The following is a 57473-nucleotide window of genomic DNA, read 5'->3' as shown; positions in this document are numbered from 1 at the left end:
AGTACCGGATCGTCGGCACCTTGATGCCGCTCGCCCGCGATGCCTCCCCGATCGGAATGCCTCTCGTCATTTTCCGCTTGCTCCTCTAGCCACTAGAGGACGTAGGCCTGCATCAACGATGATGCAAGGAGAGCGCGATGAGCGCCGTGAAACACGAAAGCCGCTACCGGGTCACCGGGATGGACTGCGCGGCCTGCGGCAACAAGGTCGACACCGCGATCCGGCGGCTGCCGTGTGTCGAGGACGTCGCCGTCTCGGTGTCCGCGGGAACGGTGAAGGTCGATCACGCCGAGGGATTCGACGGGAGCGCCGTGGTGCGGCAGGTGCGCAACCTCGGCTACGGCGCCGAGGCGGCGGACCGGGGATCGACGTCCCCGAGCGAACCCGCAGCCGACGGTCACCCCGGGCATGGTCATGACGATCCAAGCGAGGCGGCTCTGCCTTGGTGGCGGACACGCAAGGCGCGGCTGACCGCGGCGTGCGGCCTGTCGCTCGTCGCCGCCACCATCCTCGGCCATCTCTCCCCTGCCCTCGAGCGGCCGGCCTTCCTGGCAGCGCTCGCCGTCGGCCTTGTTCCCGTCGCCTGGCGCGCCATCACCGCCGCCCGTTTCGGCACGCCGTTCTCGATCGAGACCCTGATGAGCATCGCCGCTATCGGCGCCGTCTTCATCGGCGCCGAGGAAGAGGCTGCGACGGTCGTCCTCCTGTTCCTCGTCGGCGAGATGCTGGAGGGGGTCGCAGCGGGCCGCGCGCGGGCGAGCATCCAGGGCCTCTCCGCCCTCGTGCCGAAGACGGCGCTCCTGGAGACGGACGGCCAGACGACGGAGGTGCCCGCCGAAAGCCTTGCCGTCGGATCGACCATTCTCGTGCGGCCCGGCGACCGCATTCCAGCCGACGGCGCGGTCGTCGAAGGGGAAGGAGAGGTCGACGAGGCACCGGTCACCGGCGAGAGCGTGTCCAGGCGCAAGGCCGTCGGCGATCCCGTCTTCGCCGGCACGGTCAATGCGGGCTCGGTGCTGCGCGTCCGGGTCACGTCAGCTGCGTCCGACAACACGATCGCCCGCGTCGTCCGCCTCGTCGAAGAGGCGCAGGAGTCGAAGTCGCCGACGGAACGCTTCATCGACCGCTTTTCCAAGGTCTACACGCCCGCGGTGCTCCTGGTCGGCTTTGCCGTCGCCGTCCTGCCGCCGCTCGCCCTCGGCGGGAGCTGGAACGAGTGGATCTACAAGGGTCTCGCCATCCTCTTGATCGGCTGCCCCTGCGCGCTGGTGATCTCGACGCCCGCCGCCATCGCCGCGGGCCTGTCGGCGGGCGCCCGACGCGGCCTCCTGATGAAGGGCGGCGCGGTCCTCGAAACCCTCGGCCGGATCACCGCCATCGCCTTCGACAAGACGGGAACGCTGACGGCCGGCAAGCCCGTCGTCACCGACATCGTCGCGGGCAGCCGTTCCGGGACGCAGGTCCTGTCGCTGGCGGCCGCCCTCGAGCGGGGGTCAAGCCATCCGCTGGCCATGGCGATCCTCGACCGCGCGAAGACGGACAGAGTACCGGCCCCGCCCTCCTTCGACGCGAACGCAATTGCCGGAGAAGGCATCGAGGGCGGCGTCGGCGGCGAACGGGTGTTCCTTGGATCGCCGCAGGCAGCCGCGCGGCGCGTTCCCCTTTCGGCTGGCGACGAAGCCGCGATTTCAGCGCTCAATTCCGAGGGCAAGACGGTGTCCGTGGTCGTCGTCGGCGGCATGATCGCCGGCTTTCTCGCCATGCGCGACGAGGCCCGGCCGGACGCGGTGGCGGGCCTTGCGCGCCTGACGGCGTCCGGCGTCAAGACGATCATGCTGACGGGTGACAACCGGCGCACGGCCGAGGCCGTCGCGGAAGGCCTCGGGATCGAGGCGCGGGCCGAGCTCCTGCCGCAGGACAAGCAGCGCATCATCCGCGAGCTTCAGGCGGAGGGCTTCACCGTCGCCAAGGTCGGCGACGGCATCAACGATGCGCCGGCGCTCGCCGCCGCCGACATCGGCATCGCCATGGGCGGCGGCACCGACGTCGCGCTGGAAACGGCGGACGCGGCCGTCCTGCACGGACGGGTGATGGACATCCCCGACATGATCGCGCTGTCGAAGAGCGTCATGGGCAACATCCGCACGAACATCGCCATTGCGCTTGGGCTGAAGGCGGTGTTCCTGGTGACCACCATCGCCGGCATCACCGGCCTCTGGCCGGCGATCCTCGCCGACACCGGCGCCACCGTCCTCGTCACCGCCAACGCCATGCGCCTGCTCGGCTGGAAGCCGCGCTGAGCGGGGCCGCGGCCCCGCCCAGGCGGTGACGCCACGACGGCAAGCGGTTCGCGGAAGGCAAGTGATCCGAGGAGGCAGCAGCCCGGCTTGCCCGGGCGTTCGCCGCCGCGCTCCTGTACACCCGCCGGAAGTAGTGCGCAGTAGCGCAATAAACCGGAAATTTGTTTTACCGAAATCAACACGGAATCAATGTGTTACCATTTTTTCGTAGTTTTGATTTTCCGGAAATTAGAGCGATCAAAACCGGAAACTGCTCCTTCTTGAGCGCTTGAAACCGGAAATTCTCGACAGATCCAACTTCAGCCGGCAACTGAGACCTTCAGGTTCTGCCTCTCGCTCACCCGAAATTTGCGTCAGCCAACCCTCCGCTCGGGCAGCGCCCCGAACGCCCGCTCGATGTTTGTACGATCGTAAAGTTTGAAAAGACGGCTCACGTCCACCAGGGGCTCGACGCTCGAAGCCTTGACGACCGTCCATGTCGCCTTCGGTAGTATTGCCCGCAGCTCTAACGAATGGGTGTAACGGCCGCGGAACTCCTCGACGGATGCCGTAGTGATTCCGGGCTTGCCGAGCCTGCCCACGGCGGATGCGGGATCGACGGTCAAGAAGCCCCGGTCGACCATCGCCGGGAGGAACACCTCCGGCACCATCGTCTCTTCGGATGCCTGCTCGAAGGTGAGATGCGTCGTAACCGATCGGACGAAAGCCCGGACGCAACGGTCGTCGAGGACAAAGGCGTCGACGCCGCGCGGGACCCGGCCCTTGTGGGGAGAAGGTGGCCCCGAGGGCCGCCCGATAGGGATGCGACCGTCGAGCATTTTTGCCAGCAATTGCGGGACGGAGACCCACCGGGTCCGTGTAGCGCATTCGGACACCCGGCGGTCGTCTGGGCCGCCCTTCCTGGACCCGGCCAGCTCCAAGAGCCGCCGCAGGAGGTCGTCGATGTCGTCCCTCGAATAGTAGGTGCGGCCGGCTATCTGCCGTGTACCGACGAGTCCTACCGAGGCAAGCTCTGGAACCGAAGGGGTTCCCACACAGAGTTTCGGTGCGGCCCCATCGTCGCCCAACCCCGTTTCGCGCCGCTCTTGAGCCCGGCAACGTTCGTCCCCGACCGCCAGGTCATCTCGTTGGCCGTACATCTCGATCTCGCATTTGCCTTTTCTTGTCGGCTGCGCCGACAGTCGACGCATCTCCGCGATGAGGTACGCATCCTTGAGGCCAAGCATGCGGGCCGCCTCGGCGTGCCACACGTATCGATCGGGGTCGAAGTCGACGGCCTCGAGGCCACGTCGGCTCAAACGCGAAAACTGTTGGCCCGCAACCACTTCCCTGCATTCGGCGAGCAACATGTTCCGCGCCGCGTGTCCGAAGCGTCCCGGCGCATCGAGAGTGACGAGCAGGCCGCGCCCGATCGACGCGCCAACCCGGTCCTCCACGAGGATTCGGTGGAGGTGGCGGCGCATGGGTCCCGGCCAGTCCTCCAGCACGGGCGCGGCAAGCGCGACCACGTCGAGCGGCCGAATGCCCCGGACCGCGTGTGCCGACCCCGATGCCTCCCGTAGCAAGTCGCGGCCGACCGTCGAGACGAGCAGGACAAGGTCGTGCAGACCGAGTTCATCGGGCCGGCAGGTATTCGTTGCGCGATGACTCGTCGGGTCGCATGCGTGGCGGAGCATTCTCATCAGGTCCACCAAGCCGTCCGCAAGGTTCACCTGGGGCGAATCGAGCAGGTCATGGCCGCAGGGGCACCTCCCGATGTCGCGCCTGCCCCAGGTGAGCCTCTTTCCGCAACGATGGCAGGCGTCCACCAGCATTCGGCGGTGTTCGTCGCAGCCTACGTGCAGGGCAAGGCTCCATGCAGCGCGGATACGCCCGTGGTTGCCGATGCAATCCGGACAGATCCTCCCTGTGGACTCAACTTCCAGCCTGGACACGACATGCCCTGGCACAGGCGCCCAGCGCCCGTTGCTGCCGAACATGAGTTCGAGGGGAGCGGCTTGGCCATCGGTCATGCACAGCAGCGCTTGTATGCCCTCTACAGGCGAATGCCCGTATGTCCGCGACACCTCGATGAAGACTTGGTGGTGGTTGAAACCGTTCTCGGCCGCGAGCCGCATCAGGTAGCCACGGAGACTTTCGTCGCTCGAGGGCGCGAAACGAACGACGAGCCGACCGATGTTCATGGTCCCGGCGCCCCTTGTCGAATTGACGTGGACGCGGACTGGCTGAGCCATCGACCAAGCGCTGCACTTGCAAGGTGAAATGGAGCGATGGTGACTGCGACCGCGCGGCGATCGTGCAGGCACATACCGACGATGCGCTCATCAGGCGGGAGCGGGCGTTCGGAGGTTGGCGCGGTTATGGATTTTTCATGGCAATGGTTTTGCAAATCACCGCCAGGCCCGGTCCCGTCACTCGTGCACCAACCCCTCACTTCGTCAGACGATACGTCAGGTTCGCTTTCCGGGCTTTCTTCTTCGGCGCACCCTTCCGTCGGCGTCTCGTCGGAAAAACCTTGAAGTTGTCGCTCGGCGGGTCTGGGGGCAGTGCAACGACGAAGGACGGAAGGAACGGGTTCTGGAGCGTGGTGCCCTTCGTCTCGCGCCTGAACACCTTCTTGAACGCTTTTGCGAGCATGGGCTTCGTGATGACCGTGGCCTCGGCATCCTCCGCCAGCATCACCACCGCGTGGACGAACTTCTTCAGGTAGCCCATGAGCCCGCGGGAGGCGTAGAAGAACAGGAACGCGTCGTCCTCGAACGACACGTCGATGTCCGTGTCCCATTTGAGCTCCACGGCGTTCAGGACGGCCTTCAGCATGCTCATGAACTCTAACCGGGTACCGAGGCGGTCGTCCCCCTCATTTCCGAAAGCCTCGACGTTCGGGTCGCCCCACGTATAGCCGTCGAAGCGAAAGGGAGTGTCCCAACGACGGTCGATCTGCGTGTCCTCCTCCATCAAGGCCTCGGCGCGGCCGAGACCTACCAGGATCACCGCGCAGCCCTGGTCATGCAGCTCCTGGAAGAAGGTGGCTATGCCGCCTTGCAGGACGGTTCCCTGCCGATCCGTGGGCCTGTGCGCCTCGTCTACGATGATGGCCACGGTGCCGCAGGCCTTGAGGAAGCCCTTGAGGGCTTCCTTTCCTTCAGCAGTGTTCCTTTTCTTGGGACGCGGATCGCCCATCGCATCGAGCAACGCCACTACCAGCGTCGACACCAATGGGCTCTCGGGACATTCGATTCCGACGACCGGAATGTCGTCACAGGTCGCAACGGTGCCATCGCGCATTTTCAGGCGCCGCCCGTCTTCCCGGCTGGGGTAGGCGGCCATGACCTTCGTCACGAGCGTCGACTTGCCCGCGCCCGAGTGTCCGGCGACGAGGATGCTGTACTGGCTTCCCTTCCGCCGTTTGCAACGTTTTATGAGGTTGAGGACTGATTTCAGCGTGTCGGCGAAGGTCGGGTGCTCGACGTAGAGCTCGATGATGGCATCCTCGGACCTGGTGTAGACCGTCGAGGGACCGCCGGGATCGTCGTCGGGGAACTCCACGACCTCGCTGGCAAGCTCGGGCGTATAGCGTATCGTGGCGGGGACGCCCGGCGACTTGTCGACCATCAAAGCGACCTGTCCGTCTTGAGTTCGGGAAGAGCGAGCGGCCGGCGCTCACGCGGTGCAGGCGGCTGCGCGGCGCCCGAACCGTCCGTCCGGTCGAAGCCGACGAGGGCCGGCCGCTGTGGCGTCAGGAGCGGGCCGGGTTCGGGCATGACGATGCGTCCATCGTGCCGCTGGTGCATGAAGAGGTTGGGGGTGCTGATGCCGAGGACGCGGGCACCACGCTGCAAGTTCGCAACCTCCATGCCCTCGTCGTATCCTCCCAGCATGGCGGCCTTAAGTGCGCGCATGCTGTTGACGCGGCCCTCGACGGATTCCTTGCCAGTTTCCTCGAGCGACTGCGCGTTGAGCAGTTCCAACACATGCTCGTCCAGAACCTCCATCTCCGGGTGCTCGTACGTGGTTGCGGGATACCAGCTACCGTCGTGCGCCTGGATGTGGACCTTGCGTATGTCGAGGGGGTTGCACTTGATGTTAACTTTGCTTACGGCGCCGCGCGTGCGGCGGTCGGCGCGGGCGACGTCGGAATCGTAACGAAGCCCCCGGAAGAGGACACCGCGCTCGTCGAGCCGCTTGCCCTGTCTGATGACGCCGAACAACGCCTCGAGTTCGGCCGTGTCCGAAACGTATTCGGGTTCCACCGAAGCCGTGCCATCGATCCAAAGCTTGTTGGGCGCCTTGCGCTTGCCTCTTGCCCGCGGGTGTACGCGCATGGCGATCCATGCGTGGAGCAGGGAAAGGAAGCGGCCGAAGTCCATGAGGGCGGTCTTCTGGGGATCATAGTCGGAGAGAGAAACCTTCCAGAACGGTGGGAAGGTATAGCCACTCAGGCCTTTCAGCAGTGTGTCCTCGAGGAGCTTGAACATTCCCTCGACCATGCTCTTCATCCAAGGCGCCTTCGCCGTGGTGAAATCAAACTTGATGTCGATGTCGCCGCAGATCGCCTGGACGCTGTCGCCATGAGCCTGCAAGCTGTTGTCGAATGTCAGGAGCTTCATGATCCCGGCATGAAACCAAGGTTCGGTAATGCCGGGATAGAGGTCGAACATGTAGGCCTTGGGTAGGCACGCATGTTTCATGGTCTGTGCGATGACGTGGTCACTTGGCGGGGTGAACCCCAAGTAGATGCCGACGAGACCACCGCTGAAGAGGTCGACGATCCAAGCCAAGTGGGGCTTGCCCAGCGGAATGCCGAGGGATTGGTGGTAGAGGAATATCGGGCAGTGGGTTTCGTCGAAATGGCACCACTGTAGGGCGTACGTAAGGTCTCGCGGGAAACCCTTGTAGCGAGCGCTGGCGTTGGCGCTCACCGCGCCCTCCCGGACGAGTTGCAAATCGAATTGGTCGACGTCGAGCCGCAAGATCTTGCTGATGGTGGTCCGGTGCGGGACCGCGATGTCCGGATTGCTTTCCTGCCGACGAAGCGCCTCGACCGTTGACACCACACATTCGTCTATGTCGCCTGCCTTGAGAAACTCGTAACCGGGCTTGTTGCGCTTTCCCTTCCACTCATCAACCAGCTCGTTCAGAGCCTTGACGATCGCCCCTTTCACCCCCACGCCCATCGGCTCGCGGTTACCGCGTTTGGAGTAACCTCCCTTAATCGTGTCGGTGTCCACCGCGTTCCGATGCTTCCTCACGTACTCGTAGTACTGGGACATCGAAAGCGTCTTGATGGCCCCAAAATATTTGATGCCAAGATCCGCGGCGAGTTTTTTCAGGAGAACCTTGAGACGGATCTCCTTGGTATCTTTGTCCCGCGATGTCTTGTAGCCCTTTGAGGTGTACTGCGAAACGAGCTTGATGATCTCCCTCTCGTAGTAGATCCTATTCCGCTCCAGAGGCCGCAAGTCGGAGACTGCCCTCGTACCGGAATACTTCTTCGGGGGTGGCGGCCCCTCGCTGTCGTCGACGAGCTTGCCCTTGAGTTGCGCCATGTCGAGCAAGCGGCGGGAATGGGACTCGACTTGCCTCCTGGCCCGGTTCTCGACTTCCCATATCTCGGCGCCCAGTTCTCCGCTGCACCTCATCAATGTTATTGGCACGCCGTAGAAAAGCAGGCGCTGCCCTCCGACGAACTTCATGCGCCTCATTTTTCGGACTTCCACGTGACGACGATCGAGCCTGTGGCGGACGATCGCGTCCGCCGGGGCCGATGTCGAAAGACGACGCGGCGGACCTCGACGCGAAACCAGCGGAAGAGGCGTTGGTCGTCGATAGGGAGTTTCAGTCTGCGTACTGCGACGAAGGTGTGCATCAACCGGAAGAGCGCGAATAGCTGGCTTGACGTGAGGTCGGCAAGGTCGTCTGCGGAAAGCCCTGCGACGAAAGGAGGGCGGCGCGACCTTGCGGGATCGTCCGTATCGGAATGGGTTTCGGGATTGCCCCAGCCTATGGTCGACCAAGTTTCAAAGTTCGGGTGACCGAACGGCGAATTCCGTGTCGCCGCATGACGCCAATCCTTCATAGCCGTGGTTCCCTTTTGAAATGGACCGAGCCGGGCACCGGAGGTGCCGCGCAATCGCTCCGGAACGCGCCGCCGACGCGACGTATGTCGCGGCGGAACCGATGGATCATGCTGGCGCCCGCGAAGGGACGGTCGAGGTCGTCGATCGCGATGAAGGTCAAGCGGACAAGAGCCAGGACTTGTTTGCTCGTCAGTTCGGGATGGGCTGCCGAAAGCTCGGCGACAGTCATGCCGCCCCCACCGAGGGTCCGCCAGATCGCGTCCAGCGTCGGATCGTTCGGCACCTCGGCGTGGCGGCGGGACATGAAGAGCTCGACGTTCGCCATACGGGGGGGATGCCTCATCCGCAGGTCGGTGACGACGCGGTAGGGGTAGCCCATCGCCGCGACCGCATTGCCGATGGCTATCCACTTGTCCTCCAGGAGGGCCGCGTCGGCCTCGTACTTCACCTCTCGGATCTCAGGCGGGCCGCGCAGCATCCACACGAAGGCGTCCGGGCTGACGGTGCGGCCGTCGGGAAGCTTTAGGGACAGCGGCTGCTCGCAGATGCAGGCGACGTTCTTGTCGAAGTCGGCATCGAGGACGTGCTGCCCTTCCAGGAAGGAGGCTCCACGAATGACCCGGCCCGCCTTTTGGCTGAAGTAGCGCGTTTGCCAGCCCCTCGATCGCGAGCGCGGAGAACGGCCGGGCTCCCTGACTTTGATGCCCGGGAAGAACTCGGCGATTTCAGGCCGCACCCAGCGAACGACACAAGGAAGGTGGCCGCCCTGCCCGGGCTTCCATAGACGATCGGGAGTCCGCACTCCGGGCTCCACCCGGCGCTTTGTCTCCGTTGAAACCCTTTCGATCTGGAACTCAAGGAAGCCTTCCAATTCTTCATCCATCCAAAGGACTCCTGATTCGTCTGAGTTCCGTCGTAGGAAACTTAGAGGACTCAAGTCAAATTAAAATCAAGCTTGCCGTAGTCTTCAAGTAGTCCCGACCTCGGCGGTCATGGGGTCTTTAGGCCATGGGGCAGAGAGGCCGCCATGGAACCTCCGATGGCGATAGCAGGGAGCGGAACCGGGAAACGGCACGATCCCTCGACAACCAAGACAGCGGCCTTACGTCCTTTTTGGGCGCCCGCCGTTCGCCCAGATAAAATTCTCCGCTTCGCTTCTTCTCCATACCGACGAGATGCCCTTCGCGATGTCGGACGGGATCACGGGCTCGATCCCTCCACCATCGAGACATTGCAGCAGGACCCGTGAACTCGTCCCGATGAGGGCTGCCAACTGGCCTCCCGTCGCGAATGACTCCTGACACATGCGAACGGCCTGCATCTTGATCCTTCGACGCTCGCTGCTTGCGGAAGCCGCCAGGCAGCCTGCCTCGATGAGTTTCGGCACCAGCCTCGTCGGAACCTTCAGCACCGTCGCAACCTCCCTGACGCTGAGTCCCTCCGCCACGACGCGAAGCAACTCCGATCTCGACACGCAGAGCCTCCCGAACGGCGGGCGGCAACACGCCTCGAGGCGCCAGACCCGCAACGCCCCCGACAGGACGAGAGACAGCGCCAGGGCGAGGGTTGGCCCACGCAGCGCCGTCACCGATGCCATGGGGATCGCATCGGGAGGCAGCGGCTCCGTCGAAGAGAGGGCCTCCAACTCGCCTATGAGACTCTCCGCGGCCGCCTCGGCTGTGGAGGCCGTGGATGCCGCCGGAAACCCTGCCTTGCGCAGGCCTGTCACCTGAGCTTCCGACAGCCCGAGGATCGGAGCGATGCTAGCTTGCTTGCCCCGTTCCAGACAGGCGAGCCGGATCACGTCCGATCGGCGCACGGAAATCGCCCTCCTGCCCCCAAAACGGAGCAACCGCCCCGGCAACTCGCCGCTCTCGATCCGCCGCGACACGGACTGCGGAGATATCCTGAGGAGCTCGGCCGCTGCGGCGGCGTCGATATTCGGGCTATCCGGTCGGTGGTAGGACGACAGAGACCGGACGGGCATGAGATGGCTCGCGTCTCGGACCGCTTCGGCGGCCGCTTGCGCGATGGGTCCGCCAGCAGCGCCGAAGACGCTCTTCAGGTCGGCCAACACCGGAAGCTGCTCGTACAGGCTGGCGGAGCGCAGTTCGACACGTCGTCGGGAGGTTATCCATTTCGAGAAGTTGGCCGGCCAGTCCTCTACGAGGTCCACCACTCGGCGCAGTGACCGCCAGGTCGCCTCGATGGTGGGCCTGTCGATGCTGGCTCCCCGCTCCAGGATGTCACCACTCCGCACCGAGGCAAACCAGGTCAATTCGATTGCGTCGGAAAGGGACAACGGGAACGTTGCGCCGCGGTCGATTGAGTCGATGGTTCGCGCGAGTGTCACCGCGGTGACGGGTGCCGAAGGCGTCGGCTGCCGGAAGGCGCCCCCACACCGACAACTTTCGACCTGCATGCGGTTCCAGTCGAGACGACGTCCGCATTCCGGACACGCGTCGCGCAGCCAGCATGCATGTCGCTCGCATGCCAGGACGATCTTGACGTCCCATTGCCATCGGAACGCCGTGTCTTCTGCGAGGCATGCGGGACAGACCCGGCCCAAGGGTCGACCGAGCGCCGTCGAAGAGATCTTGCGACCGCAAAGGTTCGTCCTGCCCGATCCCGGGTCACGCCATCTTGCGATGCTTTCGAGTGTCCCCACGTCGTGTGGGGCGCCGAGCACCTCTGCGAGCCTCGAGAGGACTGAACGCGAGCTCCGAACCGTCTGGGCGAGGCCGACCTGTGCAATCAGCCTTCTGGGGCCTCCGGCGCCGTTGCACTCGCTTAGCCGCATCAGGAAAAGATCAAGTGGCTCGGTCAGTACAGGTGTGGGTCGCACGACCAGGCGCTCGGGAGAGGTCTCCCATTCCACGTGCCCCTGCACCCCGCTGGGCACGCCCGTCACCGACGTGTCCTTGGCACCGGGCGCCAAGGCGTGGCGGGACCGTCCAACGGGCCGCCTGCTCGGATTTGGGCACAAGCCATCTCGTTTGGGCAAACACCCAGGTCTCGTTGACCCCCCGGCACATCGGTGTAGAAGTCTCGCGAGGGGTTACGCGGACGTTTGGGGATGATCTTGGAACCGGATAGACAGGCCATTTATCGTCGCCTACTCGAAGAGGTTCGCGAAGAGCTTACTGCCAAGAAGGCGGAGACCGACCGCCTGCGCGCTGAACTGGCAGACCTACAGGATCAGGAGCGCCAACTCTCTGCGCTCTGCGGAGAGCGTGCCGCGTCGAAAACGAGACAGCCAAGCGATGGTCCGGTCGCCCCCGGCAACGAGACCAACACGGAGGCGGCGGACGCGGAGGCGGGCCAAAATTTCAGCTCGGAAGTTCGCCGTGTGGCGCGAGCCGCGATAGCGGCTGCGGGACGTCCGATGAACAGGGCGGAGATACTGCGAGCAGTCGACGATGCAGGAATACCTCTTCCTTCCAGAAATCCCGAAAAGAAGATCAGCAAGATCCTTTGGGCTGACAAGAAGCTGAGGAATGAACGCGGGGCGGGATACGCCCTCGTCGGTTCATGATTATACCGTTGTTACTGGAATGCTTAGCCCTAAACACATCAAGGTAGACTGATCCGGTCTTTATTTTGCAAAGCCGTACATTCGCGGCAATGATATGTGAATTCGTATTACGCTTGATCTCTACTGATTCAGTAGTCTCTCGACATTTGAGAATAGGAACATGATGTTCCTTTAGAGTCAACCACATTGTTAAGTGTACATCCGACTCTTGCTGGCAGGTGGACGGATGAAGCCGCCCGGCAACCGTCTTCGACCCCGGTGTCATTGTACCGCGCCCGGCGCTGGGAACCGTATGCCGACAGGTCGAGATCACCCCGCTTCACTGTTGCGCAACTCGGGCAGCCCGATGAACGATGTGATCTGAAGGTTGCATACTGGCCCAACGTGCGACCTTCAGTGCACATTGGGCGGTCGGCCAGACTACGCTTAATGCTGTCGGCCGATGACCTTCGCTCGAATAACGACAGCCGCCCGCATGCTTTACGATCAAGTCGCCAACGGCAAACATCATACGCGTCAAACGGACCCGTTGGATCCGAGCGACCGCGCCCTTGGGGTGCGACCCGACGCCTTCGACGCGTCGACCGCCACCGCGAGTGCACCCTCGAATGTCAGGAACGTTGCGCCCGCGTCCTCGAGCACCGAGCGGATCCGCAATATGTTACTGTCCCGCGGCCTGCGCATTCCATTCTCGAAATCGTTTAGCAAGCGTCTCCCGCACTCCGCCATCGAACAGAGCTGCTCCTGAGAGATACCCAACATCGCCCTGGCACCGCGACATGCGGTTCCGTCGATCAGGGCGTCTGTCGCTAGCGGAAAACCGCTCACCACTTTAAGGCCGAACGAATCACAGTTGACTCCAAGCGGCACATCATGTTCCCTTCAGTCAAGGCAGGCATCAAGCAACCTCAAGGTTTGCCGAAGAACGCCCCCCCCCTAAGAGGAAGTTTCCGGCCGAGTATTAGCGCAACTGGCGCAGGGAGCCTTGTCATGTTCCTTATGATGTTTTTCAGCGATCAAAGCATCGCCAGCGTCTCCCCAGAGGCGATGCTTGCGGCGACCGGGCTTGCCGCATGCGGTCACCGAACAGCGTACGCCAACCTGCGACGCAAAGGATCGGCGACGGATGACATGATGCCTGAATCCCTCACTGGCGTCGACGTCGTAAGTTTTGATTGGGATTCGTGGGTTGAGTCCCGCCCGACTGACCTTCCTTGCAGCGGCACGTCCGCTTACCGCCAGATGTCGAGCGAGAACACATTCCTGGTACTGGATGCGCCCCGAGGGCTGTGGACGTCGATGCAGGAAACGGCCTGGTCCGACGCGACGATCGTCACTGACATACACGCGACGTCCATAATGACGGTGCCGTCGGGTGAGCACTGCTCCGGGGGCGGACCGCAGTTCACCCGTGCCGAAGTTTCCTCGCTACTTGCAGGCCGGCCGTTGCCTCGTGTCCGATCGACTGCTCGGAACATGGCTGCATACCTCATCGGGCTGATGGAACGCGACAGCCGACGGCGCCATGAAGCTGGCCTTACATGGGACGGTTCCCTCATCTGCCTCCAGCCCGATGTCCCGAGGCAAGCTCCTCGATAGAGGACAGGCTCTTGATGTCCTCTGGGGGCGGCATTCGTCGAGTTGTTTCAACCGCGACCGAGGATCGGGCCAATATGCATGTCCCGATGTCGCCATAGCAGTGGGAGAACTGACCATGGTCCGAAGCAACCGAGACAACCGGGACGCAGCACCCCACAGGCGGCTTCCCGACGGAAGCCGAGCTCAAACGTCAGGGGAGAGGCTGCCTCTCGTTTTTGGGACGCCGCGTGCAACGAATGTCGATCCCCTTCGGCTCGACCTCGAGTATCTCATGACGCACGACGGGGAGGTCGAGCTCTTCAAGACGCGGCCTACGGTGTTCAAGTGGCAAGACGGCCTGACTGGGCGGAGCCACCGATTTGCACCGGACTACCTCGTGCAGCGGTTCGACGGGACGCAGGTCTACCGCCAGGTGCGCTCCAGTCGAAGGTTGATCGCAGACCGGGATTTCGGGGGGCGCCGCTGCCGCATCGAGCTTGAGTGCCGTGCTCGCGGTGCGGAGTTCGAGGTTTGGACAGAACGCGAGATCCACGCCGTTGACGGCGTTTCGGTGTTTCTGAGGGCAGCGACAGCTTTGGAACGTTCCTCCGTGTCCTGCCCACTCGCAAAAACTCAATTGAGCGAGACGCCACCATCCGGTGGAATGGATGCACGGTCGCCGTTGTTGGCGATCATCATGCGCAGCTTCCGGATACCGACGGTCAATCCATGTGGGACAGGTTGGGCGGGCCGCTCCGACCTCACCGGGATCGACATGGCAATCCTCTGTGATCTCGAGAAGTCCGCGAAAACGGGCCTGCTGCTGTGGAAACCGATGCTCCGCCGCGTGCGGCCACGCGATACGAGCCGCTGCGACCGCGGCAGGCTTCGCCTGCGCCGCGATTGATTGGTTTAGTTCGAGTTGATACCGCCGTTGGATCGGCATTCGATGCGGTTGGAGGACGATCCGCATTCAAGTGGCTTGGCGACGCTTGCTGCTCCAAGGCGCTCCCAGCGCGTTCGCGAACGACCGCGAACCCGACAGCCACGTCGGCGCCGCCTGCGGATCAGAGCGGGCCCTGACGGTCGCCTTCGCCCTTCGAGCCGGCAAACACCGTCACCAATGCTGACGGGCCGAGGTCAAACGGTGCCGGATCGTTCGCGAAGACGACGAACTGGGTGTCGTGCGACTGGTCTAGGCGGTACCGATGAAAATGGTCCTTCAAGCCCGTCTGCTTGATCGCTTCCTTGTCGGACTCCAGGCCGACCCGCTTCGAGGTATGCGGATCGCGGTGACTTAGCAGCGGGCTGTCCAGCACCAAGATGCCAACTCATCTCAATCATCTGGTGGTGATAAATAGGGATTTGGGATGAAGTCGCTCCACCAAATGCCGAACCAGCAACGCCGACGTTGCCGCGGTAACCCTGATCCCTGACCAGCGGATGAACGGAACACGAGGATATAAGTCACTCGTGGGGCCGCCTGGAACCTCCCAATGGTTCTCGTCGGCAATTACGAGTTCCATCTCGAGCTCGGCCGTCTCGGCACGGACCAGGATCGTAAGGGTTGCACCGTCTGGCGGGGGGGACCGAAACTTCGGATCACGAAGCGTGCATTCCGGCATCACGATGCGCAACTCAGCGTACTGCCACCATGCTGGATAGCAAAGCAGTTCGTCCGCCACCTGCCATATGTTCGAGACAGCCCGTGATGCTTGTTTCGTCAGCATGCGAATCCTCCCCAACGCGGTTACCGTTCCGCCGAAGGAAGCATGGCACTAGGCCGAAGAGACCATACCCGGAAGTGCCGAGGTTTGGAGGTCGGCCTTTGAAGACTGCGGCGTCACCGAGTCCGACATCGGTCACCTCGGGGACTTCCTGGACAGCGACCAGATGCTCAGTCATCGAAAGGCTGCCATTCCGCCTAAGCCCACCGCAGCGGCGTTCGCAAGCTCCGGTCGGATACCTGGCGACTGAAGACCACCATGTTGATGAGGGAAGGGGAATCGGGGCGATGGCGCGGTAGCCGGCCGCGAAGTGCGCGTTTCGAACGTCGAGGCGCAACCCGACAAGGCGTCTTCACCCGTTCGGTCGTCGACATGGGCATGATCATGGGTGGCGGACCGAAGCCCTGACGCCGGACTGTCAGACGGCACGGCAGAGGACGCAGAAGCGTGGCCGATGGCATCGTACGTTCGGCTATTGCGGCGCCGACCGTCGCCCTCAACGAGAACAAGAATTAGAGCGGGACCGACGGGCAGCACCATTGGTCGCAACGCGAGAGGCCGAGCTTGCATTCCCGGTGCGTGCAACGGAAAAGGGAGGCCCTGTCCCGGCATCGTTCGATCCGGTCCGACCCGCGGAGGCGAGATGACCAAGACCTTGAACACCATGCCGATATCCTCGGGCATTCCCGGCCTCGACGAGATCCTGCGCGGCGGGTTGCCGCCGTCCAACCTTTACATGCTCCAGGGCGCACCCGGGGCGGGTAAGACGACCGCCGCGCTCCAATTCCTGCTCGCGGGCGTCGCGGCGGGCGAGAGTTGCATCTACGTCAGCCTGTCGCAGACCAGGTCAGAGCTGGAGAGCATCGCCGTCTCTCACGGGTGGACGATGGACGGCATCCGCGTCGAGGAGCTGTCGGCTTCGGACAGCGTCAACGGCGCCTCCGACCAGACAATCTTCCAGACCGCCGAGCTCCGGCTCGACGAGACCCGGCAGGCGATCGAGCGGGCCATCGAGGAGCACAAGCCGAGTCGCCTCGTCTACGACTCCCTCCTCGAGATCCGGCTCATCACGGGCGACACGCCGCGGTTCCGCCGCGAGCTGATCGGCTTCAAGGCGTTCCTCGCCAAGCGCAACGTCGTCGCACTCCTTCTCGATACCCAGAACGGTGAGTCGATGAACGGCGAGGAGGTCGAGGGCATCGCCCACGGCGTCATCCGCTTCCACAAGTCGCTCGAGGATTACGGCTCGGTGCGCCGACGCATCGAGGTCAGCAAGATGCGTGGCGTTCCCATAGCGGACGGCTACCACGACATGGCCATCCGCGAGGGCCAGGGCGTCGTCGTCTTTCCGCGCATTGTACCGGGCGCCGTGGTCGAGCAGACCCAGCCAGAGCTGATCAAGTCTGGCGTCGCGATGCTCGACGACATGTTCGGGGGCGGGCAGGAGTCGGGAACGATCACGCTCGTCATCGGCCAGTCCGGCACGGGCAAGTCGACGATGGCCTCGCTTTACGCGACGGCGGCGCTCGAGCGGGGTGAAAGCGTCGCCCTGTTCCTCTTCGAGGAACGGCTGGAGACGTTCTTCCGAAGGTCGGAAGGCCTCGGGATGGCGCTCCGTCCCTTCTACGAGAGCGGCAAGCTCATCATCCGCGACTTCAATCCCAACGAGATCTCGCCGGGCGAGTTCGCGCAGGTGGTCCAGGGGATCGTGTCGCAGGAGAAATCCCGTGTCGTCGTCATCGACAGCTTCACGGGCTACCTCAACTCCCTGCCGCACCGCGACAAGGCAGTCCGGGACATCCAGTCCTTGCTGAAATACCTGGCGCGGGCCGGAGTGCTCACGATGCTGATCGTCGCCCAGCATGGCCTGCTCGGACAGAACGTCGGGATCGACGTCGACGTCAGCTTCCTTGGCGACACCGTGCTGCTGCTGCGCATCGCCGAGCACGACGGCCGGCTCCGGCGCAACATCACCGTCGTCAAGAAGCGCCACGGCCCGCACGACCTCGACGTCCACGAGCTCTTCATCAAGAGCTCGGGCATCACGGTCGTGCCCTACAACCCGCTTCCGGAAGCGTGAACGCTCCCGAGCCGGACGACGTGTCGTCGCTCGACCACGTCTTGGTCCTCGCGCCCTACAGGAGCGACGCGGCCCATATGGCTGACATGCTCCGGGAGCACGAGATCCGTGTCGAGGTCGCGTCCGGCACCGCGGATCTGGCGAAGCGGCTTTCGGCGGCTCCCGGCGTCCTGCTTCTGACCCACGAGGCGCTGACGCCGGCGTCGATGGCCTCGGTCGCCGACCACCTCGGCGAGCAGGAGCCCTGGTCCGAGATGCCGATCGTCGTTTTGCTGGACCGCAACTCTCCCGACGCCCGCATCAAGTCCGAGCTCAGCCGGGCGTGGCCGAGGTCCCGCCAGTTGTTCTACAAGCGCCCCGTCACCGCAGTCGAGCTGATCAGCGGCGTCCAGTCGGCGCTCCTTGCGCGCATCCGGCAGCGCAACGTCCGGGACCACATCTCCCGCGAGATCGAGCTGCGGCGCGAGCTGAATCACCGGGTCAAGAACATCCTAGCCAGCGTCGCCTCCATCTTCGAGATGACAAGACGGGGCGCCACGTCGCTCGACGGGTTCTCGGACGACTTCCGCGGACGGCTGGGTGCGCTGGACAAGGTCCATTCGGCCGTTTTCCATGCCGATGGCGAGATGGTGTCGATATCGGAGATTGCCGACATCACCTTCGAGCCTTATCGCAACGGGGGGGTGGAACGGATCCGGACATCCGGGCCCAACATAATGCTTCGCCGCGAGGGCGGCACGACGCTTGCCCTCTGCCTTCACGAGCTGACGACGAACGCGATCAAGTACGGGGCCCTGTCGGTGCCCGGCGGCCGCGTTGAGTTCGAGTGGTCGGTGACGGCGAACGAACCACGGGAACTGGCCATCGCCTGGCAAGAAAGCGGCGGCCCCGTCGTCCAGGAGACGGGGCGTTCCGGTTACGGAACGCGCTACATCCGGTCGGCCTTGGCGAGCCTTTTGGGGCGCAAGCCCGTCATTTCTTTCAGGCCCGAGGGGCTTCGGTGCGAGGCACGCGGACTTCTTTCACGGATCTCCGGCAACCCGTGATCACGGTCCGCGTTTGTAGGCCATGATCGATCGAGCTCCCGAAACCTCCAGGGCTTTGCGGATCCTCCATGTGGAGGACAATCCCCTGATCGCGATGCATGTCGAGCAGATGGTCGAGGACCTCGGGCACCGGGTCGTCGCGTCCTTCGACAGCTTCGAGGCCCTGAAGGCGGGGTGCGGCGACCTTGCCTTCGACGGGGCGCTGGTGGACATCGACCTCACCGACGGACGCACGGGTACCCTTGCGGCGGAGTGGCTGCATCGGCAGGGCGTTCCGTCGGTGTTCCTGACGGGCCAAGCGGAGTTCGCGGCCGGGTACGGGCACGTCTCGCTCGGAACACTGACAAAGCCAGTCGACGCGCGGCAACTGTCGAAGGCGCTGGAGCTTTTTGGTCGACGACTGGACTGAGGATCCGGTCACGACCGGATGTATCGGCGGATTAACACTGAGAGCCGAGGACGATCGCTACGCTTGCTGGTCGTCGATGGCGAGCGGAACCACGGCATCAGCGAGTTCCTGGTCCAAGGCCGCGCCTGACCCTTCCGGGAGCGGCCCGTCGAGAAGTCCATCGGGATCAAGTCCGCAATCGGGATCCGCGATGCCGAGTTCATGAAGGCTCATCGAGTCTTCTGGGGGTCGCTTCGGGGGCATCGGTCAGCTCCGTAGCTTTGATCTGGGCCAGGGTGACCTTTACCACGTTCGACACCTCGATGAGACGACGGCCCGGTGAAGATCCGTTGGTTGGATGGGGTAGCCCATCACCTGTTGATCGAAGGTCAAGCCGCAGCACGGCGCTCCGAACGGATCCTGTCTGCACGCTCGGTCGGTCGAAGGCCGCTGTCAGGCGAACGAACGCGAAGGACGTCGATATGTTGGCCGTATGCCAGCGTCGCGACGGCTTCGAGGTCACTGCGGTCCAGCGCGCCGTGCTTCTCCCATACGTCGTGCAGGTTCATGCCTTCGGACAGGTCGGCGAAGACGTCGTCCAGGAGGACGATGGTGCCGCGGAAGACCCAGCGTCCGCTCCCGGACCAGCCTGTTCGACGTGACGATCTCGCCGAAGATCGGATGGAACATGTGCATGGGTACGACCTAGATGTTTTCGAAGCGAGCCCAGCCGATAGCGGCGGTCGATGACGGGGTGATGTCGATGGGTCAGACGGTCGGCATCGCGCCATCGATTCCTCAGCGGTTGAACATCCGGCCCTGGCTTTTGCGGACGACTTCGCGAGACCGCTCGTCGGCTTCGTCAAGTTGCTCGCGCGGAACGGCGCCGTCGCCCTCGTCGCCGAAGAACCCGTCATCGTCGGAGTGTCTGATTTTCTCGACGTCGGTCGTGATCGGGCTGATCCCGGGGGTGTTGCTCATCTCGGCTCTCCCTCGTCCATATCGGTGTCTTCGGTCACATCGCCTTCGACCATCGCCATCTCCAGCATGACGCCGAGGCTCGCCGTCTCGCGGGTCGGCATAGGGTCGAAGACGATCTCTTCGGGCAGGCGCGTCATCCGGACGACGTCGCCGTCCTGCTCGATGAAGGTGTCGAAGTGGGTGAAGTTGCTGGTCGTGAGGTCCAGCACGGGCTCGCGGTTGGCTTCCATCGCGGCATCGAAGTCCTCGACCGAGCCCGTCGCCACGAGGAAGTCCGACAGTCGGCGGAAGAGCTTGGGCAGGATCACCGCGTCGTCGGTGATCGAGGCGAGCGACGTGACCCGCACGCCGGACTGCGTGACATCCTCGGCGAAGACGCCCCTGCCCTCTGCCCGTGCGGTCTTTGCGGCATCGGCCAACACGGTTCGAAGATCGGCGAAGAGGCCCCAGTAGAAGGTCGGGTAGACGAGGCCGGCCGCGAGCGCTGCCTGATTGTAACTCCGCGCGAGCCCATCGGCATCGAGGAACACCTCGTCGCCGTCCTCCTCGTCCGCATTCCCGGCGAAGACGAAGGCGATGACGCGACCATACTTGTCGACCGAGCGCGTGAGAATGTGGCTGGGCGCCCCGTCCGTAGCCGAAGCGATCGAGCGGCGCTCAGCGGTCCAGGCGACGTCGCGGATCCCGGCGAAGTCGAGAAGGAAGTTTGTCGCGGCTCGGGCCAGCGGCATCGGCTGGCTGAGGGCCCCACCGCCCGAAGGGGGTGCGTAATGGCTTTCCAGCGCGTCGATCCCCTCCAGCCTCAAGGGCACGTGGCCGCGAACGTTGAAACGGGCATCGTCGAGAAGGTCACCGAAAGCTTCCCGATCATCGGGCTCGAAACGGATGGTGTCGCCGTCGGGGGAGTAGGCGACGACCCGGTAGCGGCCCTTCACGAGGCGGTACGGCATGGCATGTCCTCAGCGGGAACGGGGCTCACCTCAGGCGCTCACGATGACGTTCCCGCGACGTTGCCCGGCCACGCAACCGTTGACTGTGACCGGCCCCTGATGGAGAGCCACATGACAGCTTGATGACAAAGGAGGCCATCGTGCCCAAGATCGAAGCCCTTGCGGCAACAGTCCAGGAACTCGCCAAGCCGGGAGCGAAAGCGAAGGACATCATTTCCGACGTGCGCGAGCGCCATTCGGGAGCCTCCAAGAAGGACGTCGTGCAGGCAGCGTTCTTCGCGCTCACGGGCGGAATGGACGAGGATCCCGAGAAGGCCAAGCGCATCCACGCCTTGGCTATCGCCGAACGGTCGGCCGATGACGCGGCCCCTGCGGATGCCCGTCCAAAGAAGCCAAAGCGCAAGCGGAAAGCTGGCGAGAACTCTCCTCAGGCGTAGCCGAAACGACGAGAGCGCGACGCGGCGGGCCATGAGGGCAACCGAAATGGTCCTCGCCTCTCTGTCTCGTTCGAAGGCATCGGCCCCGTCCGCCATCGCGATGGACGACAGTCCGGTCTTGAAGACAACCCGCTGATCGCGTCCACAAGATACCTGTTGCTCGAAGGCCCTCGCGAGAACATTACGAATCCGTATTCAGCGAATGGTCCCGCTGTCACAAAGGTGAGTAGACGGTGTTGCTAGGCCCGGACGCCGAAGTCTCGGCCCAGCTCCAGGAGAGTGCCATGCGACGATTGCCTCTTGCCCTATCCGCCTTCCTCATCCTCGCCTCCTCGACGGGCGCCGCCTTCGCCGAGGACGCCAAGCCGTTCGCGGACGCGACCGAAGTCCGTCTCGTCGATCTCCTCGCGCCCCCGCCGGCGAACGATTCCGCCGAGACCCGCGCCGAGCTCGGGGTCGTGCTCACCGTTCAGGTGACACGCACGCCCGAGATGGAGAAGGCGGCCATCGCGGATGCCGAGGAAGACATTTGGCGTTATGCCGACGTCGTCGCCGACCCGGCCTTCACGAAAGAGAAGTTGCCGATATTCGCGGCCTTCTTCGACCGGATCGTCGCCACAGAGGGGGCGGTCGTCGATCCCGCCAAGAAGACATGGATGCGGCCCCGGCCTCATCTGTACAGCGACCTCGTAAAGCCGGTCGTCGAACTGTCGAAGTCCGGCGCCTACCCATCGGGTCATGCGACGGTGGGCACGCTGATGGGCATCGTCCTGTCCGACATGATCCCCGAAAAGCGGGTCGAGATCATGGCCCGCGCCAAGGACTACGCCCACAACCGCCTCGTGGCCGGAATTCATTTCCCGTCCGACATCGAAGCCGGACGGATCGCCGGCACCGTGATCGCCGAGGCGGTCGGGACGCACGACGACTACAAGAAGGAGTTCGAGGCGGCGCGTACGGAACTGCGCCAGGCTCTCAAACTACCGAAGTCGTAACAGCTTCCAGCTCGGAAAGGACCGGATGCCTCGCTTGGGACATCCGGTCGGGATCCACCCCGCCTTTCGCCTCATTGTTTCAAAACAAGATCCTTTCGGACTGGAGGATACGAAGGCGCCATCGAAAGTTGGCGGGTAAAGGCGTTGCAGGTCCTCGCAGGCAACGGAGCGACCATCACTCACCTGCACCGGAACGTAGGATTCGTCATTTGGCGCCCGTGATGCTCGAGAGCTGCACGGGACACTCGACGCCATCTGACGACGCCCCGCCTGAGACCATGAGAGCGCCGTGCGGGAATCAAACCAATCAGCCGCCGGTCGACCCGGCGCGGTTCAGTGCCACTCGTGCTCGAACGTGGCGCCAGTGAAACCCAGGCACAACCAACGAGCAGGGCCTCGACATGGGGATCACGAGCCGGACGCTGCACCGGATCATGAGCGGCCATGCGGCGATCACGCCCGCCATGGCCATGGCCATCCTGCTCTGGTACTTCGAGGCAGCAGGCAGCGTTCGCCTTGCCGTGTCCGTGATCAAAAAGCGTGCCGGGCAGCACGAGGACACGATCAGGGAATTCAAGTTCGGCAACGGGGGACTCTCGGTGGGGGAGCCGCAGAAGAAGTTTCAGGGCGTCCTCCGGGGCGTTCCGACGCTTGTTGACCACGCAGCAACACACGGACCTTCAACGCCTGCCGATGGCGCCTGACATGCGATCGCCGACGGTCCTGATCCTCGCGCCAAGTGGGCGGGACGCCGTGGTCGCAAGACCGCGGAGTTCGCTTTGAAGCGAGCAAACAACGACCTCGAGATGAGGTCGGAACACCTGTGGCCCCCTACTGTCCCGCTGAAAATCAGTCAGGCGTTTGATCGGCTACTCATGGAAGCCCCTGCTCCCGCATGATCGCAGGAATGCGCTCCTTGAACGAGAAGAACCCCTTGGTGGCATGGGGCCAGAACTGTGTGTCCCATGCCCTGCGAACCTGCACGAGGGAGATCCCTTCGGCGGCGAGGATCGGCGCCGCACCGTTCAGCGCGTCTGCGACAGGACCGACCGGAGCGTAGGCGGTCACGATCTGCGTCGCGCCGGCGGAATGCGCCTCGCGGACAAGGACGGCAGGATCGATTTCCATCTTCACCTCCGTTTCGCAACGGAAATGCTTGGCGATCCGGGAGGCCGCGTCCTGGGCGGCGGCGCCGACAAACGCACGGGCACCGTCACCCCAGAGAAGGTCGGACGGGGTCGACACGACGGCCGCCTCGATCGCCACTTCGACCGGGATGACCGATTCGGGATGGAGGTCCTCATGGGTTACCAGAAGGATGGACCGCCGAGAGCCGCTCGGCGGCGCAGGAACGGCCAGCTCCATTGCGGACGGGATCGGCGCTTCGGTGAGCGCCTCGGCCTCGCGGGCCAATCCGACCGGAACGAAGCGGCCGTCGGTGTGACGGGCGATGTTGTCAGCCGTGGCGAGATAGATCTTGCCGACGGTCTGCAATCCCGCGACCCAGCGCCAGGAGAGCGTGTTGCTCGCGGCATCGGCGTCTAGCAAATGGCGCAGGAAGAAGTCGGCGCCCAACGTCCACGGCAGACGGAGCGTGAAGATCCAGATCGACGCGAACCACATCCGCGCGTGGTTGTGCAGGTAGCCTGTTGCCACGAGTTCGCGCGCCCAGTCGTCGAACCCCTCGATCCCGGTCGACCCGTTCTCCGCAGCGGCAAGCGACCGTGCGTTGAGGAAAGATCGGCGCTGGCGATCACGTTCATCGACGAAACGCGTCCAAACGGAGGGCCGCATCGCCAACCAGCCCTTCCAGTACGTCCGCCAGAGAACCTCCTGGACGTACTTCTCCGCCGACTTGGCTGCGTTTTCGGCGAGAACGGTCGCGACGACTTCCCGCTCAGTGAGGAGGCGATACCGAAGGTAGGGCGAGAGCATCGAGACTGCGGCCTGTTCCCCCGGACCCTTGTCCGTATTGCGCCCGGCGGAATAGGGATGGCCCGCCAGCGGAGCGAAACCAGCCAGTCGGGCCGAGCCTGCCAGCCGGGACGGTTCGAAACTGCGTGTGGAAATCTGCATGCGAACTCAACTAGGCGGCCGACCTCGCCCGTCACCCGTGACATCGGCGCACGCTCGGGCCTAGTACGGGCCGATGCGACATGCCGAAGTCGACGGACACCCAACACGCATTGACTCCGTCACCTGCCCGGACGTAGCTTGGCTCCCATGCGCAACGAACGGTCGACATCTCTGACCTGCACGCCCCGGGGACGGATCGCCGCCACGCGTCTCGCTATCGCATACTCCAGCATACGTTGACCGCCAAACCCCATCGAGGTTCAAGGACGCGCGGCCCTGCCCCGTCCGGCGCGGAGTAACGTCATGTTTCGAGACAAGCCTAGCGTCGCCGAAGCGCCTACGGCGTACCCTCGGGTCGCCACAAGCCTGGCGATTTTCCACGAGATGCCCCACCCCGTCGCGTCCATGACCGCGTTCACGCTCGCGTGCCTCGTTGACCTGGACGTCGACGAAGCCATCGGCATCCGAACCCGGGCGATACGCCGCGAAGCCTGACGCTTCTCGCCCGCATCCCTTTCTCGGCGTCCGGCCAGCCAGTGGCCGGCGATCGGAGTCCCGTGCCATGGCCATCCTCGTTCCGCCCTCCGGCGAACCTATTCAACTCCGACAACACCTCGACCTTCTCCGTCAGCTCTTCGCCGACGTCGAGGCGCTCGCGCAGGGGCGGCACCCAACCAGGCATGCGCTTTCCGGCGCGCCCATCCTTGAGGAATGGTCGCTCGTTTCCCGAGGGGTGCCATGCCTGACTGGACAGTTCCTCGGGCATCCCAAGATCCGGTCGGGCCGGACCGGAATCACGTCCGATCTTTGGATTCACGCTCCTTCGCACGGCTATGCGCGGACGCTCTCGCGTTTCTACCGACTTGGCGATCCGGCTGCCCCTCAAGGGGAGCCAATCTGATGACGCGGCTGGACAGGTACCAACCGATCGACGTCGGCGAGGTGGAGCAGGAGCGCGAGCGGTTCGACACCTCCGCCTTCATCGCGACGGCGCTTGTGAAGCGGGCCTTCAGGGCCGCAGGGTTGCAGCATGCCCTTGCTGGGGCGCCCTGCATCGTCGCTCTCGTCGGCATCCCCAAGGGCGCGGCCAGCATCTTCGAGGATGCGGTGGAGGCCCTGTTCCGGAAGGAGGGAGCGAGCCCCGGCGGCAAGGGATTCAAGGTGCAGGACCGCACGGGGACGCGTGCCGACAAGTCGCCGGACATGACCAGCCTCGTTCGCTGCCTCCACGCGTCGCACCACGTCTGCTGGCTCTTCGACTCAGCCGAGGCAGTCCCGCCACAGATCGCCGCGCTGACGGACGCCATCGCGATGCTGCCGCCGCCTGACGAGACGATCATGCGGGCCGTCGCGCTCCTGGCCTCCGACCTCCGGATGCCTTCCAGCCCGGATGTCGAAGCCATCTCGTCGGTGCCGTGGCCGCTCCTGTCGCTGCTGCTCGACGGAGGCCGATCCCTGAAGTCGGCGACCGACCTTGCCCGGCGCATCGGTGCCGCGAGGCTGATCGAGGAGGCTGGCGGAGCTGAAAACCCTTCCGGCCGGACGACCAAGGCGACCACCGACATCCCCCCCGGCCCGACACTCGACGAGTTGCATGGGTTCGGCGAAGCCGGACGATGGGGGAAGGCGCTGGCGGTCGACCTGTCGGACTACGCGGCCGGCCGCATCGGCTGGGACGACGTCGACCGGGGCGCCCTTCTGTCGGGTGCGCCGGGAACGGGCAAGACCACATTTGCCCTCGCACTCGCTCGAACTTGCGGCGTCCCTGTCTTCATCCACTCGCTCGCGCGGTGGCAGGCGGCAGGCTACTTGAACAAGTTACTCGAGAAGATGCGCGGCGCGTTCGAGGAGGCGAGGGCCGCGGCACCGAGCATCCTGTTCGTAGACGAGCTCGACTCGTTCGGTGACCGCGCCAACGTCAGCGACCACAACGCGTCCTACTCCCGGGAAGTCATCAACGGCTTTCTCGAATGCCTCGATGGCGCCGAAGCAAGGACGGGCGTCGTCGTCATCGGTGCCACCAACCATCCCGGGCTGATCGACCCGGCCATCAGGCGAGCGGGCCGACTGGACCGTCACCTCCACATCCCGCTTCCCGACGAGACAGCGAGAGAGGGCATCCTGCGCCACCATCTCCGGGATGGACTGGCGGCATGCGACCTCGTCGACGTCGCGAGGTTCACCGACGGCATGACGGGCGCGGACATCGAGCAGCTTGTCCGGAACGCACGGCGCACGGCACGCACGTCGCGCCGGGCGTTGTCGACGGACGACCTGCTGGGTTGCCTCCCTCCCCCAGTTTGGATGGGCGACGACCTCTTCCGCAGGATCTGTATCCATGAGGCCGGACACGTCGTCGTCGGCATCGCGTTGGCCAACGAGTCGGGATCAGTGCCGACGCGCGCCAACGTCTGCCGTGAGGTCCGCGCCGGCACAGCGAACCAGACGGAGTTCGCTTCCGTGCAGGGCTTCGACCGGACGCGGTCGGCCTATCTGGCGCTCGCCACCACGATGCTGGCCGGAATGGCGGCCGAAGAGGTCGTGACGGGGAAGTGCGGAGACACGTGCGGGGGCTCGCCGGAGTCGGATCTGTCGAAGGCGGCCGACCTTGTCGCCAGGCTCGAGCTGACGCTGGGTCTAGGCGACGCGCTTCTGACCATTGGGATGCCGACGCCGGAGGCGATCACGCGGCGGCTCGAGTTCGACCCCGTCGCGCGGGCCAAGGTCGAGAGGGTCCTGCAAGAGGCCCTCGGTCGGGCCCGCACGATTGTCGTCGACCGGCGCGGGGAGGTCGAAGCCATCGCGGCATGCCTTGCCAAGACTGGGACATGGTGCGTGGAACGGCTGGCGGGCAACGGGATCCAGACGGCTGTGTGACGGCAGCCAACGAACTCGATGCCGTCGTGCGGCTGCGGCCCCGTGCCCATCAAGGGGGTAGCCTATTTCATGGGGTCGAGCGCCCGGTTTATGTGCGAATGCCGCCGATGGCTGTCTTTGACAAGTTCTTCGGGGCGCTACGCCGCATAGGCACCCTGGGGTGTCATTCGGCGTGCAATTTTGACCCCCTAGACGGGGTCATCGGCGTCCAAGATTGCCCCCCATCCGACGTATCTGAAGAGTCCGCGTTTTCCTCTGAAAGACAGGCGGGCGGGGGATGAAGGGCGTGGATACAGTTGCGCGCATTCGGCGCGAGTTCTTCGTGCGGGGCCGAACGATCAGTGAGATCGTCCGCGAACTCCTTGTCTCTCGCAACAGGATGCGCAAGGTGTTGTGCTCGGACGAGACGGCGTTCGATTACGAGCGCTCGGTGCAACCGATGCCCAAGCTCGGCGCCTGGAAGCCCGAGCTTGATCGTATCCTGGCTGCCAATGACGCCCGTCCTGCCCTCGAGCGTCTCCGCCACGCAGCTCTGGAACGCCGCGTTGGTCGACGTCGTGGCGTCCATCCTTGCGGAAACGGGGTTGGCCGCGTCCCGGCTGGAGCTCGAGATCACGAGAACCGCCGTGTTGCAGAACCGCGAGCTGGTTTCCTCCGTCCTGCGGGAGCTCAGGGCACTCGGAGTCCTCATTGCCCTCAACGACTTCGGGACGGGCTTCTCGTCTCTCAGCCTCGTGCAGGATCTCCCGCTGACACGCGTCAAGGTGGACCGCAGGTTCGTGCAGGGGTTCGACTCGACCCCGAAGTCGACCACGGTGATCCGGGCGGTCGCCTGTCTGTGCAAGGGGTTCGGCCTCGCCTCCACGGCGGAGGGCGTCGAGACGAACAACAGCGGACGATCCTGCGCCAGCAAGGATGCCAGGACCTTCAGGGCTGCCTTATGGGGAGGCCGCAACCGATCGTCCACTGGAAGGACGCGCTCCTTGAAGCCGCCCAGCCGGCCGACGCGTTGAGACAGGCATAGGGGGCTGGAACCCGAACTTGCCCGTGCATCCGCTTGTGGCCTGTCAGATGAACTGCGTCTTGGGGACGGCTAAACTTCTTCGCATCCGTCGCGCGGCGTCGGAATGAACCCAACGCTGTAGCCGAAGGTCTTCGCGATGCGGCCGAGCGTCTGAACCGTGGGATTGGCCTTTCCCGACTCGATCTCGGCAAGCTGTCGGACCGTCAGTTGCAGCACCTTGGCGAAGTCCGCCTGCGTGAAGCCGATCGCGTGCCTCATCGCCCGGACGCAATCGGGATAGCCGAGCCCTGCCGAGGCCGCCAGCTCGTCCAGACGTCGGCGCCTTTCGGATATCTCTTCGCGCGAGGCCTTTCGCATCCGCCCCACCTCAAGGTCCTCGCGAGGGCGTAGCCGGGCCGAGCTTTGCCAGGCCGTCGGCGACGACCCGGCTTCGCAAGCAGCGTTCGACGACGCTCGAAGGCGTTCCGAACGATGCGGCGATGGCCGCGAGGTCGCGGATGAAAGCCTCCTTCTCCGCGAGGATCTCCATCAGTTCGGATGCGGCCATCACGCCCTCGCTCGCCGCCTCGCAAATTGCCTCCCAATCGGGATCGGAGTTGCGCCCGGCCTTTGCCATGCAGTCCCACTTGGTTCCGCGGGGGATGGTTTCCGCGGCAAGGCTCATCGGCGCGACGTCGAACACGGGTGAAAGGCCCACCCAACCGTCGGGACGCTTCGCGATCGCCGTGTTGCGACCATGGTTGTCCCTGACCCCCAAAGCCTCGAACAGGACGTCGCGCAGCACATACTCGACAACGGTCTCCCTTGGGTCGGTCACGACCTTGCGCAAGATTCTCAGATACGTCTCATGCGTGATGGGCAACTGCGTGTCGACCACCTCGGCGGCGGAGTAGAGGCTCTCCTGCCCCATCCGGGCGACACCGTCCTCGACCTCTCGGTCGAAACGCGGGATCAACAAGACATCGTCCCGATATTGGAGGGGCCGCCCCACGCGGAGACCGAACTCCCTCGCGATCTCGACGTACGGGGCCTCGCTCGCGAGGATCGCCCGGTCGATCTCCGTTCCGCTCTTGAGCAGCTTGACGATGGCGTGGTCGAGCGCGGATCCGTCGGGAACGACCGGGTCCGGATACCAGAACCCGTCGTCGCATAGGGTCATCGAGATCTTAGGCCATTCGCCCTGCAACCCCTTCGAGCCGGAGGCGAGCATTGAGAAACGGTCCGCCAGATCCATGAACTCGGCAGACCGGGCATGGATCTGCTGCGTCGTGACGCCGCGGACATCGCTCGTTCCGAGCCGCTCACTCTCGGCCGCATGCGCTTCCTTCACGCGCAGGTTCCCGATCGGGGCGCCTCCAGAGCGGAGAAGCAGGGCAAGGCTCGCTTGGGGAGAGGCGTCGGTCAGGTCCAAGTGCCGGAGCAGGCGCGTCCTCGCGTCGCCTTGGGGCAGCATGTCCAAAACGAAGACGGGCCAGTGCGGTCGCCAGGACCTCGACATGTTGACGGGATAACGGACCGAGACGGCACGTGCGTCCACCAATGGGGTCCCGGCGTTGTATGCGTTCATGCCGACGCCGTAATAGTATTCCGGGATGTATTCCACGAGCGAGGGGCTCGCGATGCCCGCCTCGGGAGTTTCAAGTTCAAGGATGGCGGCGTCGTGCCACTGGCCTCCATGATGGAGCTGAAGCGTCAGTTTCATTTTCGCAACCCATTCCGATGGGTTTCAATACCACCCCTGATCACGATATTCTACCATCCTAATGGTTCTTTCAGCGGAAGGTGGGCTAACTAGGCGCGTCAGCGCGCCGCGCTTGGGGAACATTGGCCGCGATCTCCGCCTGCCCCTTTGCCCTGCGTTGCCTTTTAGTCCTGCTCGCCGACGACGTCGGGGGACCGCACCAGACAAGGCATCAAGGAAGGGCGCCGGGGCTGATGGGACCGCCGCTCCGCACGTCGTCGGGCGACACTGTGACGACAGGACGCCCGGCATGCAGAAACGATGGCGGCACAAGCGTCCCGGCTACCTTTCATTTCTTCCTCCGGGCCCCAAGTAGGTCGAGATCCATCGCTTGGGAGCTACATGGGAATGCCGACGCTTGAACAGACCCGACAGGTTCCCGCCCTTCGCGTTACGGCGGATCGCCTACGTCGCTTGGCCGGACGATCGAATGCGATCAACAAATGGGACCTCAAGTACCTCTTCGAACGGGGCCGGGTTCTCGAAAATGCGGCGTCGCTCACGAAGGGAAGCTTCGGAACCTGGGTCAAATCGGAATGCCGGATCGAGCCGAGCACGGCGTCCGGATACAGGAAGGCTTACCGGGTTCTCGGCAAGCGACAGGAATGGCTGGTCGAGCACCGGGTCTCGCCGAGCGTCGCCGTCATCCTCGCCTCCGCTCGCGAGGCCGGGCGTGAGGCCGCCATGGACGCGATCGGGTCGGGCCGCTTCCTCACCGCGTCCGAGGCACGGCGGATCGTGCGTGGCACCGTCGGCGGCGACGGTGGCACGGTCGGCATCGACAGCCTACGGAAGGTCGCGATGGCCCGCCTCCGCGACGCCTTCGCGGTCATCAAGCGCCTGTCGACATTGGCATCTAGCGACCTGACGGATGGCAAACACCTTGAGAGAGCTGGCGAAGAGGCACGGACTATCCTGCCCTTAGTCCGGCTTCTCCTCTCATCCCCAGACGCTGGCGTCGCGCATCCGGCGATGATCGCCATCGAGACCTTAGCGCAGGCGGCTGGGCGGGAATGCACCATCGCTGCCTCCAGATCCCTCAAGCAAGCCGTAGCCGAGACCTTCGTCCCAGATCCGGGGTTCCCTGCGGTAGAGGAGGCCGCGTCGAACGGTGCCGATGGAGTGGCCGATTCCCTGCCACGGCAAAGCCTGACGGCCATCGAGATCTGCGCCGGCGCGGGGGGAATGGCGATCGGGCTCTCCGAGGCCGGCTACCGTCACCTCGCGATGGTCGAGCGCGAATCGAACGCATGCGAGACGCTGCGCGCCGCGTTCGGCGGCAAAGTTGTCACGCAAGGCGACGTGAAGGACTTTGACCCGGCGCCGGAGGACGTGGGGAAACTCGACCTCCTGTCCGGAGGCGTCCCGTGCCAGCCGTTCTCCAAGCTCGGTTTCATGGGCGGCGCCGGCGACGGTCGAGACCTCTTCGGCGAGGCAATCCGGCTGGTGGAAAAGCTGCGTCCCCGCGCGCTGATGCTGGAGAACGTCGCCGGGATTTTTGCGCCGAACTTCGACATCCACCGTCTCAGCATACTCCGTCGTCTTGAACGGGCCGGCTACGCTTGCGAATGGCGCACCCTCGACGCGTCGCATTTCGGTGTCCCGCAGAAGCGGATCCGTTCGTTCCTCGTGTGTTTCCGCGAGCCGAGCGCGATGGCCAGGTTTCGCTGGCCGCAGGCGGTCGAGGGCTTCGACGTCAAGCCGCGGACTGTGTTCGAAGCCGTCGAACCCCTCTTGCGGTCCGGCGGATGGCAGCCGACGCCGGAGGTCCGGGCGAGCATGGACCGTACGGCCCCTACCCTGACGGGGGCCAGCGACCGGAAGTCGGGCTGGGACTTCGGGCAACGCAAGGCCGCTGGCGTCTGGCGCCGGATCGGCTTCGCGACCTCCGGTGTCGGCGACCGTCCGCCGCGCATCGGCCACCATGGCCCCATCTGGGCGACGAACGCCATGCTGGCCGCGATCCAGGGGTTTCCAAACGGTCATCCCTTCCGGGGGTCGAAGGACAAGGTCGCCAAGCAGATCGCGAACGCCTTGCCGCCGGCCGTCGCCTTGCATCTCGGGCGCGCCATCGCGGAGGCGTTGGAAAGCGGGACTGCGGTCACGGCACGGCGGCAGGTGAAGGCGGACAGTAGTCCGGGCTCGGGTATGAGCAGCGTCCTAATCCTTCCCAAGTCGAGGGAGCAAGGACTTCGGATCATCGACGCCGAGGCGGCATAGGTAGCACGCGACGCTCGTCAATGAGGTCGTTCATGCGGGCGCCGCCTTCGACGCTGTTGTGGTGTCGGTCGGAGGCGGAGGACTGCTCTGCGGCATCGCCGTAGAAGTCAGCGCTTTCGCGGAATCATCTTCGACACGATCCCGTCGCGCCTGACGAGATGGTCCGCCGCACCAGCCACGTGGAGCGCAAGCAATATACGAGGATCACGGTCCAGAGCAGCGCATCGATAACGCCGAGGTTACATGCGGTGAATGCCAGCACGTAGCGACCTCTGCAATTGCGGTGCTACATAGCGATTTGCGCTTTTGCGGATCTCACTTTTTATCCCTATAAGGCAAGACGAGATCATATGGACGAGACCGCGCTTTTCCTGCGTGACGGCGGCGAGATGGGTGCGCGCATGCGTGCGCATGACTGGTCGACATCGCCCCTCGGACAACCCGAGACCTGGCCTCGGTCTCTTGGCTCTACCGTTGCCCTCATGCTTGGCTCGAAGTTCCCCATGTTTCTCGCTTGGGGACCCGAACTCGGTTTCCTCTACAACGACGCGTACTCGCAGATGCTGGGCACCAAGCACCCGGACGCACTGGGAAGGCCGTTCAAGGCGATCTGGCACGAGATCTGGAAGGACATCCTGCCGTTCGTTGACGCGGCGCTGGGTGGTCGGGCCACCTGGTTCGAGAACCTTCCTTTCGTCATGCACCGCCACGGCCATGACGAGCAGACCCACTTCACGTTCTCGTACTCCCCGGCCTTCGACGACAACGGCCAGGTTGTCGGGATGTTCTGCGCCTGCAACGAGACCACCCGGCAGGTGATGGCCGAGAGGCACCGCGACGCCCTGATGCTTCTCGAAGAGCGCTTGCGGGACGTGCCCACTCTGGCCGGCCTGACGGTAGCCGCCTCGGAACTGCTTGGTGAGACGCTTGGCGTGGTGCGCGTCGGTTACGGTCACGTCGACGCGGAGGCAGGCACGATCACCGTCGAACGCAACTGGGGCGCTCCAGGGTTCGGCGGTGTCGCAGGCCGTCACCTGTTCACCGAGTATGGTTCCTACATCGACGATCTACGGCGCGGCGCACATGTCGCCATCGGCGACGTCGAGACCGACCCCCGAACCGCATCCAAGATCGCTGCCATGCAGGCGATCGGTGTCCGCGCGTTCCTCGACGTTCCGGTGGTCGAGGATGAACAGACGGTCGCCGAGTTCTTCGTGCACTCGGATGTGCCGCGGACCTGGAAGCCTGAAGAGATTGCATTCGTACGCGATTTTGCCCAACGGACGCATGCGGCGATCGGTCGGCGAGAGGCTGAACAAGAGCTGCGTGACAGCCGGACGCGGCTGGGTACGGCTCTTGCTGTTGCGCAGCTTGGCACGTTCGAGTGGGACCTGCGGACCGATGCGTTGACCCTCGATCAGGGCGCCCGCGTAATACTCGGGCTTCCCGCGTTCGGGACATCCTCGGCGCGTCAGATCATCGACCTCGTCGATCCCGCCGATCGATCCCGTGTCCGGACGGCTGCGCTTGCTGCCAAGGAGGATCTGTCCCGTCTGGAGATGGAGTACCGGATAGTTCGGAAAGACGGCAGCCGCCGCACGATACGCAGCATAAGCGACGCCGTGATCGGGACGGACGGGAAAGCCGATAGAAGGGTTGGCGTCTTTGACGACGTGACAGCGCGCCGGACGGCCGAGCTACGGCGTGACGCACTAATTGAACTCGGCAACGTGATCCGCGATGTCGATAGTCCCGCCGATCTCGTTCGCGCGGCGGCCGCGATCTTGGGGACTGCATTGCGCGTGAGCCGTGTCGGTTACGGCACCGTCGACCACGATAGCGAGACCCTTCATGTGGATCGTGACTGGACCGCTCCCGGCATCGTGTCTCTCAGCGGTCCCATCTCCCTTCGTGAGTACGGCTCGTTCGTCGATACGCTAAAGCTGGGCCAGATTGCGGTGATCGTGGATGTGCACAGTGATCCGCGAACGGCGATTGCTGTTGAGAATTTGGCCGCGCTAGATGTTGCCTCCTTCGTGAACGTTCCGGTCCTTGAGCGAGGTCGGCTGGTAGCGCTTGTCTTTGTCAACGCTGATGCCGCCCGACACTGGGAGCGGGATGACATCGACCTCATCCGGGAGTTCGCCGATCGCTTGCGAGCAGCGGTGGAGCGAAGCCGCGCCACCGATGCCCTGCGGCAGAGCGAAGCGAAACTTCGCGAGCTTAACGAGATACTGGAGACCCAGGTCGCGCAGAGGACCGACGAACGCAATCAGTTGTGGGCGCTGTCGGAGGACATGCTGGCGCGTGCCGACCTCACGGGGATGATGACGGCCGTCAGTCCGGCTTGGACGCGGGTGCTCGGCTGGTCCGAAGCGGAGCTCCTGAAACGTCCCTACTCGAGCTTCATGCATCCCGGCGACGAGGGGCCGACATTGGCTGCGCTTGCCCGCATGGGTGAAACGGGACGTCCCACGCGCTTTGAAAACCGCATCGCGACCTTGGAAGGCGATTGGAAATCGATCGAATGGACCGTGTCGCCGGAAGAGGACGGTATAAACTTCGTCGCGGTCGGCCGCGACGTCACGATCGTCAAGGCGAAGGAAGCTGAGCTTGCCGCCGCGCAGGAAGCCCTGCGGCAAAGCCAGAAGATGGAAGCCGTCGGCCAGCTCACGGGCGGCCTCGCGCACGACTTCAACAACCTCCTCGCCGGGATCTCCGGCAGCCTGGAGATGATGCAGTCCCGGATCGCGCAGGGGCGGATAGGTGACCTTGACCGCTACATGATCGGGGCGCAGGGCGCTGCCAAGCGCGCGGCCGCCCTCACCCATCGCTTGCTCGCCTTCTCGAGGCGGCAGACCCTCGATCCGAAGCCGACCGACGTCAACCGCCTTGTCGCAGGCATGGAGGATCTCATTCAGCGCACCGTCGGTCCCGCGATCACTGTGGAGACGGTTGCGACGGGCGGCCTCTGGTCGACGCTGGTCGACCCGCCACAGCTTGAGAATGCCCTCCTGAACCTTTGCATCAACGCCCGCGACGCGATGCCTGACGGCGGCAAGCTGACGATCGAGACTGGAAATCGCTGGCTGGACGATCGCACCGCGAAGGAGCGCGACCTGCCCCCCGGCCAGTACGTCTCGATGTGCGTCTCCGACAACGGCTCGGGCATGTCGCCCGACGTGATCGAGCGCGCCTTCGATCCGTTCTTCACGACCAAGCCGATTGGCGTCGGCACCGGACTTGGCCTGAGCATGATCTATGGCTTCGCCCGACAGTCGGGCGGACAGGTCCGGATCTACTCGGAGGTCGGCGAAGGGACGATGGTGTGTGTCTACCTGCCCCGGCACCACGTCGAAGCGGGCGCCGAACGTACATCGGAGGCATCGCCGATGCTTGAACCCGTCGGGTCCGGCGAGACCGTCCTTGTGATCGACGACGAGCCGTTGGTTCGTATGCTGGTCGTCGATGTGCTGGAAGATCTCGGCTTCAACGCGATCGAGGCCGGGGACGGGCCGCAGGGGCTGAAGGTGCTCCGCTCGGATGTGCGACTCGACCTCCTGATCACCGACGTTGGCTTGCCGAATGGCATGAACGGCAGGCAGGTAGCTGACGCCGCACGTGAGCTACGGCCAGACCTGAAGGTTCTCTTCATTACGGGTTACGCCGAGAACGCCGTACTCAGCCACGGGCATCTCGATCCCGGCATGCAGGTCGTGACCAAGCCGTTCGACATGGCGATGCTGGCAAACCGAATTAAGATGATGATTGGCGATCAGCAGTAGGCGTTGCTCTGAGAAACGAACAGCCGCCGAGAAAACCTGCCTCGTGTCAGGATGGTGGTTTCGCGAGCATCCTTTGAACGATTTCCAAATCCTGATGTTGAGCCCTCATAAAGCGCGCGCTCCGCACGCCGAACGGAGGACCCGTCATGACCCCGACCACCACCAGCTCACTACCGCACGACGACCTGGGCACCCGCCCGACTGCGGTCGACGATGCCCACACTATCCTGATCAACAAGGTCTCGTGGGGCGCCATCTTCGCCGGCGTCGTGGTCGGGCTTATCACCCAGGTGCTGCTGACGATGCTGGGTGTCGGCATCGGCATCGCAACGCTCGACCCGATGACCTCCGACAACCCGACCGCATCGTCGTTCTCGATCGGCGCAGGCATCTGGTACGTTCTCTCCGGCATCGTAGCGGCCTACGTCGGCGGCTACATTGCCTCCCGGATGTCGGGCAAGACGGTTCCGACGACAGGTGCCCTGCATGGCTTGACGACCTGGGCGTTCACGACGCTCCTCGTTCTCTACATGCTCTCGACTGCGGTCGGCGGCATCGTGGGCGGCGCGTTCTCCGGAATCACGTCGGCCATCGGCGGCGCTACGCAGACCGCGGCGACAGCGGCCGCGCCTGCCCTCGCACAAGCCAACCCGCTCGAAGCGCTCGAGCAGCAGGTCCGCTCGACGGGCACGGATCCAGACTCCCTGAACAATGCCGCCATCTCCGCGATGCAGGCCCTCGTGCTTGGTGACGAAGCCCAGAAGACCGACGCTCGCGAGAAGGCTGCCGCCGCCATCGCCTCGGCCAAGAACATCCCGATCGAAGAAGCACGCACCCAGGTCCAGCAGTACGAGGCCCAGTACAACCAGACCGTCGAGCAGGCGAAGGCCACGGCCCTCTCCGCAGCGGACACGGCGGCCTCGGTCATCTCGACGGGTGCGATCCTTGCCTTCGTCGCGCTCGTGCTTGGCGCCATCGCCGGCTGGCTAGGTGGCCGCTCGGGCGTTGTGCACCCGGTCTACGCCGACCGTGTCATCCCCTCGCGCCGGGTTGTCTGACGATGGCACGGGAGGAGGATCGTTCTGATGTGATCCCTCTCGTTGAGGAGACGGTGCACATCGAGAAGGAGGACGTGGTCACAGGCCACGTCCGGGTGCGCACCGTCACCGAGGCGACCGACCATGTCGTTGCGCAGGAACTCGACGCCGAGAACGTTGAAATCACCCGCGTGACCATGGACCTTGAAGTCGCAGCGGCGCCCGCCATACGCCAAGAAGGCGACGTGACAATCATCTCGCTCGTCGAGGAGATTATCGTCGTCACCAAGCGCCTCGTTGTCACAGAGGAAGTCCACATCCGCCGCATCAAGTCCACCGACCGCGTCGAGACCTCGATTAACTTGCGAAAACAGCACGTGGTCGTGGAACGCACGGACATCGGTGCCGATTCATCTGTCACTGCACCAACGGGAGAAAACCAATGACCCAGACCATCACCGCCTACTTCGATACCCGCACTGAAGCCCAGGCCGCGATCGACAAGCTCGCTCTTATCGGTATCTCGGGTTCCGAGGTCCGGATCGCCGACTCCACAACGACGACCTCACGCGGCACGACCGCGGAGGAGGACAAGGGTTTCTTCGAGGCCATCGGCGACTTCTTCATGGGCGACGACGAAGACGACCGCCACACCTATGCCGAAGGCGTGCGCCGCGGCGGTACGGTCGTGACCGTCAGCGCTCCGGAGGGCCGCTTCGAGGAGATCGCGGACGTCCTCGAGGGCGAAGGCGCTGCCGACATCGACGAGCGGGCCGCTACCTGGCGCTCGGAAGGCTGGGAAGGCACGTCGGCATCCAGCAGCCGGGCTTACTCGGGCGGCTCGATTGACCCGGTCGGTGACAGCACTGTTGCGACCACGGGTATCGGTTCCTCGACGGGCACCTCGTATGCCGCCGCATCTGGCGCCGCTGGCTACTCCGAGCGCGACACCCTTGGCACTGACCTCTCGAAGGATCGGGACGGGACCATCGAGGTGGTGCAGGAGAACCTTCGGGTCGGCAAGCGCGACGTTAGCCACGGCCGTGTCCGTGTCCGGTCGTACGTCGTCGAGGAGAACGTCTCCGAAGATGTGAACCTGCGTAGCGAGAACGTCGAGATCTCCCGTCGTGCCGTCGACCGTCCGGTCGGTGCGGTCGATGCTTTCGCGGAGCGGACCATTGAGCTCGAGGAGACGGCGCAAGAAGCCGTGATCTCGAAGGAGGCGCGCGTCGTTGAGGAGATCGATCTCAAGCGCGAGGTTCGTGACCGCACCGAGACGGTGTCGGACACGGTGCGTCACACCGAGGTCGACATCGCCGACGAGCGCGTCGGCGAGACCCTGACGGACGCCGAGCGGGTACGTCGCGGCCTCTGAGGGCAGACAGTCGGGCCGGCGGGGATCTCCCTCCGGCCTTTTCTTATTTCGGGAGGTATCGATGGGCATTCTTGAAGACGTGATCGGCAGCGTACTCGGCGGCCAGCAGCGTGGCGGCGGCATGCAGGGTGGCGGCGCGCAGGGTGGGTTGCCGGGCGGCCTTGGCGGCATGCTTGGCGGCGGATCCCAAGGCGGCATGTCGCCCATCATGATGGCGCTGATGGCCTTGCTGACGCAGCAGGTGTCAGGCCGCGGCGGCGGTGGCCTTGGTGGCGGCCTTGGCGACCTTATCGGCGGCTTGACCAGGCAGTCGGGTGGGATGGATCGGATCGGTAGTTCTGGCCTGGTTCAGCAGCCGGATCGCGAAGAGCGTGCGGATCGCGACCAGCAAGAGCTCGACCAGGGTGGGCTTGGCAACCGCGGCGAGTTCAGTGGCGGCCATACGGGACCCGGCGGACTTCTCGAGCGCCTCGAGCAGGCTGGGCACGGGCAAAAAGCTGCATCTTGGGTTGGGCATGGTCAGAACGAACCCATCGCCCCACACGAGCTTCAGCAGGCACTGGGGAATGACACCGTTGAACGTCTGTCGACGCAGACCGGGATGTCACAGGGCGATTTGCTCTCCCAGCTTTCGGAACTACTGCCGGGAGTGATCGACAAACTCACGCCGAACGGCCGGGTACCTGATCGAAGCCAGAGTGTCAGTTGGTGATCGCGGCTTCGTCTGCGAATTGCCAGGGGACTTATCGCGGAACTTGAAGGCTTGACGCGACATGGGGCACCGTCCCCATGAAGCTCAGGCGGTTTGATTGATTGGCGGGGATAGGGTTCCTTTCAGATCGAAGCAGACACCCGACGGGTCGAAGGTCAACTTGCCCTTCCCATCGAAATAGGGCGCGACGATACGCTCGATCAAGCGCGATCCGAACCCGCTCCTTGTCGGCATCTCGACGGCTGGCCCGCCGCTCTCCTGCCATCGAAAGCTAAACGATCGGTCTGACATAACAGCCCATGTGATCGACACCCTGCCGTCGGCAGACGAAAGAGCTCCGTACTTGGTAGCGTTCGTCGCGAGTTCGTGGATGGCCAGAGAGAGGCCGAGTCCCTGTTGCGAAGAAAGATCAACAGCCGGGCCGGTCGCCGTGATGCGATCTTCCCCGGAGCGATGGGGACGCAGCGCGTCCTCTACAAGATGGCGTATGTCGGTGGCATCGACCCTTGAGTGGGTAAGGATGTCTTGGGCACGGGCGAGTGCGGTCAATCGGCCTGAGATGGCTCCCTGACCCTCTTCGAGCGACTGAGCAGTACGGAAGGTCTGCGTGGCGATCGCCTGCACCATCGCCAGGGTATTTTTCATCCGGTGCGCCATTTCCTGCATCAGCTCATCACGACGGAGTTCGGCCTCGCGCTGGTCGGTACGGTCGCGCAGGATCTTCAGAAACCCAACGTGTCCGCTCTGATCGTCCAGCAACGGCATCATCTCGCCGGACGCCCAGAAGCGGGTGCCGTCTTTGCGCAAGTGCCATCGCTCATCAAGGGCCCTACCCTCACCACTGGCTGCCGCCTTCTCTTGGTCAGGAGCGCATCTTTCTCGATCCTCGGATGTGAAGATGACATCCGCCGATCGGCCGAGCATCTCATCCTCGGACCAACCAAGGATCCGCTCGGCACCGACGCTCCAGAACGTCACGTTGCCTTCGAGATCCGACGTGAGCATCGCAAAGTCGATCGCACTGTCCACGATCTGGCGGTGTCGCGCCTCGGCGGCGCGGGACTGCGCAAGCAGACGGTTCTGCGCGGCAAGGGAGCGACGAAGCTCCATCTGGGTCATCGCCTGGCGAGCAAGCAGCTTCAGCGTCCGCACCTGCTGGACGTCGAGCTCACGCGGGACGACGTCGAATACACATACCGTTCCCAGGGAGTGGCCCTCGCGGGTCTTGATAAGCGCCCCGGCGTAGAAGCGCAGCTTGGGATCCGCGGTCACCAACGGATTGCAGGAGAAGCGTAGGTCGCACGCCGCGTCCGGGACCATCAGGAACTCGTCTTCCAGGAGGGCGTGACCGCAGAAAGCAAGGTCGAGCGGCGGCGCGGGCCTGTCGCCGACGCCAACCTCCGCCTTGATGAACTGACGGTGCGTGTCCACAAGGTTCACGATCGCGATCGGTGTACCGCACACGTCCGCCGCGATCCTTGCGAGATCGTCGAAGTCCTGCTCACGCGGTGTGTCGAGAAGATCATAGGAATGAAGCGCGGCGGAGCGGTCAGCTTCCGCTTGTGCTGATTGGGTGACGCTCGACAAGGAGTGGTCTTCCGATGATTGCGGTGAGGCTCAGCCGCCTAACATCCGTCATAAGTCAAATCTCGGAACGTGCAAAGTTGGTCGGCCTCAGTCGTGAGTTTTTGAAACTGTTGACGACCATAGTAGGGTTCGAGGAGCGTGAGCTGACTTGCATCGAGCATTGTTGCGTTGACCGTCGGAAGCGATGACGACGTGCGCTGGGTTCAGCGCCAGGCACAGTCGCACCTCCAGCAGATGCAGGCGGACGAGCAGTCGCGCTGGGCAGACCGGGGCTGGTGGCTGACCGTTCCGATGGCGATGCTGTCAGCGCTGTGGTTCAGGCGCGGATGGGCGATGCACTGGGCCGTCGTGCTCCTCGTCGCCGCGATCGCTGGACCGCCCGGCCAGGCCCAGGCCGCCGACTGGACGCACCCGTTTGCCAGCGCCTACCAACGGGGACGCAGAGCCTATGATGCTGGAGAGTTCGCGACGGCTGCACGGCTGTTTGCGGATCGGATGTGGCAAGGCGCGGCCCTCTACCGTGCAGGGGATTATGACGGGGCAGCCATCGCCTTCGGCTCGGTCGACACTCCCGAGGCACAGTTCAACCGTGGCAATGCCCTGGCGCAGTCCGAGAAACTCGAGCCCGCGGCTGCCGCATACCGACAGGCGCTCGCCCGACGCTCCGACTGGCCGGAGGCGAAGGCCAACCTCGGGATCGTCGAGACCTTGATCGCCGCGGAGGCCCAGGATCAAGGCGATGAGGCGGCAGATCCGAACCAGCCGCCGGACGCCGAGCAGTTCGACGACAAGGGCAAGAAGGGCAAGGCCGGGAAGGTCGACGTCGGCCAGCAATCGGGGGAGAAGCGACCCTTCTCCTGTTTGATCCGCTTGGCGGTGCAGGTGGCGTTCGGTCCCTGGACCCGGCTTCCGGAAATGATCAGGCCGTTGTCCAGCGATCCCTCGCGGTTCTTGAACCGGACCTTGCCGCCCTTCGAGGTGAAGGAGGACGAACATTCCGTCCCCTCTGCGGCCCATGCGCCCTGGAGCGACTCAAGGGATGCGGCCCCGGCACCGAGACAGGTCGCCAGCAATGTTGTCCCGATCAAAACGATCCTGATAGTGCGCATCCGTCCACTCCATGTTCTTGGCGTCGGCGGAGGCTACCCGCGCCCGTGTGCGACCGGGAGTCCGGCGGCACGATGTAACAGCTACGTCACTGTTACAAACCTCGACCTGGCAGGGCTTTCAGCGTCCCATGACGGCGATCCAGCTCAACCGATCTGGGGACGTAACAAATGGAAAACGACACCTTACGCCGGGCCAGCGCCGAGTTCTTCGGCACGTTCTGGCTGACCTTCGGCGGCTGCGGCGCCGCAGTTCTGTCGGCCGCCTTCCCCGAGCTCGGCATCGGCTTCCTCGGCGTCGCCTTCGCGTTCGGACTGACGGTCCTGACCATGGCGTATGCCGTAGGCCACATCTCCGGCGGCCACTTCAATCCCGCGGTGACGCTCGGCCTCTGGTCGGCGGGACGCTGCGCCAGCAAGCACGTCCTTCCCTACATCGTCGCAGAGGTCGTCGGGGCGATCCTCGGCGCAGGTATCCTGTACGTCATCGCCTCCGGACGGGCCGACGGGGTGCCGGGTGGGTTCGCCTCGAACGGCTACGGCGACCTCAGCTCAGGGAAGTTCTCGCTCTCGGCCGGGTTTCTGACCGAGTTCCTCGCGACCTTCTTCTTCCTGTTCATCATCATCGGAACGACGTCCAAAGGCGCCGCGACGGGTTTTGCGGGCATCCCAATAGGCTTTGCCCTGGTCCTGATCCACCTCATCTCGATCCCGGTCACCAACACGTCGGTCAACCCGGCGCGCAGCACCGGGCCGGCCCTGTTCGCGGGTGGGGAGTACGTTGCCCAGCTTTGGATGTTCTGGCTCGCCCCCGTGCTCGGCGCGATCGTTGCCGGGGCGTTGGCGAAGTGGCTGTACGAGCCTGCGGGTATCATCGACACGATCGTGATCGAGGAGCGCGCGGCGGCGTAGACTGCACGGGAACGAGCCGCCGAGTGCCGTATAAAAGACTTTGCGTCGCGCGGCAGTCTGTCAAAACTCATCGGCGCGGTTGGACGGTTCGGGGGCCGGGTTTCTCAACGTCCGATACATCGTCGGCCTCCTCGACGGCCGACCGTCAATCAGGCAGTCCGGATCGATCCCACAATTCATGTCCGCGACGCGGAGCTCATGAAAGTTCATCCGCGGATCACCGATTGCTACGAAAGCGAAAGTTGCCCTGGCAAGCTGAGGCGTCAGACGCTGCTCCCGCCAACCGGGTCACGGGGCAATCCATTCAGTCCGCTCGACGCCCAATCCCTCTGATGGGGCGTCGAGCGTGAAGACGACGCCCTCCGGAGCGTATTCAATCGACGCGGTACCGCCGAACTCCGCCGCAAGGACCCGTTCCACGATGCTCCCACCGTAGCCCTTTGATGAAGGTATGCGAACTTCGGGTCCGCCCGCTTCCGTCCAAACGAAATGCAAATGTTCGTGCTCGATGGTCCAACGGACCGTGACCGTGCCGGACGGACGGCTCAGCGATCCATATCGCACTGCATTTTCGCCAAGCTCGTGCATCGCGAGCGAAAGCATCGTGGCGATCCGTGGCCTCAACCGAAGGTCAGGTCCGTCGATGACGATTCTGTCGCCGACCATCTTATGTATGGGATCAAGAGCGTTGCGTACGACGTCAGCGAGCAGCGCGCTCGCCCATGCCTCCCGCGTCATGACGTCGTGACTGCGCGCCAAGGCTTGGATACGCCCTGCAACCGTGTTCGCCACGCTGGGGGGCACCGCGGATCGCTTGAGCGTCTGCACGACGATCGACTGTACGGTCGCCAGCGTGTTCTTCACGCGGTGGTCTAGTTCGCGGTTGAGGAGGAAGCTGTGTTCCTCCGCGCGCTTGCGCTCCGTGACGTCGAGAAGCGAGGCAAAGAAGTAGGCGAGTTCGCCGTCCGCGAAGACTGGGGACATGAGCAGCGCGTTCCAAAACGTCGTGCCGTCCTTGCGGTAGTTCAGGATGTCGATCTGGATCGACTCTGGCGCATCGACCGCTGCGCGGATCTTACCGATATCCGCTGGGCGCGTGGCTGGTCCCTGAAGGAACCGACAGTTCTGTCCGAGGACCTCGTCACGAGCATATCCCGTCTGTTGGAGAAACGCGTCGTTGCAGAATACGATCGGATTGTCAGGAAGCGTTGGATCCGAGATGATCATCGGCATTCGCGTCGCTCGCACTGCGGACGCGAATGGATCTTTGCTGTTGCCCGTGGCTATGAGGATCTCGTCGTCGACACTCGGACGGGGACTGTCTGCCAAAGCTCGTGCCTTCCGTTGGTGTCTCGGACCACGCACCCAACTTCCGACGGTTCGGGTGCTCACGCGCTCCATTGTTCAATCGGATTGACGTTCGAAACGAAGATGGGTTGCATGGTGCGACCTCAATCGCCCCCATCTCGCAACCTAGCACCAAGCGTCTAGGCGTTCAGCATGTCTGCCTGAACCTTGAGGGTTACGACGATCCCCTCGGTGTGCCAGTCGAAGTTGATCGATCCCCCCAGTTGCGCGGAGACGCTCCGGTTCAAGAGTTTTGAGCCATACCCGCTCGTCTCATCAGGCCGCTTCACCGATGGGCCGCCTCGTTCCGTCCAGACAATCTCCAGCTCGTCTCCCGGCGCGTCGCAGGAGATGTCAAGCGTCCCGGCGTCCGAGGACAGTGCCCCGTACTTCAACGAGTTCGTCGCAAGTTCGTGGATCACAAGTGCGAGGGTTGTAGCGGCGGCCTCGCCGACCCCCATCCGCGGAACCGACACCCTGATGCGGCCGCTGAACGCGCCGAGGTCGTCGTAGGGAGCCAGGAGAACCGTCAGGAGATCGCCGAGCAGCGCGGCGGATCCCTGCCCCCCGGGAAGCGGACGGACGAGGTCGTGCGCACGGCCAAGCGCGGTAAGTCGGTGGGTAAGTTCTTGGGCCATCTCCGCCGACGTCGTCGTCGAACGCGAGGTGATGTTCGTGAGACCCGAGGCGATCGCGAGGAGGTTCTTGACCCGGTGGCTCATCTCGCCGGCCAAGAGTTCGTTCGCCTCCTCTGCCTGCTTGCGACCCGTCACGTCGAGGAAGATACCGAACATGGTGCGCTGGCTGATCCCCTCGTCACTGCCTTGGCCACGTGCGGAAACCCAGCGAACCTCACGTTCGATCATGATGCGGAAGTCGATCTCATAAGGACCCATGATGGCGCGCGTCGCCGAAAACGCCGCGCGGACCCGGTCGCGATCCGCCGGATGGATGTGGGCCGACAGGTTCTCGAACGTGACCGCTTGGCCTGCTGGCAGTCCCCACAGCTCGGTCGCTCGCTCGTCGAGGTCGAGCGCATCCGTGTCGACATTCCATGACCACAGCGCCACGCCTGCCGCAGTGATGGCCCGGCGCAACCGCTGGGCATCCCATGCTGCCGTTTGTGTGTTTGTGGATGGGGCTGTCGTACCGATTTCAGTTTCCATACGGCACCAGTAACAGCTTTGGGTCAACGGTGTATGTGAGCAAGCAATTCGGTCTCTATCAAACGACCGTATGCTTACAAGCAGGTTATCCTGAGGAACAGGTTCGAGAAGTTGGCCTTGATCCTTTGCGTCACGACACATGCCGATGTCCCGAATTTCTTCGGGCCACTCCGTTGTCTGCGCAGGAGTTCCTCCGATGATGACAGACAGACGCTCGGTACTGACCGGGCTCGCGCTTGCCGCAGCCGCCCCGATTGCACTTGCCGCGACACAAGCTTCCGCGGCCGTAGCCCCGGTAAACCTCGCGGACGTGAAACTCGCAGCCGACTTCTACAACGCTGTGATCCCACATGCCGAACTGTCGTTGGCGACATCGCAGATCGCATCGGCGAAGGCCACGCAGAAGGATGCGCTCGAGTTCGCGGGCTTTGAGCTCGGCGAAGCGATCACCGTCAACATGGTCCTGAAGGACCTCGGCGTAACGCCCTACAAGCTCGACGCCGACGAGATGGCCATTGTCGGGAAGATGCAGACAGCCGAAAAGGGCAGGGCCTTCGACGAAGCCTACATCGCGCTCCAGCTCAAGAACCACGAGGAGCTGCGCGATCTCGCCGACGCCTTCTTGCACAACACCGCGGGCGGCACCGATCCGGACCTGAAGCAGGGCCGTCATCTCGCTGCGCTGATGCTCGCCGTCTTCAAGGAACACGTCGCGATCACCAAACGCATCCTCGGCGAACTCAAGGCTTGATCGCCCTATCATCCTTCTCGTTTCCGAACGGAACTCCCATGACCAAGCTGATGACACGATCGACGCTAGCACTCCATCTCATGGCAGGTGCGGCCATCTTCTCCACGGGCGCCGTGGCGCAGGAGAAAGCCGCCGAAGCTGCCATGTCCGACAAGCCGTCCGTCGCTGAGAGTGCCGACAGCGGCACCCTGAAAAGGGCCGACAAGGAGGACATGCTGCTTGTCCTTCAGAAGATGCAGGAGCTCGGCATCAAGCCGATCGACTTCCGCACCGTCGAGGAAGCCCGAACTCAGCCGACGCCCGCAGACGCGGTGAAAGCCGTCCTGAAGGATCAGGGCAAGGATGCCGCCGTGCTGGTGGCGGCGATGAAGGTTTCAAAGAAGGACATGACTTATCCGATCGCGGAAGGCACCCAGCCGATCCGGATCTACACGCCAGAGGGTGCAGGCACCGGGCCGCTGCCAGTCATCGTCTACTACCATGGCGGCGGTTGGGTGATCGCCAACATCGATACCTACGAGTCGTCGGCGATGGCACTTGCCAAGAAGACGGGGGCGATCGTTGCCAGCGTCGAGTACCGACATGCCCCGGAGGCAAAGTTCCCGGCGGCACATGAAGACTCATTCGCGGCGTACAAGTGGGTCGTGGAGCACGCGGGCGAGTTCGGCGGCGATGCCAAGAAGCTGGCACTCGTCGGCGAAAGCGCGGGGGGCAATCTCGCCGCCAACGTCGCGATCATGGCCCGTGATCAGAAGGTCCGAGCTCCGCTTCAGATGGTCTTGGTCTACCCAGTCGCCGGGACCGACATGAACACGCCGTCGTACATCGCCAACCAGAACGCCATTCCGCTCTCGAAGGGCGCCATGGGTTGGTTTGTCGACAAGGTGCTGGCCAAGCCAGAGGACGCAAAGAGCCCGATGCTGAACCTCACCACATTGGCGGACCTCAAGGGACTGCCGCCAGCGACGGTCATCACCGCGGAGATCGATCCCCTGATGTCGGACGGCAAGATGCTGGCCGATAAGCTGGAGGCGGCTGGCGTGAAGACGACCTACCAGAACAACGACGGTGTCACGCACGAGTTCTTCGGCATGGATGCGGTTCTGGACGACGCAAAGCGGGCGCAGGACTTTGCTGTGACAGACTTGAAGGCGGCCTTCGTGGCGGCGCCTTCGAACTGAGTTTTGGAGCGCGGTACCCAGGACCGCGCTCCAACATTCCCTTCAACGCTAGCCCTTCAGCAACATGCACCAGCCCGGCAAGGCGAACCATGCGCGCTTCGCCAACTATCAGATGGAGGAAAGCCGCATAACCAAATGTCGCGTACGCGGCGATAGCCACGCTTGCCTCCTTGGACACCACACCGATCACGAAGGCGCCCGGCCCACGGGGAAGCTCACGCAGTGGCAGGACCAGACTACCACCTGGTAACCGCCCAAGGGGTTGCCAGCCTAGTGAGTGACGTTCACTAGGCGGACCGTCAGGCCATTGTCGTCCCCGGTACCGAAGCGCCTTTACCGGAACCGCCCGCCCCAGCGGCGTTGTCGCCGGCTCGGTTATACGGCAGCACCAGTCGTCCAGCATCTGCGCCAGCCGACCCTCGGCGACTTGCTAGCCAATCTGGCAGTCGCGGCGGCACCATTGGGCGGGTCAGGTGCGATGCAGGTCCTTTGGTAGCGTCCCGTCCGGAAGCTTCCGCGTCGACGCCAGGACGATGACCGCGGCCGACAACAGGATGCTCGACACCAGACCGCCGATGGCGAGAAGGCCAGGCGTTGATACCGACACTTGGCCTTCGATATGGACGCGGCCCACGGTCACCCGGAGCGACGCCTCGTTACGTATCGCTGCCTGAGTCAGCGCATCTTGTTGTCGCTCGAGCGACACCCGATCCGTGCCATGGAGTACTCAGTTGTTGGGACCGTCGATCCGGCTTGGCTGGATCGGATCCGACGTCGGGAAGCTGTCTTCGAGAGCCTTCTCTAGTTTCTCGTCCTCCGTCATCGGCCGCTCCTGGTGGCCGGGCGTGCCGTGATCGTCGCCGATCTTCTGCATGTCTGGCGTCGGGGGGGTGCTGGTTGGGTTGGACATCGTGCTTCCTCCAAGGATTCGAGGAAGAAGGGCCTGCGCACGTCATCGTTCCGGTGTTGCCGACCTCTTCCTCGATATGGAGCCGGACGAGACATCTTGCCGACGACGCCTGTGTCGCCCATCACGGTCTGACGGCGGATGATGCGGAACGATCCAAGCTCGATCCTGACATCTTCGCCGCGCGCTGAAGAGAGATCAGTGCGGAAACGGACAACGCGATCGTCGTCGGCGGCAGCCCTACGACATGGCCGCTGCTGCCAAGCTCGGAATTCGCACCATTGCTGTCCGGAGCGGTGGGTTCGATGACCAAACCCTGACCAAAGCAGGCGCCGTGGCCGTTACGACAATCCCGCCGACCTACTTGTTCAATACGAAACTTCGCCGCTGTCTGAACGCTGACGGCAATCCATGCCTTTGTCTCAGCGGACGGCCACCAGTAGCGTTACAAACCCTACTTCTCGTTCGCGCATAGCTTCTGTACCGAGGCCTCATACGCTTTCGCGTCGATCTTCCGTATCGAGTTCTCGCTCTGGTATCGAACGGTGCCGAAGATGGGCCGTCGCGCCCATGGTCGGTCGTGCAGGCCGTAGACCCATCCGACGTTGGTGAACGAGTTCGGGTCCCGGCCGTCCAGGAAGTAGCGGTTGTTGATCCGCAACGTGCGCTGGAAGCCCTCCTCCGGCGTCGCCGACCACTCCAGGATTTTCTTGCCCCAGTACATGCGCAGGTGATTGTGCATGAACCCCGTCTCCCGCATCTCTGCCATCGCGACGTTCCAATAGTGGTCGTGCGTCCGGCCTTCGGCCAGCTCATCGTCGGTGTAGACGTGTTCGCGCTTGTCGCCCTGCTGCTCGCCCAGCGTCTTTCGTGCCCAGTCCGGGATAGCCCCTTCGAACTCATCATAGCGCTCGTTGTAGTGGACGTGGTTCATTGCCAGTTCGCGGCGCACGACCAGCTCCTCGATGTAGGCGTCCTTGTCCTCGGTCGATCCTGCTTCGGACGAGCGGACGGCCAGCGTGATCTCGACAGGCGAGATCTGTCCGAAGTGTAGGTAGGGACTCATGTGCGAGGCCGCGGCGGCCTCCGGCTTACCGCGGTCGGCGCCGTAGCTCTTGAACGGGCCGGCCAGATAGCTCTTCAAGCGCCGCCGGGCTTCCGTCTCTCCACCCTTAAAGCGTCGAACAGGCGGTACCGAGCGGTCGAGGGTCATTCCCGCCAGAACCGTCGCGGCGTCGGAGATGTCGACATCGCCTTTCAGTGCCAGCCCATCAGCACGGTGTTTGACCTGTCGGGCCGCTACGGGATGCAGAAAGTCTTCGAGGTGCCGCCGGACCCTCGGACGCAGGGTCCTCGCCGCAAACTCGTGCTTGTCGGAGGCGATCTCGATGGGGACCACAACGTCGCCCTCGACCTGCACGACCTGGGTCTTCACCGCTTTGAAGATTTCGTCGTACCAGCGCTTTTGAATTGTTAGGTAGCCCCGATCGAGGACCAGGAGCGCGGCGTCCTTTGCCAAATCAATGGCGACCTCGGCTGGCGACGCCTTGCGCATGACAAAGCCGATGCCGCGCTTGGACAGCCCGGCGGCCGCGTCCGCCAATCCCTCGAGAAGGAAGGCGTAGTGCCGGGCGTTCGCCTCCGGGAAGCCGTTCGAGCCGTCGAGGAGACCGAAGGCAGCGACGACGGGCAGACCCAGCCTGTTCGCCTCCTCGACAGCGAGTTCCAGCGCCGGATTGAAATGGGATCGGTTCGCTTGCTGGAGAAGGTAGAGGACGTACTGTCCGCCTGTGTTCTCGTCCGCTTCATTGAGTACGCGGGACCCGGCCAGGCTCGATCGTCATGCTGCTTCCAAACGTGGTGTGTTGAGCCATCGGAAGCCCACTGCCTGGACAACTATGGAGCGCTGCGTTCGAGGCAAGAAATCCATGGAGAGCCTAGCCTACGCGGGACACTCATTGCGGCTTCCATCTGAGTAGCCGCATGGCGTTGGCGGTAACGAGGACGGTTGCGCCCGTATCGGCGAGGATGGCCGGCCACAGGCCCGTGATGCCGACGACGGTGGTGACAAGGAACACGGCTTTCAGGCCGAGCGCGATGGCGATGTTCGTCCGGATGTTGCCCATGACGCTTTTCGACAGCGCGATCATGTCGGGGATGTCCTGTACCCGTCCGTGCAGCACCGCTGCGTCCGCCGTCTCCAGCGCGACGTCGGTGCCGCCACCCATGGCGATGCCGACGTCGGCGGCGGCCAGCGCCGGGGCATCGTTGATGCCGTCGCCGATCTTGGCGACGATGAAACCCTCCGCCTGAAGCTCGCGCACGATGCGCTGCTTGTCCTGCGGCAGCAGCTCGGCACGCGCCTCGATCCCGAGACCAGCCGCCACGGCCTCGGCGGTGCGCTTGTTGTCGCCCGTCAGCATGATGGTCCGGATGCCGGAGGCCTTCAGGCTGGCGAGGCCCTCCACCGCGTCCGGCCGCGCCTCGTCGCGCATGGCGATGAAACCCGCAACCATCCCCGCAACGACGACAACGGATACCGTCTTGCCGTCTGCGTTCAGGGCCGCGATCGCGTCCTGCTGGTCGGTCGAGAGGGTCGTGCGCTTGGCGGCTGCCTGTGGCGATCCAAGAAACACCCGCTCCCCGCCGACGCCGCCCTCGATGCCCTCTCCGGCGATCGCATTCGCGTCGAAGGACGGGGGCGTGGGCATCTTGTCCGTCTTTGCCCGGTCGAGGATCGCGACGGCCAACGGGTGGCTCGATCCCTTCTCAAGCGCAGCCGCGAGCGACAGGACCTGAGATCCGGGACGGCTGCCCGCGACGATGTCGGTCACGACGGGTTTGCCAGCCGTCAGCGTCCCGGTTTTGTCGAAGGCGATGGCGGTGATCTTGCCCAGCGTCTCAAGCACCGCGCCACCCTTCAACAGAAGGCCCCGACGGGCGCCTGCCGACAGGCCGGCGGCGATGGCCGCGGGCGTCGAGATCACCAGGGCGCACGGACAGCCGATCAGAAGGATGGCGAGACCCTTATAGATCCACTCATCCCAGTCGCCGCCGAAGGCGAGCGGCGGGACGACGGCCACCAGCGCGCCGACGGCGAGCACGGCAGGCGTATAAACCTTCGAGAAGCGGTCGATGAAGCGCTCGGTCGGCGACTTCGACTCCTGCGCCTCCTCGACTAGGCGGACGACGCGGGCGATCGTGTTGTCGGACGCCGCCGCGGTCACCTGCACGCGAAGCACGCCGCCGGCGTTGATGGTGCCGGCGAAGACGGGGTCGCCCGCAACCTTGCGCTTCGGAACGCTCTCGCCCGTGACCGGCGCCTCGTCGATCTCACTGGAGCCTTCGGTGATGGTGCCGTCGGCGGGGATGCGGTCACCCGGGCGAACGAGGATGACCGCACCGACGGTGAGGCTTTCGGCGGGCACTTCGGTCGTGACGCCGTTCAGCTCTACAATCGCGGTCTTCGGCACGAGCGCGGTCAAGCCCTGGATGCTCGCGCGGGCGCGACCGGCCGCGACGCCTTCCAGCATCTCGCCGACCAGGAACAGTAGGACGACCGTTGCGGCCTCTTCCTCGGCCCCGATGAACACGGCGCCGATGGCGGCGATGCTCATCAGCGTCTCGATCGAGAACGGCGTGCCGAAGCGGGCGGCGGTGATGGCGCGCCAGGCGACGGGGACGAGGCCGACGGACAGCGCCGCGAGGAAGGCCGTGCGTTCGAGGGACGGAACGAGGTGGCCGAGGACGTAGGCGGCGACGAGGGCGATGCCGCAAGCGGCCGTCAGCCGTGCCTTGCGCGTCTGCCACCAAGGCAAGCCAGCTTCGCTAGGGTCGTCGTGGGTATGGCTGGCATGGTCGTGGCCGTCGGCGGAGTCGCCGTCTCCGTGTCCGCGGTCCACGGCTGGCTCGGCGCCGTACCCGAGGTTCCGCACCTGCTTCACAACGGCGGTGCCGTCGAATCCCTCGACATGGCTGACCTTCAACGTTCCCGCGGACACGGAGACGGCGACGTCCTCCACCCCCGGGAGCCGACGAATGGCGGTGTCGACCTTGTTCCCGCAGGCGGCGCAGTCCATCCCGGTGACCCGGTAACGGCTTTCGTTCGTCACGGCGCTCATGGCGCTCTCCTTGCATCGTTGTAGACGCAGGCTTACTTCCTCGAGTGGCTAGAGGAGCAAGCGGAAAATGACGAACGGCGTTCCGATCGGAGAGGCCTCGCGCGCGAGCGGCATTAAGGTGCCGACGATCCGGTACTATGAGCAGATCGGACTCCTGCCGACACCGCCGAGGACGGAGGGCAACCGCCGCCTCTACGTTGCCGCCGACCTGCGCCGGCTCCGCTTCATTCGACACGCGCGCGAGCTCGGCTTCGAGATCGACCCGATCCGCGAGCTGCTCGCGCTTGCTGGGGAGCCGGACCTCCCATGTGAGAGCGCTGACCGCATCGCCACAGCGCACCTAGTGGACATCGACCATAAGATCGCCCGGCTGACCGCGCTGCGGGCGGAGGTCGCCCGGATGGCGGACTGCTCCAAACATTCGGTCGCCGATTGCCGGGTGATAGAGGTGCTCGGCGACCATGGCGAGTGCTTGCACGAGACACACTAGTGGTCGGCATCTCTTGCCGTCTCAGACCGCTTCCCGCCCTTCAGGCAGTCGACCGGGGCAAGACCCACTCGCTTCCGCATTGGGCCCGACACTCTTTTTGCCTCGCCGTAGAGTGCCCATCCCAACTGACGGCATTCTAAGTGGCGCCGTCAGGCAACGCGTAGGCGATGATGTAGTCTCCATGCTCCGGGGCGTCGCGCGAACCGTTCGCGGTCACGACGACGTACTGCTTTCCCGAGATTGGCGATTTGAAAACCAGTGGGGTCGACCCACCACCGACGGGCAGCGGCGTTTTCCAGACTTCCTCTCCTGTCATGACGTCCATGGCCCTCAGGTAGTAGTCCGAGGTGGCGGAGAAGAAGACGAGGCCGGATGCAGTCGGCACCGAACCGCCCAGCGTCGGCATTCCGATCTCGATCGGCATCTGCGTCTTGATGCCTAGGGGGCCGAACTCCTCCGCCGTGCCCAACGAACGGTGCCAGAGCGTCTTCTGGGTCTTCATGTCGATCGCGGCCATGGTTCCGAACGGCGGCGTCGTGCAGGGAACGCCCAGCATGGATTGCACCATGCCGCGGGCCGCACCGTAGGGCGTGTTGTCCATCGGCACGATGCCGCCGGATCCGGGAATGACCTTGTTGGACGCCGACGTTGCGATGCGCTCCGCCTCGCGGGACAGGAGGCGTCCCTTCATCATGATCCGCATGTCGTTGACGATCATGATGTCGTGCGTCTTGTCGATGGACTGGCCACCCCAGTTCGTCGTGCCGTACCAGGACGGGCTCTGGAGGTACCAGTCCGTGCTGGGCGGCGTGTAATCGCCCTCATACTTCAGGCTCTTGAACTGGATGCGGCAATCGAGCTGGTCGATCGGGGTGATGCCCCACATGCCCCGCTCCGCCAGCGTGTTGTCCCGCATTGCGGGCATCCCGACGGAGTAGGGCTGGGTCGGGGACAGTCTCTCGCCCGGCACGCCGTCTTGCGGGACGGGCCTCTCCTCGACCGCCGTGATCGGCTTCCCAGTTCTGCGGTCCAAGACAAAGATCTGCCCATTCTTAGCAGCCTGGATCAGTGCCGGGACACGGCCCCCTTTGCCGTCTGGCATGTCGTAGAGCACGGGCTTGGATGGGAGGTCGTAGTCCCAGACATCGTGATGGACGAGCTGAAAGACCCATCTCTCTTCGCCGGTCGTCGCGTCCAGGGCGACCACCGCAGTGTTGACCCGGTCGGTTTCCGCGGAACGCATCCCGCCGAACAGGTCCGGTGTTCCGTTGCCTGTCGGCAGGTAGACCATGTTGAGGTCCGCGTCATAGGTCGGCGTCGCCCACATGTTGGGGGTTCCACGCGTGTAGCTCCGGCCTTCAGGGGGAGGATTTGGCTGCCCCGGACGGCCGACGTCCCACGCCCAAGCGAGAGCGCCAGTCCGGGCGTCGAACGCACGTACGACGCCCGAAGGCTCATCCGTCGACTGGTTGTCCATCACCCAGCCGCCGACGATAAGGTTGTTTCCTGCCAGGAGGGGACCGGAAGTCGTGTTGTAGAAGCCCGGGATGACCTTACCCATCCCGACTGCCAGATAGACGGTGCCGTTGTCACCGAATTCCGGAACGGGTTTGCCTGTAGCGGCGTCGATGGCGATCAGGCGCATGTCGCCCGTCGTCACGTAAAGACGCTTCTGTCCGGCTCCCGCTGGTGCTGCCCCGGTGCCAATGGCGGGGATCTCGAAGTAAGCAAGCGAGCGACAACGCATCCAGCCTGCCGCCGACGAGGAGCTCACCTCGGGATCGTAGTGCCAGAGCTCTTTCCCGGTGTCCGCCTCCAGCGCGAAGATCTGGTTCGTCGGCGTGCAGGGGTAAAGGGTGTTGCCGACCTGGAGCGGGGTGTTCTGGTTCTCCCTGAGGCCACCGGTCAGGTCCCCGGTATGGAAGGTCCAGGCAACCTTGAGACTGCTGACGTTCTCCTTCGTGATCTGATCGTAAGGGGCAAACTGCTCGCCCTTCGTCGTGCGACCGAAGCCGACCCAGTCGGAGGGTTCGGACGCTGGATCGTAGTCCGCGGCGACGGCCGGGACGGCCTGTGGCTCGACCAGCCAAATCGGCTGAAACGCATGGGCGAACGCCGCGACCAATGCAGCAGCGGCGACGGCCGAAGCTCCCCAAGACGCCACGCGGATCCGGGGAACCGACGCAGCGCCGCGGAGCCAAGGCGTCACCAGGGCGATCAACAGGCCCAGTACACCGAGCATCCCCAAGCGGGCTGCGAGGGGCCAAAAGTGGAAGCCTGCCTCCCATACCGCCCAGACAGCGGTCGCCAGAAAAAGCGCCGTATAGAGGAACGACGCTCGGACGTCCGCAAGCAGCAGAAGGGCACCCGTGGCGACAAGCGCGAGACCGGCTGGGAGATAGTACCACGAGCCCCCGAGCTGGATCAGCTTGACCCCGTCGTAGGTCAGCCACGCGCCGACCAGGATGCACACGATGCCGACCACGGCGGCGTAGATGCGAACGCCAGTGGACGCCTTTGGATGGGACAAGATCCGTCTCCTTAGTTGATTTGAGTCGTAAGAGCGTGGGGTCTGAGCCTGGCCGGGATGGTCGGTCCGGCACCGCCCCCCGTCGAACGAGGTGTCAGGCTGTGCTTCCCCGTACCGCCGGCTTCGGTGTGAACGGCCCTACGGGCGCCCGGCCGATGAAGGCAGCCACCACGAGACCCGCGACAGCCGCCCAGAACGCGAACCAGAACCCGTCGGCATAGGCGAGGACGTTCGCCTCCCGCTGCACGATGGTGGCCAGCGACGAGGCCCCCCGGGCAGACGCGTCCGCAGCCCCGTGCGTGACGAAGCGAGCGGTCAGGGCAGACAGGGTCCGGGTGACGACCGTGTCGCCCTCCGCCACGTGCTGGCCGAGAATGCTCGAGTGAAACTGCTCTCGAACCCGCAGGAGCGTTCCCATGATTGCGACGCCGATCTCTGCGCCGCCCAGCCTGATGACTTGGATGTAGGCGGAGAAGGCGACCGCCCTCGCCGGGTTCAGGTTCGAGACCGAGATGATGATGATCGGTAAGAAGCTGAACGCGAAACCGACCGACTGAAGGAGGACGATCGGCACGAAGTCGTCCGGCGCCCAGTCATGGGTGATGCGGGTTCCAAGGAGGGCAGCCGCGGCGAACGCGGAAAGCCCGACCACGAGAACCGGACGCGGATCCATGCGGCGAAGCAGATAGACGCAGGCGAGCGTCATCGGAATGAGCGGCAGGGCGCCATACCGCATGAGCAAGGGACCGACCTGCTCGGGACGGAGGTGTCCGACGCCGATCATAAAGTTCGGCACGAGAGACGTGTTGGAGACACTGCTGAGGGTGAAGAGTACTGCCGCGACGAGGGCAAGGCCGACGTTCCTCGAAAGGATCACGCCGATCCACGCCCAGGGCTCGCGGACCACGAGTTCGTTCACGAGGAACGCGACGAGGAGCGCCGTTCCGCCGACCAGCAGGGGAACAACGGTCCCGGACTCCGACCAGTCCAGCCGGTTGCCTTGGTCGAGGCCCGCGAAGAGCACCGCGAGACCGGAGCCAAGGAGGATCATGCCGCCCCAGTCGGCAGAGCGGACGAGCTCGCGGTTGACGGGTTCGTGCGGGGCGCCGAGGTAGACCAAGAACCCCATCAGCGGCGCCGCGATCACGTCCTGCCAGTAGATCCACTGCCAACCGATGAGGTCGACGTACCATCCCGCCAGGGATACACCGGAGTTGAGGCTGAAGGAGGACCGGAACGCATAGACCGCCAACGCGGGCAGCCACCAGGCGAGCCGCAGGTTGCGGAAGATGACGATGATGGTCGCCGGGACGAAAAGGCCGAGCAACGCCCCGTGGAGGACGTGCAGGACAACGAGGAGTTCGTAGTTGCGGACGAAGGGGATGACGAGGGAGATCGCCGCGTAGGCAAGGCTCGGGACCGCGAGCACGCGCCGCACGCCGTATGCGGTGGCGAGCCAAGCGACGGCGGGCGCGACGAGGATCTGCGGAGCCAAGGCCGCGGTATTTAGCCAGGCCCCTTCGTCGACGCCGAGAGAGAACGCTCCGCGAAGGTCGGTCAGCCCGACCCCGAAGAGGCGGCCATGCACACCGACAATGAAGGTCCCGAGCAAGACGGCACCCACGGCGCAGACCGGATGATGGGTTCGGCGGCCAACGGAGATCGGTCCTATGTCAGCCCTTCCGGTGCTCACGGCATCGCTTTCCCGACATCGATCGTCGTAACGACCGACATCCCGGGGCGCAGCCGCGTCGCCAGATCCTGGCCTGGATCGAGAACGATCCTGACCGCGAGCCTCTGGACGACCTTCGTGAAGTTGCCCGTCGCATTGTCGGGCGGCAGGAGTGCGAACTGCGACCCGCTGGCAGGCGAGATGCGCTCCACCGTCCCGGAAAGGCGTTCGCCGGGAAGACCGTCGACCTCGATGGCCACGGGCTGTCCGGGCACAACGCGGGTCAACTGCGTCTCCTTGTAGTTGGCGACCACGTAGACGTCGGGAAGAGGCACGACCGTGATGAGCGCGCCTCCGATGCCGACGTAGTCGCCCACCTGGACCTGTCTCTCGCCGACGACGCCGTCGAACGGTGCGCAGATCTCGGTGTAGGAGAGCCGGAGCCGAGCCGCCGAGAGGCTAGCCGCCGCCGTCGCGACGTCCGCCTCCCGCTGCTTCTTCGTGCCTTTCAGGACGGCAAGCTGGACACGTTGGGCGGATCCGGCCGCCTCGGCGGCGGCGAGGTCGCTCCCCGTCTTCGATAGTGCCGTCTGCGCTTGCTCGAGCTTCTGCGTGGTGCCGTACTCCGAACGCGTCAGGCTCTGCTGGCGGCGGAACTCCTGCTCCGCCTGCATGAGCGTCGCCTGCGCCGCTCCGCGGGCGGCGTCCGCTTGGGCGATCGTCGCCTCCTGGAGCTCGAACTGGTTGTCGAGATTGGCA

General features: G+C 64.3%; 46 protein-coding genes and 6 pseudogenes (1 of these 52 running past the window's edge). 26 read left to right on the top strand and 26 right to left on the bottom strand.

Going from position 1 to position 57473, the window contains the following annotated elements:
- A pseudogene (locus ACZLZY_RS23350) lies at window positions 1-70 on the bottom strand (MerR family transcriptional regulator); its annotated part reaches 344 nt to the left of the window's first position; the annotation flags it as partial.
- 67 nt (window positions 71-137) lie between these two features.
- Between ACZLZY_RS23350 and ACZLZY_RS23345 the strand changes: the two are divergent.
- A complete protein-coding gene (locus tag ACZLZY_RS23345) occupies window positions 138-2300 on the top strand; it encodes a heavy metal translocating P-type ATPase (protein ID WP_472936517.1) in 2163 nt (720 codons plus the stop codon).
- Window positions 2301-2653: 353 nt separating this feature from the next.
- On the opposite strand, the gene ACZLZY_RS23340 is transcribed toward ACZLZY_RS23345, so the two are convergent.
- From ACZLZY_RS23340 to ACZLZY_RS23310, 7 genes and pseudogenes are all read right to left on the bottom strand, one after another.
- Complete coding sequence (locus ACZLZY_RS23340; protein ID WP_472936516.1) at window positions 2654-4483, bottom strand: TniQ family protein; 1830 nt, start codon at window positions 4481-4483, stop codon at window positions 2654-2656.
- Between the two features lie 247 nt (window positions 4484-4730).
- Window positions 4731-5915 (bottom strand): ATP-binding protein, encoded by a 1185-nt coding sequence (locus ACZLZY_RS23335; RefSeq protein ID WP_472936515.1) that lies wholly within the window; start codon window positions 5913-5915, stop codon window positions 4731-4733.
- A complete protein-coding gene (locus tag ACZLZY_RS23330; RefSeq protein ID WP_472936514.1) occupies window positions 5915-7996 on the bottom strand; it encodes a TnsB C-terminal domain-containing protein in 2082 nt (693 codons plus the stop codon). Before ACZLZY_RS23330 ends, ACZLZY_RS23335 begins: the two co-directional genes overlap by 1 nt.
- Before the next feature lie 5 nt (window positions 7997-8001).
- Window positions 8002-8379 carry a hypothetical protein gene (locus ACZLZY_RS23325; RefSeq protein WP_472936513.1) on the bottom strand — a complete coding sequence of 126 codons (378 nt, stop codon included), beginning with the start codon at window positions 8377-8379 and terminating at the stop codon, window positions 8002-8004.
- The gene (locus tag ACZLZY_RS23320; protein ID WP_472936512.1) at window positions 8376-9263 is read right to left on the bottom strand and encodes a hypothetical protein; all 888 of its coding nucleotides are present in this window, start codon (window positions 9261-9263) and stop codon (window positions 8376-8378) included. The genes ACZLZY_RS23325 and ACZLZY_RS23320 overlap by 4 nt, the downstream gene beginning before the upstream one ends.
- Before the next feature lie 219 nt (window positions 9264-9482).
- Window positions 9483-10802 carry a helix-turn-helix domain-containing protein gene (locus tag ACZLZY_RS23315; protein WP_472936527.1) on the bottom strand — a complete coding sequence of 440 codons (1320 nt, stop codon included), beginning with the start codon at window positions 10800-10802 and terminating at the stop codon, window positions 9483-9485.
- Window positions 10803-10859: 57 nt separating this feature from the next.
- Window positions 10860-11225: pseudogene (locus ACZLZY_RS23310) on the bottom strand (TniQ family protein); the annotation flags it as partial.
- A 231-nt stretch (window positions 11226-11456) separates the two neighbouring features.
- On the opposite strand from ACZLZY_RS23310, the gene ACZLZY_RS23305 reads away from it, so the two are divergent.
- Window positions 11457-11915 carry a hypothetical protein gene (locus tag ACZLZY_RS23305; RefSeq protein WP_472936511.1) on the top strand — a complete coding sequence of 153 codons (459 nt, stop codon included), beginning with the start codon at window positions 11457-11459 and terminating at the stop codon, window positions 11913-11915.
- A 516-nt stretch (window positions 11916-12431) separates the two neighbouring features.
- Here the strand turns inward: ACZLZY_RS23305 and ACZLZY_RS23300 are convergent.
- Window positions 12432-12677 (bottom strand): helix-turn-helix domain-containing protein, encoded by a 246-nt coding sequence (locus tag ACZLZY_RS23300; protein WP_472936525.1) that lies wholly within the window; start codon window positions 12675-12677, stop codon window positions 12432-12434.
- A gap of 1108 nt (window positions 12678-13785) precedes the next feature.
- Here ACZLZY_RS23300 and ACZLZY_RS23295 point away from each other — a divergent pair.
- The gene (locus ACZLZY_RS23295; protein ID WP_472936510.1) at window positions 13786-14400 is read left to right on the top strand and encodes a hypothetical protein; all 615 of its coding nucleotides are present in this window, start codon (window positions 13786-13788) and stop codon (window positions 14398-14400) included.
- A 160-nt stretch (window positions 14401-14560) separates the two neighbouring features.
- Here the strand turns inward: ACZLZY_RS23295 and ACZLZY_RS23290 are convergent, their stop codons facing one another.
- Window positions 14561-14815 (bottom strand): hypothetical protein, encoded by a 255-nt coding sequence (locus ACZLZY_RS23290; RefSeq protein ID WP_472936509.1) that lies wholly within the window; start codon window positions 14813-14815, stop codon window positions 14561-14563.
- A gap of 18 nt (window positions 14816-14833) precedes the next feature.
- On the bottom strand, window positions 14834-15223 hold the full coding sequence (locus ACZLZY_RS23285; RefSeq protein ID WP_472936508.1) for a hypothetical protein: 390 nt from the start codon (window positions 15221-15223) through the stop codon (window positions 14834-14836).
- A gap of 640 nt (window positions 15224-15863) precedes the next feature.
- Between ACZLZY_RS23285 and ACZLZY_RS23280 the strand changes: the two genes are divergently transcribed.
- From ACZLZY_RS23280 to ACZLZY_RS23270, 3 genes are all read left to right on the top strand, one after another.
- Window positions 15864-17300: a DUF7125 family protein gene (locus ACZLZY_RS23280; protein ID WP_472936507.1), complete on the top strand. Its 1437-nt coding sequence runs from the start codon at window positions 15864-15866 to the stop codon at window positions 17298-17300.
- Between the two features lie 77 nt (window positions 17301-17377).
- Window positions 17378-18346, top strand: coding sequence for a sensor histidine kinase (locus ACZLZY_RS23275; RefSeq protein ID WP_472936524.1), 969 nt, complete (start codon window positions 17378-17380; stop codon window positions 18344-18346).
- Window positions 18347-18416: 70 nt separating this feature from the next.
- Window positions 18417-18755, top strand: a complete 339-nt coding sequence (locus ACZLZY_RS23270) for a response regulator (protein ID WP_472936506.1) — start codon at window positions 18417-18419, stop codon at window positions 18753-18755.
- 57 nt (window positions 18756-18812) lie between these two features.
- On the opposite strand, the gene ACZLZY_RS23265 is transcribed toward ACZLZY_RS23270, so the two are convergent.
- From ACZLZY_RS23265 to ACZLZY_RS23255, 3 genes are all read right to left on the bottom strand, one after another.
- Window positions 18813-18968 carry a hypothetical protein gene (locus tag ACZLZY_RS23265; RefSeq protein ID WP_472936505.1) on the bottom strand — a complete coding sequence of 52 codons (156 nt, stop codon included), beginning with the start codon at window positions 18966-18968 and terminating at the stop codon, window positions 18813-18815.
- Window positions 18969-19532: 564 nt separating this feature from the next.
- Window positions 19533-19715 carry a hypothetical protein gene (locus ACZLZY_RS23260; RefSeq protein ID WP_472936504.1) on the bottom strand — a complete coding sequence of 61 codons (183 nt, stop codon included), beginning with the start codon at window positions 19713-19715 and terminating at the stop codon, window positions 19533-19535.
- Window positions 19712-20665, bottom strand: a complete 954-nt coding sequence (locus ACZLZY_RS23255; protein WP_472936503.1) for a thermonuclease family protein — start codon at window positions 20663-20665, stop codon at window positions 19712-19714. The genes ACZLZY_RS23260 and ACZLZY_RS23255 overlap by 4 nt, the downstream gene beginning before the upstream one ends.
- Before the next feature lie 140 nt (window positions 20666-20805).
- Between ACZLZY_RS23255 and ACZLZY_RS23250 the strand changes: the two genes are divergently transcribed.
- The 3 genes and pseudogenes from ACZLZY_RS23250 to ACZLZY_RS23240 form a co-directional block, all read left to right on the top strand.
- Entirely contained in the window at window positions 20806-21102 is a 297-nt protein-coding gene (locus ACZLZY_RS23250) for a hypothetical protein (protein WP_472936502.1), read from the top strand.
- A gap of 284 nt (window positions 21103-21386) precedes the next feature.
- Window positions 21387-22097 carry an acid phosphatase gene (locus tag ACZLZY_RS23245; protein WP_472936501.1) on the top strand — a complete coding sequence of 237 codons (711 nt, stop codon included), beginning with the start codon at window positions 21387-21389 and terminating at the stop codon, window positions 22095-22097.
- Window positions 22098-22570: 473 nt separating this feature from the next.
- A pseudogene (locus ACZLZY_RS23240) lies at window positions 22571-22801 on the top strand (ATPase domain-containing protein); the annotation flags it as partial.
- A gap of 169 nt (window positions 22802-22970) precedes the next feature.
- On the opposite strand, the gene ACZLZY_RS23235 reads toward ACZLZY_RS23240, so the two are convergent.
- Complete coding sequence (locus ACZLZY_RS23235; RefSeq protein WP_472936500.1) at window positions 22971-24173, bottom strand: FAD-binding domain-containing protein; 1203 nt, start codon at window positions 24171-24173, stop codon at window positions 22971-22973.
- Window positions 24174-24476: 303 nt separating this feature from the next.
- Between ACZLZY_RS23235 and ACZLZY_RS23230 the strand changes: the two genes are divergently transcribed.
- The 5 genes and pseudogenes from ACZLZY_RS23230 (at window position 24477) to ACZLZY_RS23210 (ending at window position 28063) form a co-directional block, all read left to right on the top strand.
- Window positions 24477-24668, top strand: a complete 192-nt coding sequence (locus tag ACZLZY_RS23230) for a hypothetical protein (protein WP_472936499.1) — start codon at window positions 24477-24479, stop codon at window positions 24666-24668.
- A gap of 67 nt (window positions 24669-24735) precedes the next feature.
- Entirely contained in the window at window positions 24736-25074 is a 339-nt protein-coding gene (locus ACZLZY_RS23225) for a hypothetical protein (protein WP_472936498.1), read from the top strand.
- On the top strand, window positions 25074-27050 hold the full coding sequence (locus tag ACZLZY_RS23220) for an AAA family ATPase (protein WP_472936497.1): 1977 nt from the start codon (window positions 25074-25076) through the stop codon (window positions 27048-27050). The genes ACZLZY_RS23225 and ACZLZY_RS23220 overlap by 1 nt, the downstream gene beginning before the upstream one ends.
- A 277-nt stretch (window positions 27051-27327) precedes the next feature.
- Window positions 27328-27570, top strand: a pseudogene (locus ACZLZY_RS23215) (IS21 family transposase); the annotation flags it as partial.
- On the top strand, window positions 27542-28063 hold the full coding sequence (locus tag ACZLZY_RS23210) for an EAL domain-containing protein (protein WP_472936523.1): 522 nt from the start codon (window positions 27542-27544) through the stop codon (window positions 28061-28063). The pseudogene ACZLZY_RS23215 and the gene ACZLZY_RS23210, both read left to right, overlap by 29 nt.
- Before the next feature lie 80 nt (window positions 28064-28143).
- On the opposite strand, the gene ACZLZY_RS23205 is transcribed toward ACZLZY_RS23210, so the two are convergent.
- Both ACZLZY_RS23205 and ACZLZY_RS23200 read right to left on the bottom strand, forming a co-directional pair.
- Window positions 28144-28431 carry a helix-turn-helix domain-containing protein gene (locus tag ACZLZY_RS23205; RefSeq protein ID WP_472936496.1) on the bottom strand — a complete coding sequence of 96 codons (288 nt, stop codon included), beginning with the start codon at window positions 28429-28431 and terminating at the stop codon, window positions 28144-28146.
- A 10-nt stretch (window positions 28432-28441) separates the two neighbouring features.
- Window positions 28442-29776, bottom strand: a complete 1335-nt coding sequence (locus tag ACZLZY_RS23200) for a type II toxin-antitoxin system HipA family toxin (RefSeq protein WP_472936495.1) — start codon at window positions 29774-29776, stop codon at window positions 28442-28444.
- A gap of 453 nt (window positions 29777-30229) precedes the next feature.
- On the opposite strand from ACZLZY_RS23200, the gene ACZLZY_RS23195 reads away from it, so the two are divergent.
- From ACZLZY_RS23195 to ACZLZY_RS23165, 7 genes and pseudogenes are all read left to right on the top strand, one after another.
- Window positions 30230-32035: a DNA cytosine methyltransferase gene (locus tag ACZLZY_RS23195; protein ID WP_472936494.1), complete on the top strand. Its 1806-nt coding sequence runs from the start codon at window positions 30230-30232 to the stop codon at window positions 32033-32035.
- Between the two features lie 4 nt (window positions 32036-32039).
- Window positions 32040-32132 (top strand): annotated as a pseudogene (locus ACZLZY_RS23190) (serine dehydratase); the annotation flags it as partial.
- 253 nt (window positions 32133-32385) lie between these two features.
- Complete coding sequence (locus tag ACZLZY_RS23185) at window positions 32386-35820, top strand: PAS domain S-box protein (RefSeq protein ID WP_472936493.1); 3435 nt, start codon at window positions 32386-32388, stop codon at window positions 35818-35820.
- Window positions 35821-35966: 146 nt separating this feature from the next.
- Window positions 35967-36878 carry a PhnA-like protein gene (locus ACZLZY_RS23180; RefSeq protein ID WP_472936492.1) on the top strand — a complete coding sequence of 304 codons (912 nt, stop codon included), beginning with the start codon at window positions 35967-35969 and terminating at the stop codon, window positions 36876-36878.
- Window positions 36879-36907: 29 nt separating this feature from the next.
- A complete protein-coding gene (locus ACZLZY_RS23175; protein ID WP_472936491.1) occupies window positions 36908-37303 on the top strand; it encodes a YsnF/AvaK domain-containing protein in 396 nt (131 codons plus the stop codon).
- Window positions 37300-38232: a YsnF/AvaK domain-containing protein gene (locus ACZLZY_RS23170; protein ID WP_472936490.1), complete on the top strand. Its 933-nt coding sequence runs from the start codon at window positions 37300-37302 to the stop codon at window positions 38230-38232. The genes ACZLZY_RS23175 and ACZLZY_RS23170 overlap by 4 nt, the downstream gene beginning before the upstream one ends.
- Before the next feature lie 61 nt (window positions 38233-38293).
- Complete coding sequence (locus ACZLZY_RS23165) at window positions 38294-38944, top strand: YidB family protein (protein ID WP_472936489.1); 651 nt, start codon at window positions 38294-38296, stop codon at window positions 38942-38944.
- Window positions 38945-39028: 84 nt separating this feature from the next.
- Here ACZLZY_RS23165 and ACZLZY_RS23160 read toward each other — a convergent pair whose 3' ends face one another.
- Window positions 39029-40531, bottom strand: a complete 1503-nt coding sequence (locus ACZLZY_RS23160) for a sensor histidine kinase (protein WP_472936488.1) — start codon at window positions 40529-40531, stop codon at window positions 39029-39031.
- Between the two features lie 291 nt (window positions 40532-40822).
- Here ACZLZY_RS23160 and ACZLZY_RS23155 point away from each other — a divergent pair, with 291 nt between their 5' ends.
- A complete protein-coding gene (locus ACZLZY_RS23155; RefSeq protein ID WP_472936487.1) occupies window positions 40823-41866 on the top strand; it encodes a tetratricopeptide repeat protein in 1044 nt (347 codons plus the stop codon).
- Window positions 41809-42549: an aquaporin Z gene (gene aqpZ / locus ACZLZY_RS23150; RefSeq protein WP_472936486.1), complete on the top strand. Its 741-nt coding sequence runs from the start codon at window positions 41809-41811 to the stop codon at window positions 42547-42549. The genes ACZLZY_RS23155 and aqpZ overlap by 58 nt, the downstream gene beginning before the upstream one ends.
- Window positions 42550-42837: 288 nt before the next feature.
- On the opposite strand, the gene ACZLZY_RS23145 is transcribed toward aqpZ, so the two are convergent.
- Together ACZLZY_RS23145 and ACZLZY_RS23140 are read right to left on the bottom strand one after the other, a co-directional pair.
- Window positions 42838-43782, bottom strand: coding sequence for an HWE histidine kinase domain-containing protein (locus tag ACZLZY_RS23145; protein ID WP_472936485.1), 945 nt, complete (start codon window positions 43780-43782; stop codon window positions 42838-42840).
- 254 nt (window positions 43783-44036) lie between these two features.
- Complete coding sequence (locus ACZLZY_RS23140; protein ID WP_472936484.1) at window positions 44037-45062, bottom strand: sensor histidine kinase; 1026 nt, start codon at window positions 45060-45062, stop codon at window positions 44037-44039.
- 196 nt (window positions 45063-45258) lie between these two features.
- Here ACZLZY_RS23140 and ACZLZY_RS23135 point away from each other — a divergent pair, with 196 nt between their 5' ends.
- Complete coding sequence (locus ACZLZY_RS23135) at window positions 45259-45813, top strand: DUF4142 domain-containing protein (RefSeq protein WP_472936483.1); 555 nt, start codon at window positions 45259-45261, stop codon at window positions 45811-45813.
- Between the two features lie 38 nt (window positions 45814-45851).
- Window positions 45852-46994, top strand: coding sequence for an alpha/beta hydrolase (locus tag ACZLZY_RS23130; protein ID WP_472936482.1), 1143 nt, complete (start codon window positions 45852-45854; stop codon window positions 46992-46994).
- Window positions 46995-47721: 727 nt separating this feature from the next.
- Here ACZLZY_RS23130 and ACZLZY_RS23125 read toward each other — a convergent pair.
- From ACZLZY_RS23125 to ACZLZY_RS23115, 3 genes are all read right to left on the bottom strand, one after another.
- A complete protein-coding gene (locus tag ACZLZY_RS23125) occupies window positions 47722-47904 on the bottom strand; it encodes a hypothetical protein (RefSeq protein WP_472936481.1) in 183 nt (60 codons plus the stop codon).
- Between the two features lie 451 nt (window positions 47905-48355).
- On the bottom strand, window positions 48356-49732 hold the full coding sequence (locus ACZLZY_RS23120) for a deoxyribodipyrimidine photo-lyase (RefSeq protein ID WP_472936522.1): 1377 nt from the start codon (window positions 49730-49732) through the stop codon (window positions 48356-48358).
- 124 nt (window positions 49733-49856) lie between these two features.
- Window positions 49857-52022, bottom strand: coding sequence for a heavy metal translocating P-type ATPase (locus tag ACZLZY_RS23115; protein ID WP_472936480.1), 2166 nt, complete (start codon window positions 52020-52022; stop codon window positions 49857-49859).
- Window positions 52023-52089: 67 nt separating this feature from the next.
- Here ACZLZY_RS23115 and ACZLZY_RS23110 point away from each other — a divergent pair, with 67 nt between their 5' ends.
- Window positions 52090-52512: a MerR family transcriptional regulator gene (locus ACZLZY_RS23110; protein ID WP_472936479.1), complete on the top strand. Its 423-nt coding sequence runs from the start codon at window positions 52090-52092 to the stop codon at window positions 52510-52512.
- A gap of 136 nt (window positions 52513-52648) precedes the next feature.
- On the opposite strand, the gene ACZLZY_RS23105 is transcribed toward ACZLZY_RS23110, so the two are convergent.
- From ACZLZY_RS23105 to ACZLZY_RS23095, 3 genes and pseudogenes are all read right to left on the bottom strand, one after another.
- Window positions 52649-55042, bottom strand: a complete 2394-nt coding sequence (locus ACZLZY_RS23105; protein WP_472936478.1) for a membrane-bound PQQ-dependent dehydrogenase, glucose/quinate/shikimate family — start codon at window positions 55040-55042, stop codon at window positions 52649-52651.
- A 94-nt stretch (window positions 55043-55136) separates the two neighbouring features.
- On the bottom strand, window positions 55137-56666 hold the full coding sequence (locus ACZLZY_RS23100) for an MFS transporter (protein ID WP_472936477.1): 1530 nt from the start codon (window positions 56664-56666) through the stop codon (window positions 55137-55139).
- A gap of 65 nt (window positions 56667-56731) precedes the next feature.
- Window positions 56732-57473, bottom strand: a pseudogene (locus ACZLZY_RS23095) (HlyD family secretion protein); the annotation flags it as partial.

This window comes from Mesocryomonas lacus, from assembly GCF_055730135.2.
Note: the sequence above shows the minus strand (reverse complement) of the source record. Positions and strands in the feature narration are given on the sequence as shown.

Bases quoted from the DNA above. Each gene is read 5' to 3' on its own strand.
- ACZLZY_RS23145 (WP_472936485.1), bottom strand. From the start codon at position 43,782: ATGCCGATGATCATCTCGGATCCAACGCTTCCTGACAATCCGATCGTA.
- ACZLZY_RS23140 (WP_472936484.1), bottom strand. From the start codon at position 45,062: ATGGAAACTGAAATCGGTACGACAGCCCCATCCACAAACACACAAACG.
- ACZLZY_RS23280 (WP_472936507.1), top strand. From the start codon at position 15,864: ATGACCAAGACCTTGAACACCATGCCGATATCCTCGGGCATTCCCGGC.
- ACZLZY_RS23300 (WP_472936525.1), bottom strand. From the start codon at position 12,677: ATGTTGGGTATCTCTCAGGAGCAGCTCTGTTCGATGGCGGAGTGCGGG.
- ACZLZY_RS23155 (WP_472936487.1), top strand. From the start codon at position 40,823: ATGGCGATGCTGTCAGCGCTGTGGTTCAGGCGCGGATGGGCGATGCAC.
- ACZLZY_RS23185 (WP_472936493.1), top strand. From the start codon at position 32,386: ATGGACGAGACCGCGCTTTTCCTGCGTGACGGCGGCGAGATGGGTGCG.
- ACZLZY_RS23305 (WP_472936511.1), top strand. From the start codon at position 11,457: ATGATCTTGGAACCGGATAGACAGGCCATTTATCGTCGCCTACTCGAA.
- ACZLZY_RS23285 (WP_472936508.1), bottom strand. From the start codon at position 15,223: ATGCTGACGAAACAAGCATCACGGGCTGTCTCGAACATATGGCAGGTG.
- ACZLZY_RS23235 (WP_472936500.1), bottom strand. From the start codon at position 24,173: ATGCAGATTTCCACACGCAGTTTCGAACCGTCCCGGCTGGCAGGCTCG.
- ACZLZY_RS23255 (WP_472936503.1), bottom strand. From the start codon at position 20,665: ATGCCGTACCGCCTCGTGAAGGGCCGCTACCGGGTCGTCGCCTACTCC.
- ACZLZY_RS23210 (WP_472936523.1), top strand. From the start codon at position 27,542: ATGACGCCCGTCCTGCCCTCGAGCGTCTCCGCCACGCAGCTCTGGAAC.
- ACZLZY_RS23125 (WP_472936481.1), bottom strand. From the start codon at position 47,904: ATGTCCAACCCAACCAGCACCCCCCCGACGCCAGACATGCAGAAGATC.
- ACZLZY_RS23335 (WP_472936515.1), bottom strand. From the start codon at position 5,915: ATGGTCGACAAGTCGCCGGGCGTCCCCGCCACGATACGCTATACGCCC.
- ACZLZY_RS23115 (WP_472936480.1), bottom strand. From the start codon at position 52,022: ATGAGCGCCGTGACGAACGAAAGCCGTTACCGGGTCACCGGGATGGAC.
- ACZLZY_RS23135 (WP_472936483.1), top strand. From the start codon at position 45,259: ATGATGACAGACAGACGCTCGGTACTGACCGGGCTCGCGCTTGCCGCA.
- ACZLZY_RS23170 (WP_472936490.1), top strand. From the start codon at position 37,300: ATGACCCAGACCATCACCGCCTACTTCGATACCCGCACTGAAGCCCAG.
- ACZLZY_RS23320 (WP_472936512.1), bottom strand. From the start codon at position 9,263: ATGGATGAAGAATTGGAAGGCTTCCTTGAGTTCCAGATCGAAAGGGTT.
- ACZLZY_RS23130 (WP_472936482.1), top strand. From the start codon at position 45,852: ATGACCAAGCTGATGACACGATCGACGCTAGCACTCCATCTCATGGCA.
- ACZLZY_RS23275 (WP_472936524.1), top strand. From the start codon at position 17,378: ATGGCTGACATGCTCCGGGAGCACGAGATCCGTGTCGAGGTCGCGTCC.
- ACZLZY_RS23230 (WP_472936499.1), top strand. From the start codon at position 24,477: ATGTTTCGAGACAAGCCTAGCGTCGCCGAAGCGCCTACGGCGTACCCT.
- ACZLZY_RS23200 (WP_472936495.1), bottom strand. From the start codon at position 29,776: ATGAAACTGACGCTTCAGCTCCATCATGGAGGCCAGTGGCACGACGCC.
- ACZLZY_RS23340 (WP_472936516.1), bottom strand. From the start codon at position 4,483: ATGAACATCGGTCGGCTCGTCGTTCGTTTCGCGCCCTCGAGCGACGAA.
- aqpZ (WP_472936486.1), top strand. From the start codon at position 41,809: ATGGAAAACGACACCTTACGCCGGGCCAGCGCCGAGTTCTTCGGCACG.
- ACZLZY_RS23225 (WP_472936498.1), top strand. From the start codon at position 24,736: ATGGCCATCCTCGTTCCGCCCTCCGGCGAACCTATTCAACTCCGACAA.
- ACZLZY_RS23220 (WP_472936497.1), top strand. From the start codon at position 25,074: ATGACGCGGCTGGACAGGTACCAACCGATCGACGTCGGCGAGGTGGAG.
- ACZLZY_RS23345 (WP_472936517.1), top strand. From the start codon at position 138: ATGAGCGCCGTGAAACACGAAAGCCGCTACCGGGTCACCGGGATGGAC.
- ACZLZY_RS23325 (WP_472936513.1), bottom strand. From the start codon at position 8,379: ATGAAGGATTGGCGTCATGCGGCGACACGGAATTCGCCGTTCGGTCAC.
- ACZLZY_RS23110 (WP_472936479.1), top strand. From the start codon at position 52,090: ATGACGAACGGCGTTCCGATCGGAGAGGCCTCGCGCGCGAGCGGCATT.
- ACZLZY_RS23330 (WP_472936514.1), bottom strand. From the start codon at position 7,996: ATGAAGTTCGTCGGAGGGCAGCGCCTGCTTTTCTACGGCGTGCCAATA.
- ACZLZY_RS23245 (WP_472936501.1), top strand. From the start codon at position 21,387: ATGCGACGATTGCCTCTTGCCCTATCCGCCTTCCTCATCCTCGCCTCC.
- ACZLZY_RS23265 (WP_472936505.1), bottom strand. From the start codon at position 18,968: ATGAGCCTTCATGAACTCGGCATCGCGGATCCCGATTGCGGACTTGAT.
- ACZLZY_RS23260 (WP_472936504.1), bottom strand. From the start codon at position 19,715: ATGAGCAACACCCCCGGGATCAGCCCGATCACGACCGACGTCGAGAAA.
- ACZLZY_RS23180 (WP_472936492.1), top strand. From the start codon at position 35,967: ATGACCCCGACCACCACCAGCTCACTACCGCACGACGACCTGGGCACC.
- ACZLZY_RS23295 (WP_472936510.1), top strand. From the start codon at position 13,786: ATGACGCACGACGGGGAGGTCGAGCTCTTCAAGACGCGGCCTACGGTG.
- ACZLZY_RS23205 (WP_472936496.1), bottom strand. From the start codon at position 28,431: ATGCGAAAGGCCTCGCGCGAAGAGATATCCGAAAGGCGCCGACGTCTG.
- ACZLZY_RS23315 (WP_472936527.1), bottom strand. From the start codon at position 10,802: ATGCAGGTCGAAAGTTGTCGGTGTGGGGGCGCCTTCCGGCAGCCGACG.
- ACZLZY_RS23165 (WP_472936489.1), top strand. From the start codon at position 38,294: ATGGGCATTCTTGAAGACGTGATCGGCAGCGTACTCGGCGGCCAGCAG.